This window comes from Geoanaerobacter pelophilus (assembly GCF_018476885.1).
Taxonomy (GTDB): Bacteria; Desulfobacterota; Desulfuromonadia; order Geobacterales; family DSM-12255; genus Geoanaerobacter; species Geoanaerobacter pelophilus.
The window spans coordinates 229,484-287,154 of sequence record NZ_JAHCVJ010000004.1; the positions used below are offsets into that span (position 1 = coordinate 229,484).

At 53.1% G+C, this 57,671-nt stretch carries 43 protein-coding genes, 5 tRNA genes and 1 pseudogene (2 of these 49 running past the window's edge); 12 read left to right on the forward strand and 37 right to left on the reverse strand.

Translation table 11 applies throughout. The features are described 5' to 3' along the window. The 5 genes in view from KI809_RS11525 to KI809_RS11545 are tightly spaced (at most 37 nt apart) and all read right to left on the reverse strand, a layout consistent with a single transcriptional unit that may run on beyond the window. On the reverse strand, positions 1-1,544 hold the 5' portion of the coding sequence (locus tag KI809_RS11525; protein WP_214171711.1) for a permease. The gene continues 349 nt to the left of window position 1, outside the view; 1,544 of the gene's 1,893 nt are visible here — the first part of the coding sequence; the start codon lies at positions 1,542-1,544; its stop codon lies beyond the left edge, outside the window. Then, positions 1,541-2,440, reverse strand: a complete 900-nt coding sequence (locus KI809_RS11530; RefSeq protein ID WP_214171712.1) for a ResB-like family cytochrome C biogenesis protein — start codon at positions 2,438-2,440, stop codon at positions 1,541-1,543. The genes KI809_RS11525 and KI809_RS11530 overlap by 4 nt, the downstream gene beginning before the upstream one ends. Positions 2,441-2,449: 9 nt before the next feature. Beyond that, positions 2,450-3,010, reverse strand: coding sequence for a glycine betaine ABC transporter substrate-binding protein (locus KI809_RS11535; protein ID WP_214171713.1), 561 nt, complete (start codon positions 3,008-3,010; stop codon positions 2,450-2,452). A gap of 37 nt (positions 3,011-3,047) precedes the next feature. Next, positions 3,048-3,794 (reverse strand): carboxypeptidase regulatory-like domain-containing protein, encoded by a 747-nt coding sequence (locus tag KI809_RS11540; RefSeq protein WP_214171714.1) that lies wholly within the window; start codon positions 3,792-3,794, stop codon positions 3,048-3,050. 4 nt (positions 3,795-3,798) lie between these two features. Then, on the reverse strand, positions 3,799-6,312 hold the full coding sequence (locus tag KI809_RS11545) for a right-handed parallel beta-helix repeat-containing protein (RefSeq protein ID WP_214171715.1): 2,514 nt from the start codon (positions 6,310-6,312) through the stop codon (positions 3,799-3,801). Between the two features lie 179 nt (positions 6,313-6,491). On the opposite strand from KI809_RS11545, the gene KI809_RS11550 reads away from it, so the two are divergent. The 3 genes from KI809_RS11550 to yedE are packed head-to-tail and all read left to right on the forward strand — an operon-like array spanning position 6,492 to position 9,012. Beyond that, entirely contained in the window at positions 6,492-7,415 is a 924-nt protein-coding gene (locus KI809_RS11550; protein WP_214171716.1) for a phosphate/phosphite/phosphonate ABC transporter substrate-binding protein, read from the forward strand. Positions 7,416-7,420: 5 nt separating this feature from the next. After that, the gene (locus KI809_RS11555; RefSeq protein ID WP_214171717.1) at positions 7,421-7,951 is read left to right on the forward strand and encodes a hypothetical protein; all 531 of its coding nucleotides are present in this window, start codon (positions 7,421-7,423) and stop codon (positions 7,949-7,951) included. Positions 7,952-7,953: 2 nt separating this feature from the next. Next, complete coding sequence (yedE, locus tag KI809_RS11560; RefSeq protein ID WP_337833307.1) at positions 7,954-9,012, forward strand: YedE family putative selenium transporter; 1,059 nt, start codon at positions 7,954-7,956, stop codon at positions 9,010-9,012. A gap of 190 nt (positions 9,013-9,202) precedes the next feature. On the opposite strand, the gene KI809_RS11565 is transcribed toward yedE, so the two are convergent. The 14 genes and pseudogenes from KI809_RS11565 to KI809_RS11630 all read right to left on the reverse strand — a co-directional run bounded on the left by KI809_RS11565 (position 9,203) and on the right by KI809_RS11630 (position 28,220). After that, positions 9,203-9,278: transfer RNA gene (locus KI809_RS11565), tRNA-Lys, on the reverse strand. Between the two features lie 55 nt (positions 9,279-9,333). Then, positions 9,334-10,626: an adenylosuccinate synthase gene (locus KI809_RS11570; RefSeq protein ID WP_214171718.1), complete on the reverse strand. Its 1,293-nt coding sequence runs from the start codon at positions 10,624-10,626 to the stop codon at positions 9,334-9,336. Continuing rightward, on the reverse strand, positions 10,619-11,944 hold the full coding sequence (locus KI809_RS11575) for an ATP phosphoribosyltransferase regulatory subunit (protein ID WP_214171719.1): 1,326 nt from the start codon (positions 11,942-11,944) through the stop codon (positions 10,619-10,621). Before KI809_RS11575 ends, KI809_RS11570 begins: the two co-directional genes overlap by 8 nt. Before the next feature lie 181 nt (positions 11,945-12,125). Next, positions 12,126-13,643 carry an FG-GAP repeat domain-containing protein gene (locus KI809_RS11580; RefSeq protein WP_214171720.1) on the reverse strand — a complete coding sequence of 506 codons (1,518 nt, stop codon included), beginning with the start codon at positions 13,641-13,643 and terminating at the stop codon, positions 12,126-12,128. Between the two features lie 116 nt (positions 13,644-13,759). Continuing rightward, the gene (locus tag KI809_RS11585; protein WP_214171721.1) at positions 13,760-15,178 is read right to left on the reverse strand and encodes a hypothetical protein; all 1,419 of its coding nucleotides are present in this window, start codon (positions 15,176-15,178) and stop codon (positions 13,760-13,762) included. A 524-nt stretch (positions 15,179-15,702) separates the two neighbouring features. Next, positions 15,703-16,107 carry a methylmalonyl-CoA epimerase gene (mce, locus tag KI809_RS11590; RefSeq protein ID WP_214171722.1) on the reverse strand — a complete coding sequence of 135 codons (405 nt, stop codon included), beginning with the start codon at positions 16,105-16,107 and terminating at the stop codon, positions 15,703-15,705. Positions 16,108-16,223: 116 nt separating this feature from the next. Next, a complete protein-coding gene (locus KI809_RS11595; protein WP_214171723.1) occupies positions 16,224-17,879 on the reverse strand; it encodes an acyl-CoA mutase large subunit family protein in 1,656 nt (551 codons plus the stop codon). A 53-nt stretch (positions 17,880-17,932) separates the two neighbouring features. Continuing rightward, positions 17,933-18,574: a dTMP kinase gene (locus KI809_RS11600; protein ID WP_214171724.1), complete on the reverse strand. Its 642-nt coding sequence runs from the start codon at positions 18,572-18,574 to the stop codon at positions 17,933-17,935. A 9-nt stretch (positions 18,575-18,583) separates the two neighbouring features. Further along, positions 18,584-21,465: pseudogene (locus KI809_RS11605) on the reverse strand (ATP-binding protein). Between the two features lie 45 nt (positions 21,466-21,510). Further along, positions 21,511-23,235: an acyl-CoA carboxylase subunit beta gene (locus KI809_RS11610; RefSeq protein WP_214171725.1), complete on the reverse strand. Its 1,725-nt coding sequence runs from the start codon at positions 23,233-23,235 to the stop codon at positions 21,511-21,513. Between the two features lie 101 nt (positions 23,236-23,336). Continuing rightward, the gene (locus KI809_RS11615; protein WP_214171726.1) at positions 23,337-23,900 is read right to left on the reverse strand and encodes a helix-turn-helix domain-containing protein; all 564 of its coding nucleotides are present in this window, start codon (positions 23,898-23,900) and stop codon (positions 23,337-23,339) included. 292 nt (positions 23,901-24,192) lie between these two features. Continuing rightward, on the reverse strand, positions 24,193-25,482 hold the full coding sequence (locus tag KI809_RS11620) for a (Fe-S)-binding protein (protein WP_214171727.1): 1,290 nt from the start codon (positions 25,480-25,482) through the stop codon (positions 24,193-24,195). 12 nt (positions 25,483-25,494) lie between these two features. Next, entirely contained in the window at positions 25,495-26,895 is a 1,401-nt protein-coding gene (locus KI809_RS11625) for an FAD-binding oxidoreductase (protein ID WP_214171728.1), read from the reverse strand. Positions 26,896-26,960: 65 nt separating this feature from the next. Next, positions 26,961-28,220, reverse strand: a complete 1,260-nt coding sequence (locus tag KI809_RS11630; RefSeq protein WP_214171729.1) for a lactate racemase domain-containing protein — start codon at positions 28,218-28,220, stop codon at positions 26,961-26,963. 143 nt (positions 28,221-28,363) lie between these two features. On the opposite strand from KI809_RS11630, the gene KI809_RS11635 reads away from it, so the two are divergent. The 3 genes from KI809_RS11635 to KI809_RS11645 all read left to right on the forward strand — a co-directional run bounded on the left by KI809_RS11635 (position 28,364) and on the right by KI809_RS11645 (position 30,229). Beyond that, positions 28,364-28,439 (forward strand) — tRNA-Phe (locus KI809_RS11635). Positions 28,440-28,865: 426 nt separating this feature from the next. Continuing rightward, entirely contained in the window at positions 28,866-29,633 is a 768-nt protein-coding gene (locus KI809_RS11640) for an XdhC family protein (RefSeq protein ID WP_214171730.1), read from the forward strand. Then, the gene (locus KI809_RS11645) at positions 29,630-30,229 is read left to right on the forward strand and encodes a nucleotidyltransferase family protein (protein ID WP_214171731.1); all 600 of its coding nucleotides are present in this window, start codon (positions 29,630-29,632) and stop codon (positions 30,227-30,229) included. Before KI809_RS11640 ends, KI809_RS11645 begins: the two co-directional genes overlap by 4 nt. A 100-nt stretch (positions 30,230-30,329) precedes the next feature. On the opposite strand, the gene KI809_RS11650 is transcribed toward KI809_RS11645, so the two are convergent. From KI809_RS11650 to KI809_RS11670, 5 genes are all read right to left on the reverse strand, one after another. Beyond that, positions 30,330-31,694, reverse strand: a complete 1,365-nt coding sequence (locus KI809_RS11650) for an MATE family efflux transporter (protein ID WP_337833308.1) — start codon at positions 31,692-31,694, stop codon at positions 30,330-30,332. After that, positions 31,694-33,982: a Tex family protein gene (locus tag KI809_RS11655; RefSeq protein ID WP_214171732.1), complete on the reverse strand. Its 2,289-nt coding sequence runs from the start codon at positions 33,980-33,982 to the stop codon at positions 31,694-31,696. Before KI809_RS11655 ends, KI809_RS11650 begins: the two co-directional genes overlap by 1 nt. A 159-nt stretch (positions 33,983-34,141) precedes the next feature. Further along, positions 34,142-34,801: a DUF1318 domain-containing protein gene (locus KI809_RS11660; protein ID WP_214171733.1), complete on the reverse strand. Its 660-nt coding sequence runs from the start codon at positions 34,799-34,801 to the stop codon at positions 34,142-34,144. 79 nt (positions 34,802-34,880) lie between these two features. Beyond that, entirely contained in the window at positions 34,881-38,417 is a 3,537-nt protein-coding gene (locus KI809_RS11665) for a hypothetical protein (RefSeq protein ID WP_214171734.1), read from the reverse strand. Between the two features lie 521 nt (positions 38,418-38,938). After that, positions 38,939-41,395, reverse strand: a complete 2,457-nt coding sequence (locus tag KI809_RS11670) for a response regulator (RefSeq protein ID WP_214171735.1) — start codon at positions 41,393-41,395, stop codon at positions 38,939-38,941. A 326-nt stretch (positions 41,396-41,721) separates the two neighbouring features. Between KI809_RS11670 and KI809_RS11675 the strand changes: the two genes are divergently transcribed. Then, positions 41,722-43,833, forward strand: a complete 2,112-nt coding sequence (locus tag KI809_RS11675) for a methyl-accepting chemotaxis protein (protein WP_214171736.1) — start codon at positions 41,722-41,724, stop codon at positions 43,831-43,833. Between the two features lie 110 nt (positions 43,834-43,943). On the opposite strand, the gene KI809_RS11680 is transcribed toward KI809_RS11675, so the two are convergent. The 7 genes from KI809_RS11680 to serS form a co-directional block, all read right to left on the reverse strand. Beyond that, entirely contained in the window at positions 43,944-44,798 is an 855-nt protein-coding gene (locus KI809_RS11680; RefSeq protein WP_214171737.1) for a GGDEF domain-containing protein, read from the reverse strand. A gap of 495 nt (positions 44,799-45,293) precedes the next feature. Then, complete coding sequence (locus KI809_RS11685; RefSeq protein WP_214171738.1) at positions 45,294-45,698, reverse strand: PilZ domain-containing protein; 405 nt, start codon at positions 45,696-45,698, stop codon at positions 45,294-45,296. Between the two features lie 296 nt (positions 45,699-45,994). Then, a tRNA-Arg gene (locus KI809_RS11690) sits at positions 45,995-46,071 on the reverse strand. Between the two features lie 16 nt (positions 46,072-46,087). Then, positions 46,088-46,582 carry a DUF2155 domain-containing protein gene (locus tag KI809_RS11695; RefSeq protein WP_214171739.1) on the reverse strand — a complete coding sequence of 165 codons (495 nt, stop codon included), beginning with the start codon at positions 46,580-46,582 and terminating at the stop codon, positions 46,088-46,090. A gap of 35 nt (positions 46,583-46,617) precedes the next feature. Further along, positions 46,618-46,710: transfer RNA gene (locus KI809_RS11700), tRNA-Ser, on the reverse strand. 24 nt (positions 46,711-46,734) lie between these two features. After that, positions 46,735-46,820: transfer RNA gene (locus tag KI809_RS11705), tRNA-Ser, on the reverse strand. Between the two features lie 154 nt (positions 46,821-46,974). After that, positions 46,975-48,243, reverse strand: coding sequence for a serine--tRNA ligase (gene serS / locus KI809_RS11710; RefSeq protein WP_214171740.1), 1,269 nt, complete (start codon positions 48,241-48,243; stop codon positions 46,975-46,977). 84 nt (positions 48,244-48,327) lie between these two features. Between serS and KI809_RS11715 the strand changes: the two genes are divergently transcribed. Genes KI809_RS11715 through KI809_RS11725 form a run of 3 tightly spaced genes read left to right on the forward strand, consistent with a single transcriptional unit; the run spans position 48,328 to position 51,080 of the window. Then, entirely contained in the window at positions 48,328-49,386 is a 1,059-nt protein-coding gene (locus KI809_RS11715) for a CapA family protein (protein ID WP_246559365.1), read from the forward strand. Positions 49,387-49,394: 8 nt separating this feature from the next. Continuing rightward, positions 49,395-49,943 carry an RNA 2',3'-cyclic phosphodiesterase gene (gene thpR, locus KI809_RS11720; protein ID WP_214171741.1) on the forward strand — a complete coding sequence of 183 codons (549 nt, stop codon included), beginning with the start codon at positions 49,395-49,397 and terminating at the stop codon, positions 49,941-49,943. A gap of 30 nt (positions 49,944-49,973) precedes the next feature. Beyond that, the gene (locus tag KI809_RS11725) at positions 49,974-51,080 is read left to right on the forward strand and encodes an HD-GYP domain-containing protein (protein WP_214171742.1); all 1,107 of its coding nucleotides are present in this window, start codon (positions 49,974-49,976) and stop codon (positions 51,078-51,080) included. Positions 51,081-51,086: 6 nt separating this feature from the next. Here the strand turns inward: KI809_RS11725 and KI809_RS11730 are convergent, their stop codons facing one another. The 5 genes from KI809_RS11730 to KI809_RS11750 form a co-directional block, all read right to left on the reverse strand. Then, positions 51,087-51,812, reverse strand: coding sequence for a DUF1847 domain-containing protein (locus KI809_RS11730; protein WP_214171743.1), 726 nt, complete (start codon positions 51,810-51,812; stop codon positions 51,087-51,089). 13 nt (positions 51,813-51,825) lie between these two features. Beyond that, positions 51,826-52,587, reverse strand: coding sequence for an Ig domain-containing protein (locus KI809_RS11735; protein ID WP_214171744.1), 762 nt, complete (start codon positions 52,585-52,587; stop codon positions 51,826-51,828). A 1-nt stretch (position 52,588) separates the two neighbouring features. Next, the gene (locus KI809_RS11740) at positions 52,589-53,197 is read right to left on the reverse strand and encodes an NUDIX hydrolase (RefSeq protein WP_337833309.1); all 609 of its coding nucleotides are present in this window, start codon (positions 53,195-53,197) and stop codon (positions 52,589-52,591) included. A 3-nt stretch (positions 53,198-53,200) separates the two neighbouring features. Next, positions 53,201-53,860 (reverse strand): YceH family protein, encoded by a 660-nt coding sequence (locus tag KI809_RS11745; protein ID WP_214171745.1) that lies wholly within the window; start codon positions 53,858-53,860, stop codon positions 53,201-53,203. 87 nt (positions 53,861-53,947) lie between these two features. After that, the gene (locus KI809_RS11750; protein WP_214171746.1) at positions 53,948-54,238 is read right to left on the reverse strand and encodes a DUF2288 domain-containing protein; all 291 of its coding nucleotides are present in this window, start codon (positions 54,236-54,238) and stop codon (positions 53,948-53,950) included. A 144-nt stretch (positions 54,239-54,382) separates the two neighbouring features. Between KI809_RS11750 and KI809_RS11755 the strand changes: the two genes are divergently transcribed. After that, positions 54,383-56,296, forward strand: coding sequence for a SpoIIE family protein phosphatase (locus KI809_RS11755; RefSeq protein ID WP_214171747.1), 1,914 nt, complete (start codon positions 54,383-54,385; stop codon positions 56,294-56,296). Between the two features lie 30 nt (positions 56,297-56,326). Next, the gene (locus tag KI809_RS11760; protein WP_214171748.1) at positions 56,327-57,385 is read left to right on the forward strand and encodes a GMP reductase; all 1,059 of its coding nucleotides are present in this window, start codon (positions 56,327-56,329) and stop codon (positions 57,383-57,385) included. Here the strand turns inward: KI809_RS11760 and KI809_RS20735 are convergent. Continuing rightward, positions 57,375-57,671, reverse strand: partial view of an FmdE family protein gene (locus tag KI809_RS20735; RefSeq protein ID WP_214171749.1) — the 3' portion only. Its footprint extends 225 nt past the window's final position; the window shows 297 of its 522 coding nt (coding positions 226-522); its start codon lies beyond the right edge, outside the window — the gene reads right to left on this strand; it ends in the stop codon at positions 57,375-57,377. The genes KI809_RS11760 and KI809_RS20735 overlap by 11 nt on opposite strands.

Here is a 57,671-nt window from a genome sequence, read left to right on the forward strand (position 1 = left end):
TTAAACCCTGCCCGATCAAAATCAGCGAGGGCCATTTTGCTCAAAACCTCGTGCCTCCCCGAAGAGATATCATAGACAAGAATATCCGGTCTTGCCTGTGCATCGCTGTTATCCCGCAACCACTTTGCCGCATTAACAAAGTATTTTCTGTTGTCGTGCATATCTGACGAGGCGGCAAGGAAGCGCTCGTAGCCAGCGTCAAATACAACGCCACCCTGGCCGTCTAGTTCATTGCGGAAAGTTGCTATCAGCCCCTTTCCCCCAGGGTCCATGACCATCCTGACATTGCTCCCCTGTTTCGCAAGCACTGCTGATTTGCCGCCGGAAAGCTGACTGACTCCGCGCAACAGTTCGTTGCCGGTATCAACGCCAGGCACAAAGACAAATGCCTGAAAGGTGTAGGCAATCAGGATGGTACCGCCAAGACAGACAAACATATAGAGCGCAAAAACCCGCTTTTTGAAGATCGTCCAGAAGAGAATCATTGTAGGGACGGCGGTAACCGGTCCGCCTATCATGAATGCCAAAGCGGCACCACCATCAAGGGTACCGTCCAGTGCCCCTTTGACATGGGCAAGAATGCTCGAGGCGCTGAGCTGGTGAAGAAACATCGGCACTGAGACCATGGTAACCCATACGATGTTAAGCGGGTCTTTCTGGCCGAAAAATCGATATACCCAACCAGTCGGCATATATCGCTCTACAATAGCCCCCATGACCACACCGACAATAATGTACTTTCCCACCATCCAGAGCATTTCCGATGATTTTGCCAGGAAGATCAGAAACTTGTTATCGGTCCTGACAGCAACCCGATTGCCGAACTTCTGCTTGCAGTTACACCTCAACCGTTCATCAGGGTAATCCTCGTCGTGAAAATCACCTCTGGTTATCGCCCCTTCGATAAAGAGGTTTTTGGTTTCAAATCCCCGGGTACGGAGAAACTGTGTTACCAGTCCGGCGAAAACTCCCATGAAAAGGGCAGCGATGGTCCGTATCACAGTCCATTCAGGCCCGAGGTCGTTCAGGGTTACCAGATAAGTTGAGGGACTGAGCAGCGAGGAGGTAATCATGAGCGACATGACTGGAGCAAGCGGCAGTCCGGCAAAGAGCAGGCTGATTGCGGTTGTCAGGGTTCCGCAGGCACAAAGAGGCGTAATGATTCCGACAAAGGAAGCGATAAATATGCTTAGAACGCCATATTTCCTAAGCGAGGCCTGGAGCTTCACCGCTATCTTGTAGGTACGAAGATAGCCGGCCAGCAGAATACCTACAATGAAATAAGGGAAGACTTCCCACAGTTCAGGTACAACGCCCCTCTTGTTAAAAAGCAGATCCCATATTTCGTTTACAATCAGCAGAGGAAAAGAGTTCGAGCTGTTTTCAAATTTTACGACTTTGCCACTGGTGCCGTAAACCCAGACATGCCAGATAATTAGCGCCAGCGAGGCAAAAACCATAACAAGCAGGGCGCCGTTGGCTTTTTTTGCATGCCCGCCATGAACCTGACACTCTTCGGTTTGCTTTTGAAAAAACGACTTCATCCCCAAACCTTTCTTCGAGCAAAAGCAAACAATCCTCCCAAGGAGGTAATAATCATGCCGGCAAACACCAGCGGTCGTCCCGGGTCCTTAACAACCTGGATCCCTGCGAACTTTCTTCCGGCAGGGTCATATGAAATCCGGGTATTGAATATTGAGAGCCCTTGCCATTGCAGCGGGGCATTAATCTCACTCGTCCCCTTGACCACTGCCTGACCCTTTTCAGCCAAGCTCAGGTCCACCCACATCCGTCTGAGCACAGGATCCTGAAAAGCAACCAGTTTGAATCTGTACGGAAATTCAGCAGGAAGCGCTGCCATGCCTTCAGTGTCGGTTGTGCCGATTTTCTCGCCGTTCCGGAATACTGTTAAACTGAGTTTCTCCGAAACCGGCTCCAGCCTGTCAGCGCGGATGCTATATTGATCCAGCTTAAAAAATTCTCCGGTCTTCAGGGTGAACAGCTCTTTCTTTTCTTCGCCCCTCATAACTCCGACCTTTACCGGAACCGGGTAAAAATCAGTAGTGATCCGATCTATGGTCAATTTGAAACCGAGAGGCACGTCCTTCTCGATATCCCACCTGAAGAAGGTTTCAACTGTGTCGCCTTCGTAGGCATTGACAGTGGCAACATAGCCGAGCCAGCTCAGCATGCCACCGATCAAGGTTATAACGACGCCGGAATGAATAACCAGGACAGGCCACCTCAAGCTTTTCCTTTTTTGCAGCGTACATGCAAGCGTGGAAAAACCAAGAAGCCCAACCATCACCCGAAAAAAAGGCTGACGATAGATTGCTTCGAGCCCAGGCAGGGTGCCAAGGATCGACATCACGGAAAGAATCCCAAACAGGGCAAGGGCGAACCGCGTAGATGTCAGAAGCTTCCAGAAACGTTCAACCATGAGGGCAGGCTATATCAGCCGCTTCGCCTTAAGAAAGTCCCGCGCCACCTTCTTTGGCTTTTCATCAGACCGTGCCGACTTGACCAGCTTGTTATAAGCATCCTCGGTCAAAATTCCGGAAAGCTTGTTCAGCAGCTTAGGGAGAGCAGGGAGAGAACTCAGGGTATCTGTGGTAAGCACCGGGGCATAGGGAGGAGTTCCACCTAATGAATCAAGCCAGACCATGTGCAGCGTTTTCTGATATTCGCGTTTCAAGGTCTCTTGGCCCGTTTTGGCGTTATTGTCACGCGGCTTGCCGATTACATCAAATGCCCGGTCGCGATTCTCGATCACCAGCCCGATTTCACCCTTTCTTGCCGCGGCATAAACTTCTTTCGTCTCTTTGAAAGAGACTATCTTTACCGAGGTCCCAGTCCTCTCTGTCACCAGTGTCGCCACCATCTCGGCAATAAGCTGTTCAACAGGTGAATTGGATATTCCTATATACAAAACTTTGCCAACGCAAGCACTTGCCTCATGAGACACAACCAGCATCAGGGCCAGAACAAGTACTGCAAAAAAGTTTTTCATACACATTGCTCTCTTTCTTCTACGCTAAATTCATTGGCTATTCATCGTCAAGAGATAGACCATCAGCCGGTAAATTGACTGAACTGCTTGTTGAATCAGCCTCCATTTTAATGACTTGCAAATTTAAAGCAACATTTTTCTGGCCTGTGACGATTGTCAGCTTTTCCATGTTACCAGCAGCAGCATGCGGTGGAAATTCCGTGGAAGCCATCACCAAATAGCTCCCCGGAGATAGGTAGAGAGCATAGCCTCCTTTTTTCTCCGTCCATGACGACATCAAGTCCGGCAACCTTTCACTCCACGGCGCTTTCCAGACATATACGGTTGCCCCGGCAACCGGCAGCCCACCTTGGTCAAGCACTTTCCCTTCGAGCCGGGACATGTCATTCTGGCTCCTGGTCTTTGTCTTCGACAATTCCTGAATATCAGCCACGGTAAAAACAACATCTTGACCACGTTCGGAAAGGTCGATCTCTAAAGGCTCTCCGGAATGCAAGTCCCCAGCAAGAAGCGGTCCGTATTTGTCGCCATGGCGAACCCGCGCCACGCCCCAGTAAACAGAGCTGGGCACAACCATGGTAAATCTACCGTCTGCCCCGGTTTTAGCCGATATATAATCAGCTTGGCGCTTTGTCTTGACCGAATCATACAAAAACAGTTCAGCGCCGGCGACCGGCTTGCCGGACTCATCCATAATGGTGCCTCGCAATTGTCGGTTTTCACACCACGCTGTACCGGACATCAATACGCTGCACACTATAAACAGGGAAAAGATCTTGCCCATACCGCTACTCCTTGCTGCCTTCATTGGGTTTAACCGTCAGAGCCGGTTCATGCCTGACAAAGCCGATACCCTCCTCCTGCCTGGCATCGAAAATAAAATTTCCGGGATCTCCTGCGCCCCACCAGTTGCCGACAGCTTTCACATCTTCATCATTAAAGTCGCCGATCCTGATGGCATAGCTTTTATTACCGGAAAGGTCATTATTGCGGATATCCAGACCACTCCCTTTTTCACGGACAAAAATGCCAATCTCGTTCCCGGAAATTTCGTTATCTGCCACCAGCGCCACTCCACGATATGACCGGATCCCAATCTCATTGTCCCTGAACTGCGAGCGGGATATGGTCACGGGGCCGCTTCGGAAGCGCATCCCGCCATAATTGCTTTCGAACCGACTGTCAGACAAGACTAAATTGGTAAAATGGCTGTGCAAAGCCCAGGTTGCCCCTTTGAAGTCGCAGTACTCCACGACGCTGTCAGAAGCGCGCTCCAGGAGAATCTCACCCCAAAAGCCAGGCCGTACCGGCTCTGTGGAAACAAAGGTGATTCGTGCCCCAGGCTTACCCTGGGCTTTGAGCTTTCCCGTTATGAACATACTTACGTCAGCCGCGAGAGAAATCTTCGTTCCGGGCGCAATGTCGAGCGAAACACCCGACGGAACCGTGATATTGTGATTTGCCACGATATTGCCCCGCCAGCGCAGATCAACAGGGACGCTATCCAACGGCCAGACAACGGGCAGCGGCGTTGCACTGGCCCCGGTTGAAATGACCTTTCCCCGTGATGAAGCATCACTACCATCGAAAATGACCTTGTCCGGCGCGTCTCCGCCCCACCAGTTGCCCGGTGCCGCAACATCCCCTGCAGACTCCAGATCGATGGCATAAAGACCATTGCCGGCAAAATTATTCGCCGTAATGGTGCCATCAAACGAGATAATACCAATGCCGCGCTCCCTGTTGTCGGTAAAGGAATTGCTCTTTACCAAAGCCCTGACATCCTGGAGACTTATACCGTTTGTTCCGTTGCCGGAGATATAATTACCGCTGAGCTCAAGATTGTCGATAGCCTTGAGCGAAAACCCCAACTCCGCATTGCCGGATACTAGGTTCGACGAGTATTTTCCGTAGGAGGCATCCTGCGCCATCAACCCGTAACGATTCGAATCAAGGACATTCCGTTCAACAGCTGCCCCGGAATCCCTTATTCTCAAACCATCGATGGTGTTGCCAGAAAAACGGTTTCCGCTGACAGTCGCACCAGCCCTGTAGATATTCACCCCTCGCAGGTTTTGCGTAACCAGATTTCCCAAAAACTGGATCTCAGAATCCCGCCCCTGAACTGCGCTCTTATTGCCATAAAACCTGTTGTTGACAATCTCTACAAGTGATTCCTGAAACTGTACCCCACGGTAATTATTCGTAAAAACAGACCTATTGACCATGACATTGGAGAAGTGGAAATGCACGCCCCGGTACGCATCTTCAATCTGGCAATACTCGATCAAATTCTGAACCCCATCACTGTTCATCAGGTTAATCGAGTCCCAATCTCCCATGGTGGGATTCTTCTCGGCGGACCGAAAAAAGATCGGCTCTTTGCGCGTCCCTTTAGCAATCAGCACCCCCTGGATCAGCAAGCCGCTTTCCCCGATCCCGTCTCCGTTGGTATCACGGCGGCGAAACTCAATAACCGTTCCGGGCATAATGACGAGCCGAGACGCCTCAGGAACCCGGACTTGACCGATGATCTCGATCCGCCCCTGCAAGATCGTCTCTCCCTTAAGAACTTCATCCTTATATACCCTGGCCAGGGGAAGGACTGGCGCCAAGCCGTACGTCTGGAAAGGAGCTAGGGGTTTCCCGGCCCATTCAGCCTGGTCGCGTTTTGTGTTAGCTGTGACTGAAGATAAGGTAGCGACTATTTCGGCCCCTGAAAGTGACAGTTGGCCATAATCGTTTTCCCTGATAACTGTAGCGTCCATCCGAACATGGCTTTCCTTACCTTGGGCGACCAGGCCGTAACGATTCCCTTTAAGTAAGCCGTGATCCAGCGTCACGCTCCCAGAAAAGACCTGAATTGCGTTCTCAGCGTTCTGTACTGTAACATCCCGCATGATGGCAACACCGCCATCGATGAGGATCCCAGCCCAACTGCCGGCCACGCCGACTTCACCTGAAATTGCTATCGGCGCTGTTGCGGTCCCCTCTGCGCGCAGAGTCCCTCGTATGGTCAGCTCAGTTAGCGGTGAAATGTATTCGGGGTCGGTTTTGGTGCTTTCCGCCTGTGAAAATTTTATTCTTGCGCCTGGAAGGATCGTTAATGTTATTCCTCTGGGCACCACAACATCCTCAATGACCCTGATATCACCGCTCCATATCGTGTTCTCCGTCAGAACCTGGGCGGAGGCGGCACTCGCCGTAAGCAACCCGACCATCACAACAACAACCGGCAGCAACTTACTAATAACCCGAAGACTCTGCCATTTGCGCAAACCTGTAAGCTTCAGTTTATTCATTTATCGGCCTCATTCTCCCGGTAATCGGTCTGCATTTGTGCATCAGCTAACTACTCAAAGTTGCCGAATTGCCGCGAATTGTACATGATTTAGCTCCTGCTCACAAGCCGGAGGATACAGACTAATTGCAACATCTCAAATTTCTTCCAATAAAAAGTATGGTTTGCTATACTCTGGCAATGCGAAAAATAACATGCTCTTTTCTCAGACATCTTGCCGCCTTTTTTCTGCTCTCTCTAACCGTTCTGCTCTGTGCTTCCTGCAATAATGCCAAGGAAAAACCAACATACAAGATCGGTTACATGAACTGCAACAACACTGAAGAGACCCTTAAAAGGTTTCTTCCGCTTACCCGCTACCTCTCGGATAAGGTCGGCGTTAATTTTGTGGCTGTTCCGGTGGACACCCATGAATTTGAGACTCGCTTCAAGTCAGGCGAATTTGCCATTACCCACACCAATTCACTGCTCTATGTGATTTTAAAGGAGCGATACGGTGTCGACTTGATCACTACCGAAAAGCGGGGTCAGTTCGGGGCACGCACCGCAGGGTCGCTTATTGCCAAAAAGGGGAGCGGTATCACCAAAATCAGTGACCTAAAAGGGAAGCGCCTCGCTTTCGGTCCCATGCTAGCGCCCACCGGCTATATGGCTGAGTACGACCTTATGCTGAGCGGCGGGATAAATCCGGAAGCTGACTTGGCTCATTACACCATTCCAAACGGCTCCCATAAGCACGAAAAGGTCATATATGGTGTTCTTTTTGGCCAGTATGACGCGGCAGCGGCACCGGTTCTCGATCTGGAAGTAATGACCCGTGACGGAAAAATTTCACCCGATGATTTTACTGTTATTGCGCAAGGCCCATTAATCCCTTACTGCACCTTTGCAGCACCAAAAGGGACTAGTCCCGAGCTTGTAAAAAAAGTGCGCGATGCGTTGATGGCCCTTAAGCCTACCGATACGGCAGAAGTCGACGGAGAGCGGGTCAAGGTAATGAAGTCATCCTGGATCGATGGCTACGAAATCCTTCCCGATTCCGAGTACGACGCAATACGCAACATGGCAAAACGTGTCAACATGCCGCCATATCAAAAATTCTGAGATCGATGACCCACGACAATCTGGATAGATCCCTATGGATCGCCTTTTTTCTCATTGTGGTAGCAGCTCTTGCCCTACCTTTCCTACCTCTTGGCAACACTGCCGCTACTAATGCAACTCCCAGCAGTAGAGCGAACGATCAGAAACTCCTCCGAGAGGCGCGCCTTCTCATTATCCAGAAGCGTTATGAATCGGTAGAATCCCTTATGAAATCCCAGCAAAACCAACAGGCGCTGCTTAAGCTGGAGGAGATTGTCCGCTCCTACCCTTCAGATCCCCACGCCTTTATCCTTAAGGGCGAACTCCTTGCCAGCATGGGCGCACCAACAGAGGCTGCTGCAAGCTTTGCGCAAGGCGTAAAACTCGAGGGGGCTTACGTTGATAAAAACAGCCCGACATCGCGAAGGGAATCGATTAGTCACTTGGTAGAATCAGAACTCGCTAAAAGCAAGTCCCTCAGCTCAGGCACCTCACCTCAAACGCGACTCAACGATATTCGCTATCTCCAGAGCCGTCTCGCCGGAGGGTGTGAATAACTGTGAGCCGCCAGACATGGATAATCATTCTCACCGGTATCTCAATGGGCGTTTTGGGCGTTCTTCTTTCAGTCTGGGGAAACCCTGAGAATTCCGGAATCTGCATCTCCTGCTTCATGGAAAATAGTGCAGGGGCCTTGGGGTTGCATGGTAATGCACGGTTGCAGTATCTGCGGCCAGAGCTTCCTGGATTTGTGCTGGGGGCGGCATTCAGCTCCTTGATCGCGGGAGAGTTCAAACCTAGATCGGGAAATTCACCGGCTCTCCGTTTTTTTTCAGGGATTTTTCTGATAGTCGGATGCGCAATTTTTGTGGGTTGCCCGATAAAAATGCTTTTGCGGCTTTGCGCCGGTGACCTGACTGCAGCCATTGCAGCAGCCGGTCTGGTTTCAGGTGTCTGGATAGGTCTGCAGCTTCTCGCCAGAGGGGTTGACCTGGGCTCACAGCAAAAGACAAACCCAATGAGTGGCTTTCTGGTACCTCTTCTTTTCGCATTGTTACTTCTCTTTGTGCTGGTGCCTCCAGCTTTCGTCATTGCGTCTACCGAGGGAAGCTCTTCCAGACACGCCCCTGTCTTAATCTCACTAGCTTCCGGCCTGTTCATAGGGGTAATTGCGCAACGCAGTCGTTTCTGCATCACTGGGAGCCTTCGCGACATTCTCCTAATGGGGAGAAGAGCCCCTCAGCTCTCAGGGTTTGCTGCCTTTGCCTTGTCTGCCACCATTGCAAGCTTAGCAACAGGCGGTATGCGTGTTTCGCTTTATGGACAGCCTGGAGCCCATCTTGAGCATTTCTGGAGCTTCCTGGGGATGCTGCTGGTCGGCTGGATCTCGGTAATGATCGGTGGCTGCCCGTTTCGCCAATTGGTCAAGGCCGGCGAAGGTGATACCGACGCCGGCATGGCCGTCCTTGGGATGTTTCTCGGAGGAGCATTGGTGCAATCCTGGGGGATTGCCGCGACTGCGGCAGGCGTACCGATCTACGGCAAGGTCGCCGCGCTCGCAGGAATTGCCTTCTCTCTTCTAGTATCACTTTTTTTAAGGAATCGTCTGGCAGACTAAAACAATTCAGCAATTAAAGTTTAAAAAGGTACTTAGCGGCATCGCTAAGTACCTTTTCTTTTTTTGTGATTACGACAAGCAGCTGTCTGGCTAAGCAAAGCCACCAGCCAATAAGATAAGTAACCTGCTCCATACAATTCTGGCGCAAATAAAAAAAGGGGGCAGGCAATTGCCTACCCCCTGTGTTTTTTGGTGAGCCGCGTTGGGGTCGAACCAACGACCACCTGATTAAAAGTCAGGTGCTCTACCGACTGAGCTAGCGGCTCGTTCAAACAAGAAATTTTATTTACCCTATTATAAAACTTTCGTCAAGAAAAAATTTCACTTAAATGGATTTTTTAGAGTAATCGTGGCCTCACGACCAGGTCCTACCGAAACAAGCACAATGGGACAACCGATCAACTCTTCAAGGCGCTTCACGTAGGCCTGGGCATTAGCAGGCAGATCGGCAAAGCAACGGGCAGTAGTAATATCAGCATTCCAGCCCGGCAATTCCTCATACACAGGGGTGCACTGAGAGAAAACCTCAAGGTTGGAGGGGAGTTCATCAAGGACTTTTCCGTTGTAAGAATAGCCGGTGCAGACCTTTATCGTGTCAAACTGATCAAGCACATCAAGCTTTGTCAAGGCAACTCCAGTAAGCCCATTAACCCGCACGGCATACCTGAGCACCAAAGAATCAAACCAGCCGCAACGCCTCGGGCGACCGGTAGTAGCCCCAAATTCACTGCCAATCTGACGGATTTTTTCACCATCAGCATCAAAAAGCTCTGTTGGAAACGGTCCGCCGCCAACCCTGGTTACATAGGCCTTTGAAATACCAATTACTTCATGAATCTCTCGCGGAGACACGCCACTACCGGTAGCCGCACCACCGGCACACGTAGACGAAGAGGTAACAAAGGGGTAGGTCCCGTGATCGACATCCAGAAGAGTTCCCTGGGCACCTTCAAAAAGAATCTTCTTCCCTGCCTTAATATCCCTGTATAGCTGAAGGGCAGTGTCGTCCACATACTTTCTCAGGACATCAGCGTAACCACAGTATTCCTTGTAGATCTGCTCAAAATCAAAAGGCTCTTCGCCAAGATATTTTTCAAGAATAAAATTCTTCTCGACAAGAAACTCTTTCAGCTTCCGGCCAAAAACATCGGGATCAATCAAGTCCATCAAACGAATACCGCGACGCCCTATCTTGTCTTCATAGGCAGGCCCAATTCCCCGTCCAGTAGTACCAATCTTCTTTTCGCCGCTTTTTGCCTCTCGGGCGATATCAATGCGTTTGTGATAGGGCATAATAATGTGGAGCGACTCGCTTAAACGAAGCACAGAGTCGTCCTGCAACTTGCCTTTGGCCTTGAGATTGGTTATCTCGCGGATAAAAACCTCAGGGTCAAGGACAACGCCGTTGCCGATCACACAGCGCTTACCTTCATGAAGAATGCCTGACGGGATCAGATGAAGGACAATCTTCTCTCCGTCAACCACCAGTGTGTGCCCGGCATTGTTGCCACCTTGGTAACGGACTACGGCATCAGCATTCTCCGTGTAAATATCTACGACTTTTCCTTTGCCCTCGTCGCCCCATTGGGCACCGACTACCACCACGTTAGCCATTTAATTTCTCCTTGAACCGATCAAAATCGAATCGTCCTGTGCAATTAAACAGATCAGCTTTTTTAAGTGGGAACCCACTACCATCCGCAGCGCTGACTATATATAGTTCATCAGGGGCAGAGTACCCCCCTCCGACAACAAGCATCCTGCGTATTCCAGCCTGACGGGCATACTCAAGTGAGCTGGCGTAATCCCGTCTGATAATGTCTCTGACGGCAGAATATCCCATTTCCCGAAGGCATTTTGCAACTTTAAGAACTTCTTCCCGATTCTCTTCCGCATTGAATAACAAAAAATCGCGGACAACGCTTGATTGGACATCGGGCTGACGTTCAAGGGCCGACATTAGGGACAGGATATTGAAGGCAAAACCTGTAGCCGGCGCCGGGCAGCCGTAACGCTCCATCAGCTGGTCGTACCGGCCACCGCTGCATACGGCCTCGCCGAAACCAGCAACAAACCCCTCGAAAGTTATCCCGGTATGGTAATCAAGCCCTCGAATCTCGCCAAGATCTATGGTCAAATACTGTGACAAGCCATAAAGATCAAGAATTTCGAGCACCTGCTCAATGTTGCTTAGCGCCTTTCTCGATCGCTCATGCACGGCAACCCGCTCGGCTTCTGCGAGTATCCGGCGATCGCCGAAGAGACGAGGCAGCGAGGCAATTGCCTCTTTTATTGTATCAGAAAGCTGCAGACCATTAAGGATACCCCCAATAGCTGAAACATCTTTTTTGCCAATAGCTGACTTAATCCGCCAAGTTGTTTCTTCATCCAGTGCTGCGGCGTCCATGATGCCACGGAAAAATTCAACCTGGCCGATATCCAGCTTGAAATCTTCAAACCCAAGAGACTGCAGCGCCTCAATGGCCATGGCAATCATCTCGGCATCAGCTTCCGGCGACTCCAGCCCGATCAGTTCTACACCCGCCTGGAGTATTTCTCGACTCCGGCCAGACTGAATCTCAGCATGACGCAAAACCCGGCCAAGGTAGCTAAGGCGGTGGGGGAACGGTAAACCTCGCATGCGTGTGGCGACAATGCGTGCGACCTGAGGAGTAATGTCCGGCGGCACAGCCAGCATTCGGCCACTCTGACGATCGTCGAACCTGAAGGTCCGCGAACGGAGGCCTTCGCCCATACCCAAAGCCAGGACATCCTCAAATTCAAGCATCGGGGTCATTATCCTTCTGAACCCCCACGACTCAAATACCCGCTGGATTCGCCCCTGAATATGACCTATCTTGTCGGCGATATCAGGGAGGAAATCAGTGACCCCCCGAGGCAACTGGGCATCTATGCGATTCGGATCGTACATACGCTATCCTAAACATGTTCCATAATGAAGCTGATCTTTGCGTTAGCGGTAGCCGCCCGGTAAATGCAAAACAGTGGGATGCTAGCAACATGCTGCCTGAAAGTCAATGTATAACCCAAGAAAACGGGACGGTGCAAACCGTCCCGTTCAATCCGTAAATAGCGGTTATCGCCAGCGCGGCTCAATCTACCTTTTTGATTGAAATGGCACTTGCGCCCTTCTGAATAATGCCGTCTTTTTTGATCACTTCAAGCAGCACCAGTTCCTTGCGCAGTTCATCATAAAAATAGTCAGCCAGGTAATGCCGGCTCTCGCGAGTGTGCCAGCGCTCATCAAGGACCGCTCCGTTCCAGGCAAATGCGTAGATGCTGTTTTTAGAAAACGATCGTCCGGTGCCAGTAGTCCAGATACCCTCATTTCTCGGGACGATCAATTCACCGTTCGCCGTTGCAATGATTCTCTGATCAAGATAGGCCTTCCGATACAATTCGCCAGTTACCCTGACATTCTGTTGGTCTTCCCGGCTGAAAAACTCCTCTGATCCGCCGAACCGGTCTGAACTCCTCCAGAGTTCTTCGTTTTTATCGTCCTTCAGCACAAGGTAGCCATCCTCGCTGTAGGATACGGAAAAGAGTTTTCCGTCGCCGGCATCGATCCAACCGATAGTGTATATTGAAATGGGAGAAGTAAACTTACGAAATGGCCTAACCTCGAAGGTATTGCCCTTTTTAACAACTTCCCCGATCTCGGCCTGGAAGTCGGTATCGCTCCCCATTCCTTGTGCCAGGATTTTACTTTTGCCATTACCAACCGAAACCCTACGGAAAAAATATGGCAGGTCAGTGGCAACTTTGACCAGGTTGCCATTAGCGACCGACCAAACCTGCGACGTCAAATTCTCTCCACGCACCAAGGTTACATACAGCTCTAAATCGCCATCACCGTCGAGATCCGCAGAATCAATACCAAGAATTTTTTCGCTTGCCCGGAAATCGCTCACTGCTGCAAGCAGTGTTAGTGTCTTTGCCTGCCGATACAAACGAATTTCCCGTTCGAGCGCCAGAAACAGTTCACGCTCGTCACCCGGCAAGGTTTTACCTTGGGCCATGGCCACCATCGCACCATCAAGCCTCTGGCCGATCATACCGCTCTCTGCAAGCTTTTTCACCGGATCAGGCCTTATAATCTCGCTTTGAGGCGGCGGCACCACGACCGGAGCAATAGGTCTGATTACACTTGAACTCTTAATTTCAGCAGTTACGGGTGCCGAGGGCTTTACAACTGAAACAGTCGCAGGCTCCAAGCTGGGGATTTTTGCCAGTTCCTTGCCGATTTTCTGCGCAAGACGGCCCACAGCAGGGATCACATCGTCTGCCGACTCTCCCTGCTCATAAGCTCTTGCAATGTTCTTTCCGACCTTATCCCTGACCAGCAGGTCAATGCTGAAAATTTTACCAATCGCGGAATAGGAGCCTGCGGCAGTGGCATCTGCAACCTGGGCAGAATCAACCACCTGCACAGCATCCCCTTCAATCCTTGAGGCGAACAGTGAGGCAAGCGTTGCCTTCATTTCATCCGGCGCTCCGCTTCCGGCGATCCTGAACTCAGGCACAAAAAGCTTGAGTGGCCCGCCCCAAGCATTCAGAGACGTACAAAGGATTATAAATAACAGGCACATCATCAGCTTCGATCTGGTCATGCATACCTCCCGATATCGTACGGAGAACAGAGTGAAATTAACGGCAAGACAAAGACATGTCAAACAAAAAAAGGCGGGCTTTGCAGCCCGCCTCAAGTCCATCAAGACAACATGAATTAGAAAGTGTAGCTAAGAACTACCCGAGCAGTGTAAGGGTTGACCGGGTCGCTGCCAGTGCCAAGAGAATTCTTGTAGAAGTCGCCAAGGAACACATAAGCAGCCTGGACGCTGGAGGTCAGGTTGTCATACAGTTTGTAGCCGACTTCGGTGTTGATCTCGGTGCCGACAAACTGATTGCCGTTGCCGCCGTTGCTGGCTGAGTTCAAACCAAAACCGACATTGCTGTTCACAAACAGTTTCGGAGTGATGCTGGCATCGTAACCAAAGGTAAGGAGGGTAACACCTCTACCACCAACGCCCGAGGTGGTGTAGAAGATTTCCTGGTCAGTCGAGGTCCCGCCGGCAGCGGTGTTACGGTTGAGGAGCATCATGCCGGACTCATTGTAGGAGTTGGCGGCTGTAGCAGCAGGGGTCTGGACAGTGGTGTTCGGAACGGTAACTCCTGCAGTTGATGAAGAGGTAACAACACCAGTATTCGATCCCTGGATATTGGTTGTAGCGCTGGTCCAAGTGCGATCCACGCTGTCAGTAGTCTTCTTGTCGCCGGAGGTAAAGAGGAATGCAGCCTTGGCAGTACCTGGGCCAACCGGCATCTTAGCCGCTACGTTGGCAGCCATGGCGCTGACCGAACGGTTGCTTACGCCAGTGGTGTTGCCCTTGCTATAACCGCCCTGATAGGCAGCAAAGCCGCTGATGGTCGCCGGACCAACCTTGGCGTCAGCAGTAAGGGCCAAGGTATTGATGACTTTGGCAGCAGCAGTTCTGTAGTCAGCGTAGAGGTAATAGGCGCCACCAACATTAATGTTTTTGGTAAGTGCATAAGCAGCATCAACTGCAAGAATGTCAAGGTTGTCGGTACCGCGCGGGGCAATAACAAAACCGTTGCTATAGCCTTCATAGGCGCGGAAATAACCAATACCGGTGGTAGCTGCACCAAACTTGCCGGAGGCATAAATACCGGCGATATCGCCGTCAAGGAAGGTCCCTTTGATCGCATCTTTGTATGGCTGGATACCGGCCTTTACACTAACCGGAGTAGATGGGATGGCAAAATCGAGATAGACCCACTTGGTTTCAAGGTTGGTGGCGTCAGACTCCAGAGCACCGCCACTACCACGCGAAGCAAGGTTCTGGGCACGATCACCGAATACGGAATCGATCTCAAAACCGGTCTTGAGAGCAAGCCCTTCAGTTGCTTTGGCAGTGTAGAAGATGCGGGCGCGCTGCTCAAAGTAGTTGGCAGCAGTAGCACTTTTCTTGTTAGGTGTAAGATAAGCAGAACCACCTGTTTCATAGTTGCCAACAATGTACTTCAGCTTGTACATACCGTTGAACTGGTTTTCAAGGGCGAATGCCTGTGATGCTGCCAGGGTAAGGGCTCCGGCGGTAGCTGCTACGATCAATTTTTTCTTCATGTGTAATACCCCCTTCATGGTTGATAAAAACTCATTTAAATTTATTTGCTGCGTGTTGCGGTTCTTACAGGAACGGAAATCACCACCTTTCGTTCATGGACATGAGACTGCTATGACATGGTAAAAAGATGAATAACAAAAACCCGATGCCGCACAGGGATCACTTCATTCCGTACGAATCGGGCGTCTTCACAACACTACTCCTGCAGAAGCTTGAATAACCGTCAGCTTGCACCTTCAAGGCTCGCGGCCTCTTATGTGTGGTCTGTCTAGTGTATGTCATCTGCATGGACCGTTAAATTTGCGTAAGTTTATACAGCAATACTCCATCTGTCAAGCGCCTGTGTTCATTTTTCATAATGGCCAATCACCGCACCGGCGCCACAAGCGGTTCCGGCGATCAGCTCTACAGCTAACCCAGGAACCATAATGTTCTAAAATTTAGTCATAAATATACGAATTATCAAACGCAAGTCAAGCGATTTTTTCAAACAATGTTACTGAAATCGCACAATTATAGCTCGCTAATGCCCAGCCTGACACAATTCTGTCAATACGCCGTTACTGCTTTTCGGATGAACAAAGGCAATGAGGGTGCCATGGGCACCATTCCTCGGGGTCTCGTCAATCATCCTGGCCCCCTCTTTTTTCAGGTGGGCAATAGCAGCGACGATATCCGCAACCTCGTATGCCAGGTGATGGATCCCTGGGCCGTTTTTCTCAAGAAATTTTGCCACAGGACTCTCTGGCGAGGTCGGCTCAAGCAGCTCAATCTTTGATTCGCCTACCTGTAACATGGCGACCTTGACCTTTTGCTCCAGAACCTCTTCGCTCCCCTTGAAAGCCATGCCAAGCTGATCGCGGTAAAATGGCAGGGCCTCATCGATAGATTTTACGGCAACACCGATATGATTGATTTTGGTCAACATCGAACGACTCCTGTCAGAATAATCGACTAATATCACAACCCGGTTACAAACTGGAAACAGGCAGCGAAATAAAGAGGGCGGCCCATGTGGGCCGCTCCAGGATGGTGCGTGATTAATTAGAGAACGACTGTCTCGGTGTGCTTGCCGAAGACCCTGCGGAAGACGTCCGCGATCTCGCCAAGTGTTGCGTAAGCCTTGACAGCATCGAGTATGGCAGGCATGACATTGTCGGAGCCTTTGGCTACCGCCTCAAGGTTTTGCAGCGTTGCGCTGACCTTAGCGCTGTCACGACCTGCCTTCATAGCCGCAAGCGCCTTCTTCTGAGAAACTTCGACTTCTTCCTTGACCTTGAGCAGTTCCGGCGCAGCTTCGCTGGCAACAGTGAATTTATTGACACCGACAATAACCAGGTCGGTTGACTCGATCGACTTCTGGTAGGCATACGCCGAATCCTGGATCTCTTTCTGCTGAAACCCTCTGGAAATGGCCTCTACCGCCCCACCAAGCTTGTCGATCCTTTCGATGTAATCAGTTGCCGCCTTTTCGATCTGGTCAGTAAGTGACTCTATCAGGAAGCTGCCAGCAAGAGGGTCGATAGAATCAGCTGCACCAGACTCATAGGCGATCACCTGCTGGGTACGAAGCGCAATGCGGACCGAATCTTCCGTCGGCAGAGCCAACGCCTCATCGCGGGAGTTGGTATGCAGAGACTGGGTGCCGCCGAGCACTGCGGCCAAAGCCTGAATAGTTACCCGCATGATATTGTTATCCGGCTGTTGTGCCGTAAGGGTGCATCCCGCTGTCTGGGTATGAAAGCGAAGCATCTGCGATTTCGGATCTTTTGCGCCGAACCGCTCCTTCATGATCTTTGCCCACATCCTGCGGGCGGCACGGAACTTGGCAACCTCTTCAAACAGGTTGTTGTGCGCATTAAAGAAGAAAGCCAGTCGTGGCGCAAATTCGTCCACGTCCAGCCCGGCCTTGATGGCAGCCTCAACATAAGCAATGCCGTCGGCCAAGGTGAAGGCAACTTCCTGCACTGCGCTGGAACCGGCCTCCCGAATATGATAGCCGGATATGGAGATGGTATTCCACTTGGGCACATGGTCCTTGCAATAAGCGAAGATGTCGGTGATGATCCGCATCGACTCTTTCGGCGGATAGATGTAGGTCCCGCGGGCCATGTACTCCTTGAGGATATCGTTCTGGATAGTGCCGGAAATCTTGTCCGCTGAAACACCCTGCTTCTCGGCCACGGCAATGTACATGCAGAGCAGGATCGCCGCCGTTGAGTTAATCGTCATGGAGGTGGATACTGTGTCGAGCGGAATCCCGTCGAAAAGGATCTCCATGTCGGCTAAAGAGTCGATGGCAACTCCTACTTTGCCGACCTCGCCCTGGCTCATGGATGCATCAGAATCGTAGCCCATCTGGGTTGGCAGGTCGAAGGCGACTGAAAGTCCTGTCTGACCGGCCTGAAGCAGGTATTTATAGCGCTCGTTGGACTCTTTCGCAGTACCGAATCCTGCATACTGCCTCATGGTCCAGAACCGGCCGCGGTACATTGTTGGCTGAACACCGCGGGTATACGGGAACTGGCCGGGAAAGCCCAGCTCCTCCTCGTAACCGGGATATTCGAAGTCAGGGGTGAAGCATCGGTCCATCTCAATATTTGAGCTGGTAAGAAACTGCGGCTTTCTTTCCGGGGCCCTGGTTATATTCTTGGCAACAACAGTTTCGCTCCAGGCCTTTTTCTTGTCGCTAATACCCATCATGTTCTCCTTCGGTTGCTTTGTGTTACATCAGTGCCGCTTCAGATATTGACTTATAGCCCCAGGATTTTCTTTACCTGAGCCAACGCTTCGGCATTGACCTCGTCTGCAGACCTGCTGGCCGAGGCATCAACCCTGACCCCATGCCAGCGGGAAACTTCCTTGAGGTAAAAGTTGCGCATCTGCTGATAATATTCGAGACCACCTTCGTGATGAATCTCAAGCACATCCTCAATCCGCTCATAAGCCTCTTCCGCAGGGACATCGATGAAGATGGTCAGGTCGGGGAAGATCTCGTCTTCAAAGAGGAACCCCCGTGAAATCTTGTCAAAATGCCGCAACACGTCGAAATGTTTCGTGTGGCCGCTTACCCAGGCATTGGCAAGGGAAGAAATGCTCGACTGCTTGCACAGCACGATCTTGTCCTGCTCAAGTGCCGGGGCAACGATATTCTTGAAGATTTCAGTACGTACTGCGCCTTCAAACAGGAAGTCTGCCCGGGCATTTTTGCCGAATGGCCAGTTGAGCATCGACTCCATGCCCAGCTCCTTCACCCTCCCGGAATCAGGATTCGCACACTCAACCACATCGTATTTAAGTTCGACCAGCGCCTTGTGCAAAGCGACAATAGCTGCCTTGACCTGCTGACCCGAGCCGCTGATTCCCTCGATAACTATAAATTTACCTTTTCTCACTTTATCCTCCTAGATAATAGCTTTCATATAGGCAATCGTCTTTTCTCGTTTCAGCTGCTTGATTTCATCCGGGTTGACTTCAACGAATTTCTCGTCCGGAGTGACCTTGAACAACGGCTGCCCCTTCTGTACGATGCTACCGTCCGCACCCTGCATGATGATCTTGTCAATAGTGCCGGAGAAAGTGGCCCGGACAGTGTTGAACATCTTCATAACCTCGATGATGTAGAGGGCCTGGCCTTTTTCGAAATGCATCCCTTCCTGCACGAACGGTGGCAAGCCAGGTGCTTCCTGACCATAGTACATGCCGCCGCAGATAGCGACGATCTCGTCAGCCTTGGTGGCAGGTGGCGGTACCAGTATCTTTTTCATGCGGACCTGCAGTTCTGTGTCGTTCAGGTATTCAGGAATAGTAACCTCCAGGTCCTCTTCCACCTTGAAGTCCCAGAACTTGGTGTTATCGGCGACTACGAACAGCATGCCGAGCAGTTCCAGCCCGGCCTCGAACCCCATATGAGCTGACTGGATCCCTGCCCATTCTTCTGCAGAAAAACCACCCTGTGGCTTTTCCTTTTCCAGCACAACAGAAAGCTTGTCGAACTCGTGCATCCCGAGCTTGAACTTTTCGGAGAGCGTCGAGTAAAAGCTGAGACCTTTCTGGAGCAGCTCGTTATCATGGCTCCAGATCACATCGGCAGCCGGAGCAGCCGGGTCAAAGTTCATGTTCAGGTATTCATAGGTATCAGCCAGGATAACAAAGGGGTTGTCATGCCAAACTACTTTCCCTTTCTCCATGGTGAAGTTCCTACGGTTAAGAGAGAGCCAGCCGGAGAGCAGGTGCGGATCTTCCAGCAGCTTGTCCATGGGGCGGGTAACCAGTGTCCCCTTCCGGTCAATAATCTGCGACATGGTCTTGCCGACATTCGGGTCATCGGGGAACTGCTCGGCCATCTTCTTGGCATAATGCTTTTTAAGCTGGAGGAATGCAGCAACGGTATCAAGCTTGCTCGCCTCTTCCTTCAACTGGCCGACCAGGGTGAGATAAGGCACGACAAAACGGGTGGTCGGCTTGGCCATGACATTTTGGCCGAGGAACCAGTTGACCAGGCCATAGTGGAATTCCAGGTTGGTGGCCATGTCGGAACCGCGGAGGGTTGTTTTGCCAAGGACCTTTGACAGGTGCTGATAGCTGGCAAGACGATCCTCGCCCTTGGTGAGAAGCAGGGCGATGTTTGAGTCATAGGCGCCGGCCACCTTGTAGCGCATGAACATGCCGGTATCCGGATTGACTAGGCAGATTCCCTGGTCGTCACGGATCTCGCCTTCGATCGGCGCCGACCAATATCTGATCATCCCGCCGGCATGCGGAGAGAGAGAGAGCTGTCAGTGGCATTAAGCCGAGCCTCGGCGGCAGCACCAAAGCGGGGAATACGCTCCGGCTTGGGGAGCCGTTTCTTGTGCTTTACCAGAAGCGCCATCGCTTCAACCAGTGACTCGACGATGAAGAAATCGTTCTTGTCTTTGGGGTTGGTGAACTTGAGAGAGTAGCAGAGCTCGGAAACCCGGTGCTCCACCTGAATCCGGGTGTTGACCTCCATGAAGTAATAACGGTCACGGTCAACGATACACTCGAAGGTTGATGCAGAATCAAGCCCTACAGCTTGGCCGAACTTGGTGGAGTCCTCTTCCATCCTCTTGAGAACCTTGAGATCGCTCTCCAGGGCCTTCACCTCTGCCTTGCGCCCTGCGGCCTTCGCCTTTTCGATTGCCAGGGCCAGACTTTCCTGGGTTACGGAGATTTCCAGCAGCTTCTGCTCATGCATCTGCAGAGAGCAATCACGGCCACCCAAGGAGACGCACCATTCGCCGTTCCCTACCAGCTGTATTTCGTTGTGGCGGGTCTGTTCGATGTTAAGCTCGACCAGCACGTTCTTGTTGTCGCCGATGCCGTTGGCTTTGACTTCATTCAGGACTTCGCGCACTAGGGTCGGGGTTTCGACTGCCGCTTCCTTGATCTGCTTCGCAGTCGGATTCTTGACTGACAGGAGAGAGGCGCCGAGAATCCGCTGGCCCTTACCGCCGCCGCCGCCGATCGCCTTGAGGCGAATCCGGCTCCCCGGGTACTCCTTGAACATGTTCTCCACTTCGACCTGCACCTGAGCAGAGAGCTCCTCGATGGAGTAGAGGTCGAGTCCCTTCTCGTATGAGGCGTAGAGAATTTCGTCGGCCAAGTCCTCCAGCGAAAGCTTGGTATCTTTGGCAACCTTGGCGTCAAGCTCAATCCCTTCAGCCTTGGCCAGAGCCAGCAGTTTGTCCCTCGTAGGATACTTCTTCACCAGGGTGCGGGCCGTGACATTGTTGATACCTGGGGTAACGCTTACCCCTACCGCCAGGGCGGTCCGCTTGGCTTCGTCCTTCTTGCCGGCATCGGCCTGGGTGCGGGAGTTCGGCCCCATGAATGACAGGCCGGCTTTCTCGATCTCGGCGACGAACTCTTCGTCTTCGGCCATGAAGCCGTAACCGGCGAAGATCGCATCGTAGTTATTGTCCTTGGCGATCTGGATGATCTGGCCGATCCGCTCGACTCGCTCTTCCTTGCTGGCGCCGGTATAGTCGGGCACCCGGTGAACGCGGTTGGAATCGGTCAACTGGCGCAGTTCCGGCGCCAGGGCGTTGGCATAGACAATGGAATCTTTCTCGGAGAGCAGGATGCCGTAATGGGTTATCCCCATCTCTTCAAAAACATCCATCGCCTCTTTCCGGATCGGTCCGCGACAGACAATGAGGGGCTTCAGGTCTTCACAGGCGAATGAGCGGACCCACTCGGAGGGGGACTGGCCCAGGCGGCGGTCCCGGTGAATCAGGGGGTTGTTCATATACAGATCGGTCATTGGTCTCTATCTCCAATATAAAATATAATTTTTTAAAATCAGTGTTTAATGGAACTCGCGCTGCGGGCCACCCATCGGTGCCGGTTTGTAGTGACGCAGCAGGAAGTGCAGGTTCTCGCCAAGCACCTTGCGCAGATCGGTCGGCATGACGATGGAGGAGATCGAGCCCAGTGACAGACCTTCTTTCGGGTTCATCAGCTCTTTTTCATAGCGCTGGTTCAAGGCCACTTCCTGGCCTTTCAGCCATTCGGCAGCTTCCTTCTCAGCGTCAAGCTTTGCAGCTCCGGCTTCCATGCCGGCCTTGATCCGCTCTTCAGCGCCTTTTCTGACCATGTCAGCGGCAGTTGCCCGTACCTTGCGCAGATCGTCCTTGTAGACGAACTCCTTGCCGGCAGGTCCCATAACCGCCAGACGGGTAGTGGGGAGCGCCAGCACCAGGTCAGCGCCGGTGGGATAGTTGTTGTAAGAGGCATAAGCTCCGCCGTAGGCGTTGCGCAGAATCAGCAGAATCCGCGGAGTGCGGACATCGACGATGGAATCGAGCATGGAGCGGCCGGCCTGCACGATACCACGGGCTTCCTGCTCGCGCCCCGGCAAAAAGCCGGTGGTGTCTTCCATGAAGATGATCGGGATATTGTAGATGTTGCAGAAACGAACGAAACGGGCAATCTTCACCGCGGAATCGCAATCGATCTGGCCGGAAGAGACTGCTGAGTTGTTGGCGCAGAAGCCAACTACCTGGCCACCAAGGCGACCGAAGGCAGTAACCACTTCCCTGGCGCGCTCCGGCTGAAGCTCGAAATAGTCGCCATGGTCGCAAATCTGCTGGATAACAATGGAGACATCGAACGGGGTGTTGAACCCAGTCGGAGAGTTGAAGGCCTTTTTCAACAGGGTATTGATTTCCCAGGTCTTGCGGTCAAGCGGGTCGCTGGTTTCCTGGAATGGTGGTGCCATATTGTTATTGTCAGGGATGTAGGAGAGCAACCGCACTGCTGTCCGCAGCGCAGCAACTTCGTCGGCAACGGTAAGGTCTGCAACCCCCGTCTTTCCGTGAACCTTTGGTCCGCCGAGTTCTTCAGGGGTGATGTCCTCGCCAAGCACCGACTTGACTACTCCGGGACCGGTGAGTCCGAAGAAGGTGTCGTTGGGCTGAATCACGAAGCTCCCCTGACGCGGCAGATAAGAACCGCCGCCGGCATTGAAGCCGAACATGCACATGATAGACGGCACCACGCCGCTGATCTTGCGCAGGGCGGTGAACGCCTCGGCATAGCCGTCGAGACCGCCGACCCCGGCCGGCACAAAGGCCCCGGCGGAATCGTTCATACCGATCAGCGGAATCCCCTTCTCGCCTGCCATATTGAAGAGCCTGGCCAGTTTGCTGCCGTTGGTGGCATCGATGGAACCAGCCCTTACCGTGAAATCATGACCATAAACAGCAACATCTCGACCGCCGATATTGAGAATGGCCGTTACCAGTGAGGCGCCGTCCAGATTCTTACCCCAGTTCTGATAGAGAACATTTGGTTCTTTGTCGGAGAGCACTCTCAGCCTCTCCCATACCGTCATCCTCTTTTTAAAATGCTGCTTTTCAATCTGGGCGATACTTACCGACTTGATCGGCCGCTGAATAAGGTCATACCCTTCCTGCATCGCCTCTTCATAACCGCCGGTTGTCCTTGAAATTTCGCCTGGAATGGTGAATTCCACCACTTCGGCCGGGGCAAATGGGTTCTTTAGTGATGGTTTGATCGCGCTCTTAGACATCTTGGCCATCCTTCCGGTACATTGAATTTTTCACTGCAATTCCTCCTCAAGAAATTCTTTATAAAGACCAACGTAATAATCGAAAGCTGCCGGGAATTATTTTATCTGGTAACGACCGCCAGCACCTTGACCTCGCTCCCGTCTTTTGAGAGCAGCCGATGCCGGAGCGAAGAATCAAAATAAACGCAGTCTCCTGCGGCAAGGGTTAGCCTGTCATCTTCAAGCAGCAGTTCCGCTTCACCCTGCACCACAAAAAGAAACTCTTCACCATCGTGGCTGTATGTGTTCTCTTCGTGGGCCTTTTCAGTCACTGTGAGCAGGAACGGCTCCATCTTCTTGTTCTGCTTGCGAAACGAAAGGGATTCATAGGAGTAGCCCTGACTTGTCCCTGAGCGGGAGATGACCCGCGGGATAAGTTTCCCTTCCCCCTTGCGAACCACCTCGTAACGGCACTCCTCTTCATCCTCGATGAAAAACAGCCCGATCTTCACATCGAAGAAGTTCGCAATCTTGGAAAGCGTTGCAATCGGTGGCGATACGTTATTGTTTTCTATCTGGGAGATTAAGGCAGGCGAAAACCCGGTCTCCTTGGCCACAGCCTGGAGAGTAAGCTTTTTAGCAAGCCGGAGCTTCTTGATCTTGGCCCCTATATTGTAATCAGACATTTATGCACCGATGGCGGATACAAAAAAACCCATCAGACAGCTTGCGACTGGCCCTTGAAAAAGCCCGGAACCAAGAAGATGGGATTTACACTTTGCCGCTGGACTGGACGATAAACAACAAAATCAAACCGGTTTTTATTGGTGCTAAAAAATACTGGTAGACCTGCAAAGTGTCAATAAAATTTTAATATGGCGATGCAAATTGAGATTAATGAGGAAGGAGGCCCCTTCCGGGACTTATTAATTCTCCGGAAGGGGCGAGGAAATGCCAGGGAACAGCTTTTGTTTCCGGTCAGGATTTAAGCAGTCGCCGGGCGAGAACCTGCAGGGTATGCACCACCTGAACGGAACTGCCATGCTGTTTCAGACCATCGGAAAGCTGCATCATGCAACCCGGACAGCCGGTGGCCACTGCCTGGGCACCGGTCTTGATGATCGCCGCGCTCTTCATCTTGTTGATCGCCAGCGAGCTCTCATAGTGATAGACGTTGAAGGTGCCGCCAAGACCGCAGCATTTGTCGGCCCCTTCCATCTCTGCCAGTTCGATCCCCGGTGCCCCTCGGAGCAGCTCTCTTGGCTGACTGGTTATGGCGCGGGTCCGCAAGTGGCAAGGGTCATGGTAGGTTATCCTGACCTCATTGCCGGCCCCGGTCTCTTCCGGTTTCAGTCCAAGCTTATGCAGCAGTTGCGCCGCATCCACTGTCTTGTCCGCCACGGCCTTCAACCGGGCGGCCAATGCCGGATGGCGTTTGCCGATTAGGTTGGGGTAGAACTTGTGCAGTGCGCCGCCACAGGTGGCGCAGGCAGTCATAATATAATCTGCCTCGTACTTTTCCAGCGCTGCCAGATTTGCCTCTGCCAACTCGCGCACCGTGTCAAGATCGCCGCCGGACATGCCGGGCAAGCCACAGCACTGCTGGTTTTTCGGAATAATCACCGTACAGCCGAGATGCCGGAACAGGGCCAGGGCAGCCTCACCCACCTGCGGATAACAGAAATTGGTCATACAGCCGACAAAGTAGACTATCCGCGGTTTGCCCGGCTCGCCGGGGATCACTTCGGGGTGCCGCTCCAGAAACGGTTTCTTCGCCAGCGGCGGGATATGGCGTTTGCCGCCGACAAACGGCAGCGGAAAGCGAAGCCTTAAGCCCGAGGTCTCGGGCACTTTGCGAAAAAACAGAGGGCCGAGGATGCGGGCCGCAGCAGCTCCGAACTTCATCAGGGAGCGATTGGCGATGACGCGCCCCACAGCCGAATGGAACGTGGTCAAACCACGCTGATTGGAGAGCGCCTCGCGCGCCACCATGACGATCTCATCCGTCGGCACGTTGTTAGGACATTTCTCGACACAGCTACCGCAGAGCAGGCACTTGGACATGGCACTATAAGTGGCATCGTCAAGTTCAATATCACCTTTCAGCAGATGCTGGGCCAGGGCGACCTTGCCACGGGCCACTGCAGGCTCTTTGCCGAAGGTGGCAAACGCGGGGCAATGGGCGCGGCAGGCGCCGCACTTGACACATTTCTTCAGTTCGCTCTCGATTCGCTTGAGGGCTTCAGAATTCTTATTCTTATTTTCCACAGAACTGCCCTTTCACTCGGGAGCGCATTGCTGCCCCACCGGAAACATTTTGCCCGGATTGAGAATATTGTTAGGATCCAGCGCCTGCTTGATCGCCTGCATCGCCGCCACCTGGGCCGGTTTAAGCTCCAGGTGAATGTAAGGCTGCTTGGCCAGGCCAACCCCATGTTCCCCGGACATGGTGCCGTTCAGATCGAGGGCTGCCTGGAAGATCTCGGCAATGGCCTTGTGGGCCTTTTCCTCCTGGCCCGGCACCGACTTGTCGATCATCACGTTGACATGGATGTTGCCGTCGCCGGCATGGCCGAAGTTGACGATCGGGATGTCATACCGCTGCTGGATCTTTTCAATCACCCGGATGACATCCGGCACCTTGGAGCGCGGCACCACGATATCCTCGTTGAACTTGTCCGGATTGACGTCCCGCAAGCTTGGCGACACCAGCCGCCGCACCTTCCAGAGCGCTTCCGACTCAGCAGCATCCTTGGCAATCTTGCACTCCACCAAGCCGAGAGGCTTGATCAGCTCCTGAATGCGAGTCGCCTGCTTTTCGATCAGATCGCGATCGCCATCAACCTCGATCAGCAACACTGCCCGGCCGTTGTCCGGGATCCCCAGACTGAACCGCTTGTTGACACACTGCAGGGTGGCATAATCCATAAACTCCAGGGTAGTCGGGATAATCTTGTTGCCGATGATCGTGGAGACCGCCTTGGCAGCGCCATCGATAGAGTCGAAGATGGTCAGCATGGTCTTCTTCGCCTCTGGAAGCGGCAACAGCTTGAAGATGATCTTGGTGATTACGCCGAGGGTCCCTTCCGAGCCGCAGAGCAGCCGGGTCAGGTCGTAGCCGACCACCCCTTTGTAGGTCTCGCCGCCGGTGCGGATGATCTCGCCGGTAGGCAGCACCACCTCCAGCCCCATGACAAAGTCACGGGTGACACCATACTTCACGCAGCGGGGGCCACCGGCATTTTCCGCCACATTGCCTCCCAGAGTGGAGAACTTGAGCGAGGCCGGGTCTGGCGGGTAGAATAATCCCAACTTTTCAACCTCCTGCTGAAACTGCTCGGTGACCACCCCCGGCTCCACCTCGGCTATCAGGTTTTCGGTGTCGATCCGCAGGATGCGATTCAGCCTGGTCACAACCAGCACCACTCCGCCCCCCTTGGGAAGAGCGCCGCCGGTAAAGCCGCTGCCGGCGCCGCGCGGGAAAACCGGAAATTTTGCGGCATTGGCAAGCTTCAAAACCGCCGCCACCTCGTCCGTACTACCAGGGTGAACCACCGCATCGGGAAGAAACTCCATCTGGGTAGCGTCGTAGCCATAGCAGATCAGGTCCTGGCGGTCAGTGGCGACATTATCAGGGCCGACGATTTTTTTCAGTTCATCAAGAATTTTCTGTGAAAGCATAAATTTACCTGTAGGGGCAACCCTGGGTGGTTGCCCGGTTTCAGGGTGGCCATACAGGGCCGCCCCTACGATAATACCGGTAACACCGTGCCGCCTTCCGGAATAACATAGGCTGCAAAATCATCCGGCAGCAACCCTTCGGCCACGGCCATCGCCTCAACCAGCGACCGTGCCGGGGTCATTCCCATGGTGCGCACCTCTTCGGGCGGCAGGGCAGATACCAAGATAATCCGAAAACTCTGAGCTTTCCACAGCAGGGAATACGCGGTCTGGCCATTGATTTCGTAATGGGAGCGCAGTCTTGATTCAAAGGCCGACAGCTCCTGATAGCGGAACCAGTCAAAGAAAGTGGCGTTACCATAGCCGTCCCGACATTCGGCCAGCAGGATCATGACGCCGCCATCCCTGATCGCCTGGCTTGCGTACTCCATAGACTTGTGTGCCTGGATCAGGTTGATGTCTTTGGGAAAACCGCCGCAGGAGACCAGCACCAGGTCGGCTTTCTCCTTGAGATGGTAACTGAACTGCTCCCCGTAAAAACGGCATCCGTCAGCAAAGGCAGTAGCCCAGTCTCCGGCAAAACAGGCAATGATCCGCTTCCCCGGGCCGAGAACGGTATTGAGAATAAAAGCCGGCTCCACCATGGCGCACGCGTCGGCCATGGCCTGATGCACCGGGTTCTCCTCCAGATTGCCGGTAACCGCCTTCGGGTTCTTGCCAGCCCCTTCCCCAGGGTTCAATACGGCAAAATGGCTTGCCATGCAGCTCTTCCGGCTCGCCACGCCGGGTAATATGCTCTTGCGACCCCCGCCGAACCCGGCAAAGTAGTGAAAACCGATGGTGCCGGTAAGGATGACCCGGTCCGCCTCAGCTACCGTCCGGTTAATCTCGACCTCGACACCGCCTGACGTCTTCCCCAGATAAACCAGTTTCCCCGGATCGTCACATTCGTGGTCAGTCACCTTGATACGACCGAAGAGCGGGCCGAGGATCCTGCGATGCTCGGCTTCGGTCTGCTTGCGATGGATTCCCAGGGCAATGATGATCTCAATCCGGCTATCGTCAATCCCGGCGAGGTTCAAACGGTTGACCAGGATCGGCAGATAAACCTCGCTGCCGGTATAGCGAGTAACATCCGAGGTTATGATCACCACCCGGTCGCTGGCCTTGAATGACGCAATCACAGAAGCGCAGCCTTCTATGGCTTCGGCAATCAACTCCTCCGGCGATGTGGCAGGAACAGCCGGGCTGGCCGCTATCTCGCCGCGCAGCCGCTCGGGAGGCATGCTGATATCAAATGAGGTCTCACCGTATTTCAGCTTCATAACTGGTTGATGATAACGGAGTGTGCCAATGATGGCAAGGAATTATCCCTTTTGTCCTCCAAGCAAAACAGATTTTATTTGCCGGTCAAAGCAAAAACTATTTGACATCTAAACTTCTTCAATTTATAAAATATGACTTCTTCGCCCAGGTAGCTCAGTCGGTAGAGCAGAGGATTGAAAATCCTCGTGTCGGCGGTTCGATTCCGTCCCTGGGCACCACTTAATAAATTAAAAGGCCTCGCGATACCGACCGCGAGGCCTTTTTTCTATTTAACATCATTTTTTCGTTTATGGCAGTGCCGGCCATTAATTGCCCTGTGATGGCTTCGTCAGCATCTATACTGATGCAACCATCTGGCGCAGTTTTGAGATGTCCCGTATCTGGGGAGCAGCGACAAGGCCACCTCGCCGGTCACCATGCCACGAATTGGTTGCTGCCTGCCAGGGGCTGGCAGGTTGCTGTCCAGCAGCATGTGCGAGATTTCGCGCAAATCGAGTTTAAGGATTGGTCTACCTGCCTCATCCCTTCGCCATTGGCTTTCGGAAAAATAAGGGGCGATGCTGCCCAGTTGCCAACCATATGTTACTATTAAAAATATTGCAAAGACCCGAGTGAGCGCTACCCATGGCGGAAGGATTTACTTCATGACCGATCTGGAACTGTATGAAGAGATGGTGCGGCTCTCCCGCCGGGGAGAGCCTTATACCCTGGTCACCGTGGTGGCCAATAGTGGCTCGTCCCCCCGCAAGGCCGGCGCCAAGATGCTGGTGCGGAGTGACGGCAGCTTTCTTGGCAGTGTTGGTGGCGGCCGGGTGGAGAATGAATCTGTCAATGCGGCTCTTGCGGCGCTCAAGGACGAGACGCCGCGAACCCTTGATTTTGTCTTGACCGAGGAAAACGGCTTTGCCTGCGGCGGCAGCATGTCGGTCTTCATCGAGCCCCATGGGCGTCGTCCGCTGTTGGTCCTGTTCGGAGCCGGTCATATCGGGCGGGCAGTGGCAGCACTGGCCAACGGCTGCGGTTTCCGGGTGGTCGTGGTGGATGAACGGCCCGACTGTGCCGTTACAGAGCTGCTCCCCGGCGCCGATGAAATTATCTGCGCCACGGTTGCCGACGCCTTCGCCCATCTGCATCCGGACAAGGAAAGCTTTGTGGTGATCGCCACGCCCGGCCATGTTTCAGACTTCGACGCGGTACGGGGCTGCCTGGCGACCGAGGCAGGTTTCATCGGCCTTTTGGGTAGCCGGCGTAAGCGTGAGGCCCTGCTCAAGACTCTTGAAGAAGAGGGATTCGATGCAGCTCAGAGGACACGGGTGGTGACACCGGTGGGGCTCGATATCGGCGCGCAGACACCAGAGGAGATAGCGGTTAGTATTGTCGGCCAGTTGATCTCCATAGTGAGAAGGAAATGAGTGGCTCAGTGGCTGCCATCGTGCTCGCGGCGGGGCAATCTACCCGCATGGGGCGCTGCAAACAGCTGCTGCCGTTGGGTGAGACTACGGTAATTGGCCATTGCCTCAATGCCCTCATGGCTGGCGGCGCCGCTGAGATCGTGGTGGTCGTTTCAGAAACGGGGCATGAGGTGGCCGAGGCAGTCCGGGACTATCCCGCACGGGTCGTTGTCAATCATGCTCCCGGTGGAGACATGTCATCCTCCGTGCGGACAGGGCGTGACTCACTGGCCAGGGAAGAAAGCGGCGTCATTGTCCACCTCTGCGATTATCCGCTGGTTGCCGCGCCCACCATCAGCAGCATGATCCTTGCACATCGCAAGTCACCGGACAGCATTATCATCCCCTGCAACCGGAACCGGCGGGGCCATCCGCTGCTATTTCCCCTGTCGGTTCTTGACGAATTGGGACATGAGCAGATTCTCCGCGATCTGGTTCGTCGGGAGCCAAACCGGATTATCTGTATTGCTGTCGAAGATCCCGGCGTGCTGCTGGACATGGATACCCCTGAGGATTACCGGCGTATCTGCGACATAAAAGCGATGAAGGGCGCATAATACAACCGCCAAGAGAACGGATGAGGTTATTCTGCCAAAGACACCTGACGCAACCTTGAGACATCCCGCAGCACTGGTGCTCCGAACATTCGGCTGAATGTTAGGTGCTCAATTCAGCCGCGCCCCTTAGCACCCTGATCTGCCCCCACTTGCCGCTTCTAAAGCGCAGCGACCAAATCACCGCGGTAGCAAATACGAACAAGGTAGCCAACGTCCATTCCGCCACCAGGTCGGGCCTAATCCAGTCAAGCAGCCAGAGCAAGGCCAGGAATACCGCGGTACATACAAAGAACGTGCGGGCGAGCCACTGGGTATCGCCTGCGGCGGCAAGGACACAGCCGATCATGATATTGGCTGCATCGAACAGGCAGTAGCAGGCAACGAATTTCATAAGCAACGAGCCGGTCGCTATGATGCTGGCACTTTCCGGGCCGCTGCCGGCAAAGACGGTCATCAACGGTTCCGAGGCAGTGGCGAACAGGGCCGCCATAGCCAGCATCCACACTTCGCAAACAGCCAAAGCTTGCCAGGCAATTGCCGGCACCTCCCCGTCATTGCCTGCGCCGCGGGCGTGGCCCACCAGAATGCTCGTAGCCTGGCCGAGGCCCAAGGCAGGGAAGAAGGCAGCGCCGTTGATTCTGAAAGCAATGCTCGATGCGGCCAGCTCCACGGTGCCCAACCGACCGACCACTACTAGAAAGAGGGTCCAGGCCGCCAGCTCGCCGCTGATCCGCAACCCCATCGGCATGGCGAGAGAGAGGAAGCGGCGGAACTCCTGGCGGTCGAGCCGCCTGGCAGTGGCATTGCCAAAGCCCCCCGCCCGAACAAACAGCAGCAGGTAGATAAAAGCTGCCATTGCCTGAGCGCTTACCGTTGCCAGGGCAGCGCCGGTAATACCCAGCCGTGGCATCCCCAATTCACCCAACACCAGCCCCCAGGCCAGCAAGGCATTTATTGCAAACGATACGAAGGTTACCCCGGTGACAATTACCGGTCGGCCGATGCCTGAGAGCCAACCAGTCAGAGCACTTCCAAAGACCGGGAAGAATGAGCAGGTCATGCAGACCAGGAAATAGGACCGCTCGGCCTGCGCTACCAGTGGTGCATGACCGGCCAGCAGAAAGAGCTGGGCGATCGGCCAGGCAAAAACCAGGGCCGCGATGCCGGCAGCCAGCGAGGTGTAGATGCCAAGCCAGGTGGCAGCATGAACCCCTTGCTCGTCCCCGCGCCCATGGCAGTGAGCGACGAAGGTTCCCGCATAGCCGGCTGTGCCGAAAAGAAAGCCCTGGAACAGGATCACCGCCATCCCCGCCGGGCCGATCGCCGCCATCGCCTCGCTGGAGTGGCGCGACAGGACAATGGCATCAATGATCTGCATCACGGTAATGGCAGACGTGGACAGAATGATGGGGAGCGCCAGTTTTAGCAGACGAGGGACATGGTGAAACTTCATGACGTTTGCCACTACCGCTTGACCCGAAAACCGGCCTTGGCCATGCCGCTCAGGTCCAGCCCCCCCTTGGCGACGGTCGGTGCGGGCGTTACCTCTTTCGCCGCTCTGGTTCGTTCCGGCTTCTGACCGCCACCGGTCTCGGCCTCCTTGATGGAGAGGGCGATCCGCTTGCGTTGGAGATCGGCCGAGAGCACCTTGACCTTTACCAGCTCCCCTACCCTTACCGCATCGTTGGGGTCCTTGATGAACCGGTTTGCCAGGTGACTGACATGCACCAGCCCGTCCTGGTGCACGCCGATATCGACAAAGGCACCGAAGGCAGTAACATTGGTCACCACCCCCTGCAGGACCATCCCCTCTTGCAGATCACTGATCTCCCGGATGTCGTCGCGGAAAGCCGCGGTCTCGAACGCCTTGCGCGGATCGCGCCCCGGCTTTTTCAACTCCTCGACAATGTCGCGCAAAGTCGGCAAACCCACCTCGGCAGTGACGTAGCGCTTCAGGTCGATGCGGGCCGCCAGGGCCGGATCGCCGGTCAACTGTTCCAGACTCGCTCCCAGATCAGCGGCCATCGCCTCCACCACAGCGTAGCGCTCGGGATGTACGGCACTGTTGTCCAGCGGGTGGCTGCCCCACCGGATCCTGAGGAAACCTGCTGCCTGCTCAAACGCCTTGGCCCCGAAACGGGGTACCTTGAGCAGCGCCTGGCGGGTCGGGAACGGCCCGTTTTCGTCGCGGTACTTGGCAATGGCCTTGGCCAGCGACTGCCCCAAACCGGAAACATAGGAGAGCAACGCCCAGGAGGCAGTATTGAGATCTACCCCGACAAAGTTGACGCATGACTCCACGACATCGTCCAGCGCCTTTTTGAGCATGGTCTGGCTGACATCGTGCTGGTACTGTCCGACGCCGATACTCTTGGGGTCTACCTTGACCAGCTCGGCCAGCGGGTCCTGCAGCCGCCGGGCAATGGAGATGGCACCCCGCACCGTCAGGTCCAGCTCAGGAAACTCCTCGCGGGCAATATCCGAGGCCGAATAAACGCTGGCCCCAGCCTCGCTCACCATCACCACTGCGATATGCTTGCCTGCCTCGGCCAGGGTTTCCTTGGTAAACAGTTCCATCTCCCGACCGGCAGTGCCGTTGCCAATGGCGATCATCTCGATGGCGTGATTCTCCACCAGCCGCAGCAGCTCTTTTTTGCTCTGGGGCACCCGCCCTTCGCCGGTGTGGGGGTAGATGGTGACATGCTCCAGGAACCGACCGGTGCCGTCAAGCGCCGCCAGTTTGGAGCCGGTGCGCAATCCGGGGTCGATCCCCAGTACTCGCTTGCCTCCGGCAGGCGACGCCAGCAGAAGGTTGCGCAGGTTTTGGGCAAAGACCGTGATGGCGGCCTCGTCAGCCAGGTTCTTGGCCTGGAGCCGCAACTCGCCCTCGATGGAAATGGCAATCAGCCGCTTGTAGGCATCCTCTGCCACTGCTTCGAGCAGCGAACGGAAGATGCTCTCTCTCTTGGCCAGCCGTTTCTTGAGCCCGGCCAGGATCTCCTCAACAGGCGCCAGGATCGAGAGTAGCAGCACCTCCTCCTTCTCGCCCCGGCGCATGGCCAGCATCCGGTGGGAAGGAACGCTTTTCAGCGGCTCCTGATAGTCGTAGTACATCTCGAACTTGGTTACCTGGTCACGTTTGTCGCTTGACACCCGCGAACTGAAAATCCCCTGTTCCCAGGTGAGCCTCCGCACCATGGCCCGGGCATCGGCATCGTCTGAGAGCCGCTCGGCCAGGATATGGCCGGCCCCTTCCAGGGCAGCGCGGGCATCAGGCACCTCTTTCTCAAGGTCCACAAAGGGCAGGGCCGCTTCCTCCAGCGTACCAGTGGTCAGCTCCTGTGCGGCAATCAGCTCAGCCAGCGGCTCCAACCCGCGTTCACGGGCGATGGTAGCCTTGGTGCGCCGTTTTGGTTTATACGGCAAATAGAGGTCTTCCAGCTCTGTCTTCAGGCGAGTCGTCTCGATCCGGGCCTGTAGTTCCGGAGTCAGTTTCCCCTGCTCGCCGATGGTGGAGAGAATCGAGACCTTGCGTTCTTCCAGCTCTCCGAAATACGCGTACCGCTCCTCGATGGTGCGGATCTGCACCTCGTCCAGCTCACCGGTCTGCTCCTTGCGGTAACGGGCAATGAAGGGAACCGTAGCACCCTCGGCTAGCAGTTCAACGGTCTGCTGTACCTGGAACGGCTTGAGGCCGGTTTCGTCAATAATATAAGAAATAATAGTAGTTAGTTGGCTGTCATTGATGCTCATTGCTGCTCCTCTATGCTGGGTGTATCGCCGGTCTCTGCGGGCCGAGCATACTACTACAGCTCGACCGGAATAGGAAGGGGGCAAGCGACAACATTGTCATTATGAAATGAAAAAGCCCCGCCGGGCAGCGGGGCTTTTTTGCTAGCGATGACGCAGTGGTTACTTCTGCACCCATCTACCGTTTGCCAGCTGTATCCACCACCCCGGCTTTGCCTCGTCCCGTTTGGTTTCGGCGTAGCTGGCAGCCGATTTGCCGAGCAGCTGGTCCATGGCAGCCTTGGTAACCGGCTGCTTGCTGATTTTAAGTATCGCCTTTGCCATGCCGGTTATCACCACTTTGCGGCTCTCGTTCTCCCCTTTCACCAGCGCTTCATCCTGGGGCGTTACCTTGGCCTTGTCTTTCACCGAGATCAACCCTTGGCTGGACAGACCAACAGCGCCGCTGGCAAAGAGTTCATGGAGTCTTTTCAGGTTCCGGTTCATGTCCTCATATGCCTTGGAGACTTCCGGCATGCCCGCCAGTTCTACGGCAAGGTCGTCGGCGACGTTTTCTGCCGCATGAGCGGCAGCAACAAAAGAAAACGAGGGGATTCGGTTGAAGAGGCGGCTGAGCGGCTTGTCCTCAGGGGGTTTGTTCGTATCACCCGGCTGCTTGTCCAATGGCACGCTCTTGTCCCCTCCACTCTTGAGCATCATCTCATCAACAGACTTATAGGCGTCTTTGACCGCTTTTTCCGGGAAATAGACATTGACTGTTATGATTGCGCACGACACCAACAACCCTGAAACACCGGCAAGCAGCAGTTTTAATATTTTCATACGGTAACCCCCGAAAAAGATAATCACTATAAGCTCAACTATACCATAGAGCCTGGTCGATTGAAATCCGGCTTCCAGCCTACTCTTCCCATTTAAACTCGGTGGCCGGAGCAGGTTCAGCAGGCGAGGCATTGCTGGTAGCTGCTTTACCGCGGCTGGCAGCCTGCCGGATCGAGTCAAACAGGTGCTCCAGTGCGATCCGGTTCTGGGCTTCGGCTACGGAGACGCTCAAGTCGCGGATGCCGAAAAAGTTGGTATGGGATATGTCCAGGGTCTCAAATGAGAGATAGCCGTCGGCCAAGGCTGCTTTGACTTCACCCCTGTCGTATGGACGATCGTCACGAAAGAAAAATCCTTGGAGATTTTTCCCGGCCAGCTTTTGCAGAAACTCCCTGCTGACCAGCATCTTTTCACCCTCACCTTCGCGTGCCCGGAAATAGGTGAAGCCATTCATGGCCTTAAGCCCGCCACCACCCCCGTCAAGCTCGACAATGCCATCGATGCGGCCAGAAACATACCCCTTGATTTTGGGGAAAAGCGCGCATAACTGCTGGAGACTCAGGCCGTTGACCGTAACCTCTCCGCCATAAGCTACCCCTCCTGCCAGGTTTAGATAGCCGGTGCCGAGCAGTGAGCCGGAACTGAGCGATGATGTTAGAGACAAGAGATCGGTCACACCGTTTGCCGCCTTGAGAAAGGCCGTTGTCTCGCCCAGTTCCAGAGGACCAAAGCTGATCTTGCTGACGGTCAATTTTGAAGCATCAGCGACAGGTTTGATGAACTTTCGGAGACGTTGGTCAAACTCTTCCCGCCTGAAGGCAGGCCTTTGCTGTGGGCTTTTGCTTCTAGCCGCAAGATCGACAGCAAGCGGTATTAAGCCGTTAATCCCTGAAATTTTTACATGTTGCGCGGCAGCGTCGATTCCCGCATTCTCCAGATGGATAGCCCCGGCAAACTGTTGCTGCCCATTCCGCAACGTTAATTTACCGTCGACGCCCATTTCTCCCGACAGTGCCGCTTCCTGCAGCAGCCGTGGCAGAGAGTTGGCAAGAGGGTCAGCTATTTTAGCCAGAGGAGTGCGGTTGAGCTTACAAATGATTTCGCCATAACGTGTTGGCGCAAACGGGTCGTTGATTTCGCCTCCAAGCTGCACCCTGACACCCTCACCAACCGAGATCAGGGCGTCAGCGAGACTAACCTTCGACTTTGAAATTGTGCTATCGAATTGCAACCCGGCATTCTCTAGAAGACCTTTGCCTCCAGCCCCGACAACGGATATCCCGACCGCTTTACCTTGCAGCCGACAATTGATGTCTCTCTGCCCGGCAAAGCCTGAAGCGGCAAGATCCAAATAGCCGCCGGTAAGTGCAGCGCTCGCCTTTTTATCCAATAACTGTGACATTTGCACCAGCTCTGCCTGTTTCAAGGCCAGATTGAACCTGACCCCATCGCTGACCGCCTGCGGGTTAAGGACAAAACCGCCGGCAAGGGTTCCTCCCAATGCCTTTCCAGCTATCATGCCGTTCCAGGCAGATTGAGAGAAGGTTAGTTTAACTTCCGGAGCGCCGAGCTCCTTGCCGCGCCACACAACCTGTCTGGCCGAGATTCCGGCAGTACCTTCAATAGCGAGGCCTGATCCGCCAGCAAAGTAGCTGCCGCTCACCACTCCTGATACTCCGGTCAGCTCTGCTTGCCCATGCCGGATGTCTGCCCCGCTCAGCTGCAGTTGCAGCGGATAACCGGCCGGCCTCGCTATTCCGCCTTTTCTGGGAAGTGCAATTGCCAGCTCGGCAACCCTGACAACCGAGTCGCCAAACCTCATCTCGCTCTTTTCAACATAGAGCATATTTTCCGCTACCCTGAAGTCAAAACGCCCCCCCGCTGCAGCACCCTTAAAGGAAGCCTTGTCAATCCTGGCGGTTCCGGCAGCGCTTAATTGCCCACCTGTTCGCCTCAATGAACTTTGCAACATCGCTTCGGCAACGGCAAACGGCTCGCTCCCCTTGCGGCCCTTCAGTCCCCTTAGCTGCAATGCCGCCGAGCCGGCAAAATCGGAGAAACCGGCCCCGGATAGTGTCAGCGAACCCTTTGCTGTTCCCGCTTCCAGTTTTGAACCATTAGCTCCAACCGCGGCATTCAGGGTAACCACACTGGTTTCAGGCAGCTGCAGCGTAACTGCCAACGGCTCCTTATCCAGCGGCCGGAAACTTCCTCCACCTTGCAGCGAGATCCCTAAGACCCGTGCCGACACCTTCGGCAACGCAACCAATTGCGGCTTCATACTGCGGGAGAACTGAATCGTAAAAGGTGCGTTGACCGTTTCCAGCACTGTGTTCTCTCTGCTATTCTCCTGTAACAGTTTGCCCCTTGCGGCAAAACCATCTGCGAGAGCCGCCAGTACGATGTCGCCATTGACCCCGCTCACCAGGTTTCTGTTGCCCCTAGTGAGCCTCAGGTCGCGCATCAGCAGGCTGCCGCTCAATGCGGTAACGCCGGTCTTAACCCCTCCTGCCAGCTTGATCTTTTCGGATTTGACCATTCCTCCCAGGGTGGTACCCCCCCGGCCCATTCCGGGGAGAATCCCTGCAAACCCGTTCAGGTCAACCTTGTCGATCCCTAGATCAAGATTGAATTGCATGCCGCTCTTCAGGCTGTCAAGCCTACCACTAGCACGCAGCGACAGCATCTCGTCTATTTTGCAGGTGATATTTTCCAGCCTGCAGCTGTCGCCCTTGATATTATAAGCGGCAGCTACTGTCATGGTGCCGGAAAACTTCCCTTCCCTTCCCTCACGGTTCCTAACCTTCAGGTGACTGAATGCAGCAGCGGCATTGGCCTGCACCACGCCATGCTGCAGGCCAAGTTTCACCTGCAGCTTGCCGTTACCGCCGCTGCAGCGAAATCCGCCTGTGTTTAACGCTCCGACATAGTGATCAAGGTTAAGAGACGGCGCAGATAACGAAAAATCCAGCCGCGGGGCGTTGCCCAAGCGAAAACTTCCTTCACCCAGATAGCGGTTGCCGGCGGCATCATCAAAGGCCAGGGAAGCGCTGGAATCAGCCGATCCTTTGGTCGCAAGGTTTTTCAGCCTGAACGATAGCCCCGTGATCCCTTTGCCGTTGACCAGGAAATCTCCGTTATTGATTTTCAGGTCTTTTATCGACAACTCGGTTGCACCTTTGCCACCACTGAAGCGTTTGCGGATAGGATCAATATTCCACCCGCCATCAGCCTGTTTTTGCAGGTTAAGCTTTATCCCATCTACGGTAAATGTTCCAAGGGCGCGCCGGCCACGCAAAAGCTGAGTCCAGCCGGGTGAGATCGAAAGGGTATTGATCGTCAGAAGCGGCGACCCTGTATGGCCGACAGGGTTGCCGACCCTGACGCCGGTGAGCATCAGGGTATCACCGCGCAGCTGGATGCCGACAATTTGGGTGGGAAGAGCAAGCTTATTGGTTAGCAGAGAAGAGATCCTGGCGGCAGCGGCAGGTGAAGCCAGGTAGGTTTTTGTGGTGACGACAGCACATAGAACAAGGACAAACAGAGTCAACACCAAACCAGACAGCACCTTGCAGGCAAAATATATTTTGTTTGCCTTCGGCACCGCCCCGGTCATGACCGTTCCCCCTTGTCCATAGAGAAACTTTATCCGGGAAACTTACTTTTTACAATGCCCTGGTTAGCAACAGTCACTCGACCGTCATACCTGGGCGGCGTATCAGTACGAGTCGCTCAGCTTCCACCCCATATTGCGCAAGCAATATGAATGAGATTTGCCACCGCTAAGAGCTGTAAGCAAGCACTACCTTTTATCATTAAATTGACTTTGAGAGCGCTTTCCACGACTGCTGTTGATAACTCACGGTTACCTGTGGATAATACCCAAAAAGGTGCCGTAACTCTCGGGGCTTTTCCGACTTGCTCAGAGAATAGGCGGCGCCTGTAACTTGCTGTTATTCCGTGTCAATACATATTCGGAATTGTATGCAATTGCGTCAAAATACTAACAGACAGAGCGGGGTTGTAATAAAGTGTAAGTAGTTGATAACTTCTGTATGGAGCATGACTTTAACCTTCACAATTCCAACCTGTAAATCACCCGTCATTGCGCTCAGGGCCAATTATCCGGACTGTAATTCACAGAATTGCTCGCGCAAACACCTCAGTTTCTCCGGGAATTACCTGATTAAGTGGGAGATTGCCCTTCTTGATCCATTTCTCGAGCACCTGGCGCAATTCATCTTTATTGACCGGTTTTGCCAGATAGTCATTCATGCCCGCGAACAAGCACTTTTCACGATCACCAGTCATCGCGCTTGCGGTCATGGCAATGATCGGCACGGCGTGATCCTTCACCTTCGAGTTCCCATCCCGTATCATGCCAGTCGCCTCATAGCCGTCCAGTTCTGGCATAAGACAATCCATCAGCACCAGGTCATAATGCCTCAACTCCAAAGCTTTGATTGCCTCCAGCCCGTTTTTTACAGCATCCGAAGCGTAGCCGAGTTTGTTCAGTAAACTTTGGGCGACTTTTTGGTTCACTAAATTATCTTCCACAAGAAGAATCAGAGAACAGAGTAAAGTCGTTTCTGCCCTTGGATCCTTAGTCACAACTAGTGTCTGGCAGGAGCCTTCTGCGAAAGCGCGCCCGAGAGCCGAACGCAGGCTATCACGAAGATGCAATTGACGCACTGGCTTCGACAGATAGCCGGCAAAGCCAATCTCGTTCAACATAGCTGCCTCGCCGCGCTGACCGAGCGATGTCACCATTATCAGGATCGTATTCTGCAATAATGGATCTGATTTGATGCGGCGGCCAAGCTCCACCCCATCCATTAGAGGCATCTGCTGGTCGAGCAGCGCTATGTGGAAAGGACTGCCCTGCTCGACAGCATCGCTCATCAGAGTTAATGCAGCATTCCCATCCCCTATCGTTACGCAGTGGCACCCCCAATGCTTCAGCAAAACGTCCATCAGCTTCAGGTTGGTGGCATTGTCATCCACTACCAGTATCCGTGTCCCCGCTATATCAGCAGCTGCGTTCAGGAAGCGATCCGCGGCTTCAGCCTGTTTTTCAAAGCGGGAGGTGAACCAAAAACTTGATCCTTTACCCTCAACACTCTCCACGCCGATCTCTCCACCCATCATCTCGGCAAGCTGCTTACAGATAGAGAGTCCAAGTCCGGTGCCACCGTATTTTCGTGTGGTTGTACCGTCAACCTGGGTAAATGGACTGAAAATGGCCTCGAGCCTGGACTCTGGGATACCTATTCCGGTATCGCTGACCCTAAAACGGATAACGGCAGATCTACTGTCTTCTGAATCCAGCGAGGCATTGATAAGGACATCGCCGCTATGAGTGAACTTGATACCATTACCGGCAAGGTTGAGAATAATCTGCCGCACCCTGCCAGGGTCACCCTTTAGCAACGAAGGGACTGTTGGGTCTATCTGGCAGACAAGTTCTATTCCCGCTTCTGAAGCGCGGACAGCCAGTAAATCGGCAGTATCTTCAAGTGTTGCCCGCAGATCAAAGTCGATAGATTCCAACTCCAGTTTGCCTGCCTCGTTTTTCGAGAAATCCAAGATGTCGTCGATCAGTACTAAGAGATTTTCCCCACTTTTTCTGACAATTTCCGCATATTCGCGTTGTTCATCATTAAGATCCGTATCCAGCAAAAGACCGGTCATCCCGATAACGCCATTCATTGGGGTACGAATCTCATGGCTCATATTGGCGAGAAATTCGCTTTTGGCGCGATTGGCCGATTCTGCCGAGTTTCGCGCTTCCTTGATATCAACGATCAGATCCTTCATTACCTGTAACAGGCGGCGAGTTTCATCATTGCCAACTGCTTCGAGCTTTGCCATGTCTGGCCGGTCGTCTGCCAAATTGCAAGCAATCTGCAAGGCTTGTTGTAGTGGTCGATTGATCCTTCTGGCAGCATACAGGGAATAAAGAATAATGAGGCCGGCAAGTATTAGCCCAATTTCAATTACCTGATGGCGAATGGTTGTTGCCTTGGTATGCACATCTTCTATGTAGATGCCGGTTCCAATCACCCATCCCCACGGCTTAAACAGCTGGATACGCGACATCTTGGGTATCGGGACCGTGCTGTTGGGGCGCGGCCACTGATAAGCAACAAAACCTTCCCCTTGAGCCCCCACAAGTTCATTCATTTTGACAAACACTCTCTGGCCTGAAGCATCCAGATGATTTGCCAGAGGGTGATTTTCAAGTTCAGGGTGAGTGGGATGCATTATCATTTTCGGCTCAAGGTCATGAACCCAGAAATAGTCATTTTCTCCATACCTGAGATTGCGGAGTTCCTGGAGCGATGCGTGTTGCGCCTTTTCTTTACTCTGTTCTCCCTGCTCAGCCAGCTTGTCCTGTCGAGCCATAACGGAGGTAGCGACCTCGACAAGTCTTTTTGCCGCATCCATTCTTTCACGCAACAGTTGTTTTTCATAAACAGGGATCAGGAAGAAATAAACAGCGCATATGCAAGTGGCCAAAATAACGAGCGATACACTGAGAATTTTCGAGAAGACGTTCCAGTTACGAAGGCTGAGATACTTTTTCAATGTCATTAAATCTCCTCATAAAATCATCAGCCAGGAGCTTGGAACTGCTCAGAATTGCCGCAAGTACCAATTAGCGGACAAGATTCATCTATCCACATACTCCAAGGTTTTCTTTGTAATCGACACCAGCACCCTAAACTTAAACCAAGTCAACCATCGCAACGCCCTTAACTGGCGCCCTTTGACCAAATATCAGCTTTCACACACTTTCTTACATTAACTTACAACCATTAAAGACGGCAAATCAAATACCGATTAAGAGTTAAAACTTTAGATAAATAGGTAGCTGCTATTCATTGGCTACTAGCGCATACAAATCATGGAGGCAATAAATGGAACAGCTCAGATTCAAAAACTGGAAAATCCTTTCCAAAATACTCAGTATTTCTATTGTCACCATTGTGCTTTTCATGTCCGGAATTCTCTTTTATTTTCTGCCTCTTGTAGAAAAAAACATGATGGCGGAAAAGATCGATGCCACCCGGAATGTAGTTGAAGTAGCCTACAAGACCATAGAAGGATATCAGGCTAAGGTGAAGAGCGGAGAACTTAAAGTCGGAGATGCGCAAAAGGCGGCGCTCAACGCTATTAAGGCCCTGCGGTACAAGGGCAGCGAGTATTTCTGGATTAACGACCTTGAGCCGAAAATGGTTATGCATCCAATCAAGCCGGAAATGGACGGCAAAAGCCTGGCAGACACCAAGGACCCCAACGGAAAGAGGCTTTTTGTAGAGATGGCCGCGTTGGCAAAGGACAAGGGCGAGGGCCAGATCGACTATATGTGGCCTAAAGAAGGCTCGAGCAAACCGGTTTCCAAGGTTTCATACGTTAAATTGGTTAAGGATTGGAACTGGGTCATCGGCAGTGGCATCTACGTGGATGATGTCCAGACCGAAATGGCCAGGATGAAATGGCGGATTATTATCGGCGCGACAGTTGGTGCCGTTCTGATCTTTTGTTTTGCCTTTTATGTCGCCAGAAAGGTTAAAACCGCCGTGGGCACTGCCGTCACTCTGGCAGAAAGCATAGCTGCCGGCGATTTAAGCGTTTCGGTCAAGATCGATTCGCATGATGAAACCGGTCAGTTGCTTAGCTCCATGCAGAATATGGTGGAAAGCCTCAAATCTATCATGAAGGATATTGACGTACTTTCCGTAGCTGCGGTAAACGGCAAGCTCGATACCAGGGCCGACGCTTCGAAACATCACGGTGAATTTGCCCATATTGTCGACGGGATCAACAAGACTCTTGATGCGGTAATCGGACCGCTCAACATCGCGGCTGAGTATGTTGAGCGAATAGCCCAGGGCGATATCCCCGGCAAAATCGTCGATAACTACAACGGTGATTTCAACGAGATAAAAATCAATTTAAATATGCTGATCGATGCAATGAACGTTATCTCAAATGTGGCTAAAGAAATAGCAAACGGCAACCTGATGGTAGAAGTGCAGGAACGTTCGGCTCAGGATGATCTCATGAACTCCCTGGCCGCAATGACAAGCAAGCTTTCTGAAGTGATGGCTAATGTCAAGATTGCCGCCGATAATGTTGCTGCAGGCAGCCAGCAGCTTTCAGCCAGTTCCGAACAAATGTCCCAGGGGGCCAGCGAACAGGCTGCGGCAGCCGAAGAAGCGTCATCAAGCATGGAGGAAATGGCCTCAAATATTCGCCAAAACGCAGACAATGCCCTTCAGACAGAAAAAATTGCCACTAAGTCCGCTGATGACGCCATTGAAGGGGGTAAATCCGTTGAACAAACCGTCATCGCTATGAAGGAGATCGCAGACAAGATTTCAATAATCGAAGAAATTGCTCGGCAGACCAACATGCTGGCACTGAACGCCGCTATTGAGGCGGCACGAGCCGGGGAGCATGGAAAAGGCTTTGCAGTTGTTGCCTCTGAAGTCAGGAAATTGGCCGAGCGAAGCCAGGCTGCGGCTGGTGAAATTTCCGAGCTCTCGGCATCCAGCCTTAAGGTTGCCGAACGGGCCGGCGAGATGCTGGTGATGATGGTTCCTGATATCCAGAAAACTGCCGGATTGGTACAGGAGATTACCGCTGCCAGCAGGGAACAGGATACTGGCGCAGAGCAAATCAACAAGTCAATTCAGCAATTGGATCAGGTTATTCAGCAGAACGCCTCGGTTTCCGAAGAGATTGCCTCAACCGCTGAAGAGCTTTCCAGCCAAGCTGAACAGCTCCAGGAGAGTATTGCTTTCTTCAGGATTGACCAGTCAGCGGCCAGAGCTACGACCAATGATACCCTCAGCAAAGGAGCTAAACCGAAAAAACCGAACCAGAAGATCAAAAACCTGACCCACGCCAAGGCCAATGGTTACGGAGGCAACGCAGTTCTCTTGAAAAAAGCGGTAAATGCCGAGGGGTTTGGTATAGATTTGAGTATAAGCGATAAAATTGACAACGAATTCGAGAAGTTTTAATAACCTAAAGAATGCGTGAAGAAGTGGGCTTCTTGCTATTACAGCCCGCTCTTCGCGCATGACGATATGCCTCCGTAGTAATCATGCCCTAATGCTTCCTCGTGCGATTTTTAGGGACTAATTTCCTTGTACCGAAATGAGCCTTTTCCGCAGTTTTTAACCTCATACATCAGTTTGTCTGCCGCAGTGATCAGTTCGTCCAGAGATTGTTTGGACTCCAAACAGCAGACAACCCCGGCACTGAATGAAAGATCATAATTGAACGCTTGCATCCTTTGAGCTGCGGCATCAATGATTTTATTCATAATGAGAGAAATTGATTCAGAGGTAGTATCGGGGAAAAAAATCACGAATTCATCTCCGCCCAAACGTGCTGCTTTGTCGGTATTGCGGATCGTTGCCATTATTGAGTCGGCAAAATCCTTGAGAACGGTATCACCAACATCATGACCGTATTCATCATTAATCGTCTTGAAGTTGTCCAGATCGAGAAAAGCTAAGGCAAACGGAGCTTGCCGCCGCTTCATGATGCATAGGTAATTCTGGGCAACATCGTAGAATGAGCGGCTGTTCAGCAGACCGGTCAAATGATCGGTGCGGGACAAGAACTTCTCGTGCTCATACATAACTCTTGATTTGTGAATTATCACTGAGAACAGCCAGTAAAACCCTAAGTTGGTTAAGATGTTGGATACCAGCGGGGCAAAGCCCATGACATTGTTCGATGTTGCCCAGATAAAGGCACAGAGTGACGACAACGTGAGAGCGGCATTAATTGAGACATACCAGGCGAAAAGACTTATGGGAATGAGGTAGAACAAGGAAAGGGAGAAGGAATTCCCGATTAGGTTATCTGCAATTCCTATGATAATGGTCAGTACCATACCCAGCGCGAGCAATTTCCCTGAGTTCAAGCTTTCAAGGAAATATAAGCATTCAATAACAATACATTTCTTTGCGCGCATAAAGCACCTCACCTTACTGCACTATCAGCATATAGCATGCCTGCAACCGAACTCACCTCTCAACTACCCTCAATTACTGGGCTTATTAATTAACCAGACAAAAGCAGCCGTGAAATGCTTCTCTGATTAATACCTGCCGTGATGTGCATCACCAATGCAGCAGATTTTGCTACGAGCAATTACAGTCATTTCAGCGGATGCTGAGAAAATGGCGCAGAAAATGCCGGACAACAGATATGCACGTTACAGGTTGACGTTACTCAATCCGCGTGACACTAAAACAAAAAGGGCTAGACATCGCTGCCTAACCCCTCAATTTTTATTCTGCTTCAGTCTTAACGAAAGCAGAACCCTGCAATTCCTCAAAAATTAGCCAATTAGCAGATTACTCGTAATTTTTCCTTGGTTTAGAGAAACTTCTTGTTACCATACAGTGGCTTGCGTGGCTCAGGGCGAGAACAAAAGTTTTCCAGGGGTCTAATGCAAAACAGCGGGCTACATCCGCAACCGCAAACTAGATGACGAAAGCGTTCCCTCAGATTGTATGTCTATTTCCTTGCCGACATTATCCAATCTTCTTTTCTTCTTTGAAGTATTACTGAATTTAGCAAGGATATCGGTGAAAGGGTTCTCACTGGATCCATGAAATATTTTTAGAGCAACATCATGCCCCTCGACACGAACTACTTTACACGAACACTCGCAATAAGAATAAGAACCTTCACCGACAAGAATGGTGCACGTATCCCCGGCATTTAAACTCGTCAATAGCTTTGATGAGGTGACAAGTGCCCCTTCAAGAGAAACATTCTTAACAGTCGCCGGGTAATACCAGCCGCTCATGTTAAGCATGCAATACTCTTCGCAATCAATTCTTGGGTGTTTCCTATCCTCTTTCATCTCCGCCACCAAAACCTTAGGTAACGCTAACTTGCATTGAAGCATACCAGGGAATATGTTTCATGCAACGTAAGATAAATTCTCTCGCTATAACCTGCCATAGCTGAGATAGAGGCCGATACAAGTAATTTTCAACGTGATGATTTACCCGCTCTTCGAGGAAAACCAAAAACTCTGCTACAGGACTCACTTCCCAAATTGTAGTCCTGCAGATAGCGAGGCGAAACGGGAAGCCGCGTGGCTATTATTCTAAAGACAAGGGGGGTAGACGATGTCGTCTACCCCCCTTGTTTTTATGGCGCGCCCGGAGAGATTCGAACTCCCGGCCCCAAGATTCGTAGTCTTGTGCTCTATCCAGCTGAGCTACGGGCGCAAATTAATTATTTTTTTCAGTTTACAGGTACAAAATCTACCAGGGAAAATCCATATACCGGATGCTGAAAAGCATGAGTAGTTGGGTAAAGAGCAAAAAGCCAGCCCTTGAAGATCTCTTTGCCGCCTTCCATGATTCTGACCTGTGCGGCCGGGTTTTTCGGCTCATTTGTTTGCGATGTCAGCGTTGTGCCTTCCATCGTAAAATGGGGCAAAAAGCTTTCAACGGTAATGCTCAGGTTCGAATTGGGAATGGTGAACGTTGAGCCGATATCTATTTGATAATCTAATTCTTTATTGGTCTTCTTGTTAGTAATCCCTATTTTTACTGCCTTCCACTTCCCTTTCACCATATCGGGAACCGCCACAGTGGTTTCCTTCCGAGAAATAACCTGACCTGATGGCTCGGACGGGGCTGCGGTTTTTTTATCTTCCTGCTTACTGCAGCCGGTTAGGGCAACTACCCCGCCAATGAATGCACAGAGCAATAATCTTGCTGAAGACCTCAACATTTCCTCCACAAATTACCGTCCATCTACTTTTAGACTGGCGGAGAGAGAGGGATTCGAACCCTCGATACCGGTTTCCCAGTATACTCGCTTAGCAGGCGAGCGCCTTCGACCTACTCGGCCATCTCTCCATAATCTTGCTGCACAATCTAAATTGGCGGAGGGAGTAGGATTTGAACCCACGGAACTTTCGTTCAACGGTTTTCAAGACCGCCGCCTTAAGCCACTCGGCCATCCCTCCGTATTTGCCAGAATTACCCGTGTGCCACACCTACAGCAACAGCAGATAACTATCTGAGCTCAATGCGAAAGTCACATGTAACACTTCTATTCTCGATTTGCAATCCAAAAATTTCCTTTAGGAGACATGGCGTTAGCAAAAGAGAATCAACTGGCTATCTTATCCTGTCCATCCCGCCCATATAAGGTCTGAGGACATCCGGCACAGCAACAGAACCATCCGGCTCCTGAAAGTTCTCGAGAATTGCGACCAGGGTTCTACCAACTGCCAGCCCAGAGCCATTGAGGGTATGAACGAATTCCGGCTTCGACTTTTCGTCCTCCCGGAACCTGATGCCCCCCCGGCGCGCCTGGAAATCTTCAAAATTGCTGCAGGAAGATATTTCGCGGAAAGTGTCCTGTCCCGGCAGCCATACTTCAATGTCATACGTTTTCGCAGCAGAGAACCCGATATCGCCGGTACAGAGCTCTACAACCCGGTAATGAAGACCCAATCTGCGCAGCACCTCTTCCGCATTGGCCAGCAGCGCGTCCAGTTCCACGTAGGAATCAGCCGGCCGGGTGAATTTGACCAGTTCGACCTTATTGAACTGGTGCTGGCGGATCAGCCCCCGCGTATCCTTGCCGTACGATCCGGCCTCTTTCCTGAAGCATGGAGTATAGGCGGTATACAACAGTGGCAGGTCTGCACCACGCAGAATTTCCCCCCGGTGAATATTGGTAACCGGGACCTCTGCTGTAGGAATTAGATAATAGTCGAGACCATCGATGCGAAACAGGTCATCTTCAAATTTCGGCAGCTGCCCGGTAGCGGTCATGCTTTCTTTGTTGACCATGAACGGCGGAAGCACTTCCTGGTAACCATGCCTGTCGGTGTGGAGGTCGAGCATGAAGTTTATCAGCGCTCGTTCAAGCCGGGCTCCAGCTCCGCGGTACAGAGTGAATCTCGCACCGGTAAGCTTTGCGCCCCGCTCGAAATCGAGAATACCGAGCGCTTCGCCCAGCTCCCAGTGAGGTTTTGGCGCGAAGGCAAACTCAGGTCGTTCACCCCACTTGCGGATTTCAATATTATCGGCTTCGGAAGCTCCGACATGCACCGACTGGTGGGGAATGTTCGGCACTGTCAGGAGGAAATTATCGAATTCCTCGTCGATGCCGCGCAGCTCCTCGTCAAGCGCCTTGATTTTCTGAGAGACGTCACGCATTTCGGCGATGCGGTCCTGCACAAGGCTTTTGTCCTTGACCTTGCTGATCTCGTCGGAAGCCTTGTTGCGCAAAGCCTTGAGCGACTCAGACTCCTGCATCAGCTCGCGACGGCGGGTATCAAGCTGTCTGAAGCCATCAAGATCAACACCTGTCCCGCGGCTTTTTAAGCGAGACTCGACTAATTCCAGATTTTCTCTGATAAACCGTGCATCCAGCATAGGGAATTTCCTTTACAAAGGGTCGAACGAAGTTGTATTTCATAGCATCCGCAGTTACACAAGTCAACGAATTTTGGTACATTTATGCCACAGCTGCAGCTCGTCTTCATCGCTATAATGCTGTCCTTGTATTTTTTGTCCCCACTCCAGGCAACCGGAGGCGAAATTACCCTCTCCGCTGTCGGCGACATCATGCTGGACGGCAGTGCCCGCCCCACACTCCAAAAACTCGGCTACGCGTTCCCCTTTGCAGCAACCAGGGCCATTCTTAAAGACAGCCATATCGTAATCGGCAATCTTGAAGCACCGATAACCCGCCGAGGCACCGAGTTCACCGATAAGCGGTTCCGGTTCCGGGCGCCGCCTGAAGCTGCCGGCGCCCTTCGTGACGCCGGTTTCTCGATAGTAACACTCGCTAACAACCACATACTCGACTATGGCAGCCAAGGGTTGCTTGACACCAAGCAGCACCTCAAGGAAAATCGCATCCTGTGTGCCGGAGCCGGAGAAAACCTCGCCTCGGCCAGAGCCCCGGCAGTTGTCGAAAGCAGCGGCAAACGCATCGCTTTTCTCGCCTACTCTCTAACCTATCCGGAAGATTTTTTTGCTGGTCAGGCCCGCCATGGCACGGCGCCTGGCTACGCACACCTGGTGGCAGAGGATATAAAGGCAGCCAGGAGAAAAGCCGATCATGTTGTGGTATCGTTTCACTGGGGGCAAGAGCTTGCCGCAGCTCCAAAGCCATACCAGGTAAAAATAGCCAGGCTGGCTATTGATTCGGGTGCTGACGTGGTACTGGGCCATCATCCGCACGTTCTGCAGGGTGTTGAGAGGTACCGCAATGGCGTGATTTTCTACAGTCTCGGCAACTTTACCTTTGGCAGCAGCAGCCCTACAAGTGACCGCAGCATTATTGCCAGAATCACCCTGGACCAAGGAGTAAGCAGCGTTGAAGTTGTGCCCCTGAACGTGCTGAACCGTGAGATAAAGTATCAGCCCGTTGTGCTTACCGGAGGGCAGGGGAAAAGACTGATTGCGCGGCTCAACAGCTTATCAAAAGGGATGAACGCGGTTTTTACCGAAAGTGGTGGAAAGTTCGTGCTTGCCGACATCACTCCACAAATGAGCTTTGCCAGACATTGAGAGGCAATATGGGCCGTTTATTTGTGGCAATTGACCTTCCCGAAGAGGTCAGACGCACTATCTGCCGCTTGCAGGAGGAGACCCTGGGGTTCAAATGGGTACCTGAGGAGCAGCTTCACCTTACCCTCCGTTTTGTTGGGGATGCCGACAACGAGCAGTACCAGCAGCTGTCACAAAACCTGGCGGCCATAAACAGCGATGCTTTCACTTTTACCCTGAAAGCACTCGGGCATTTTCCGCATCATGGACCACCCCGCATTCTCTGGATCGGCATTGACCGCTGCCCGGATTTAATGGCCCTGCAAAGAGAGGTTGAAGCGGCATGTGTTACCGCCGGTTTTGCTGCTGACCAGCGACCATTTTCCCCGCACATTACCATAGCCCGACTGAAAGACGCGTCGATTGCCGAGGTAAAGTCTTTTGCAGCAAGGCACTCGCTTTTCAGGTCCGCAATGTGCGCAGTAAATAGTTTCCATTTATATGCCAGTACCCTTTTGCCAAAAGGTGCAGTCCATCAGCGCCTGAACAGCTTCCCCCTGCCAACTCGCTCGGCATAACAGAGCGGATTCCTTTCATCGGGAGCAGCCATGATTACTGATGTGAAGATTCTAGCCGTTGACGATGTCGAAATGAACCTTGAGATACTTGAAGTTATGCTCTCCGGTCACTTTTCAGAGTTCATAAAGGCTAGCAATGGTCAGGCAGCTCTCGACATTCTTGCCGCTACTTCTGATATCGACATTATCCTGCTGGACCTGGAAATGCCGGTACTTGATGGCTTTGCGACATTATCGCTGCTCAAACGCAATGACAGCTACCGAGAAATCCCTGTCATCGTCATTACCGCCAACAAAAGTGACGTATTAAAGACGCTCTCTCTCGGGGCAAACGATTTTCTTGCCAAACCGTATGACAAGGAGGAGCTCAAACTCCGGGTCATGAACCATGTCCGGAGTAAAAAACTGGCGGACATGCAGAAGGATTTGAACGCTGTGCTCGAACGAGAGGTGGTGAAAAAGACTGCCGACCTGCGGAAGGCACTCACCCTCTCCCAAGAAGCCGAATACGAGATATCGATTCGCCTCGGCAAAGCTGCCGAGTTCCGAGACCTGGAAACCGGGATGCATACGCGGCGAATAAGCGAATTATCCTTTCAGTTGGCCTCACTCTTAGGATTACCTGAAGCTGAGTGCGAACTGCTCCGCTTTGCCTCCCCTCTGCATGATGTCGGCAAGATCGGCATTCCAGACCGCATTCTGCTCAAACCGGGCAAATTGGACGAAACCGAGTTTCAGATAATGAAATTGCACACGGTTATCGGAGGGAAGATCATGTCCGAGGCCGGGAAATACCCACTGCTCGAGGCGGGCAGGATAGTTGCTCTGCAACACCATGAAAAATGGGATGGCAGCGGCTACCCAAATGGGATTAAAGGAGAGGAGATCCACGTTTTTGCCAGGATCGTCATGATTGTTGATATCTTTGACGCCCTGACATCGGAAAGACCATACAAGAAGGCATTTACCATAGATGAATCAATTGCGATCATGGCTGACGGCAAGGGTGAATTCTTCGACCCAACCCTGCTAGACATCTTCCTGACCAACATCGATCTATTTGTCAGCATCAAGGAGGCATTAAAGGATACCCCCAGCGAGCAAGCGCCCCTGGAGGAAATAGTACAACTTACCTAGAACGGTTCAATCAACCTTGACCGGCTGCTTTTGCAATCTTTTATAGTAAAAATTCTGCCCATAGAGCACTGCTGCCGGATTGTGGCCGGTGACCCGGTCTTTGCAAACCAGGGTTGAAACCGGCGCCTTTGAATATTTGGCGAAGAGCATATCATGGCCCACGCAGAGGCCGACGATGAGGTTCATGTCGGTGCCGGCCCGGTTACATAGCTCCGCCTGGGCAATGGGGTTGCATGCCGGTTCAAAAGATCCGGGGCGCACCTTGTTCTCTTCCTTGAGTCCCAACTCCAGCTTGTCGATGCTGCCGGCCTTGCAGCACACCGAAAGCGGCTCCAATCCCTGGGCTGTCAGGATCGCTGTAAGCTGCTCGGTCTCATACAACAACCCAATACAGGTCGCAATACCGATCTTCTTCCACCCCATCAGCTTGGCAAGAGCAATAGTATCTTCCACCCTTGTCCAGCGGGCATTGACAGCGTCGCTCCCCGGAACGGGCTGATAGCAGAGCCCCTCAACCTGAGCTGCCACATAGGCGAGCCTGGCATCCTCGCTATCATCGGTATAGCGGGCGAATGCCTCCTTGATGACCTCTTCGCTTGCCACTGACGGGCAGTTACCCGGCCGAGGCGGCGCCGTTGCCGGGTCGTTGCTCCAGCAGTTCGTGGTACCGCTCTTCTGCCAAACCGCACTGCATTTTGCGCAAGACGGCTGCGCGTCTTCTCCATGTTTCATAGTGCCGCTCCCATCACTGGCCGATAAGGAATTCCACCACACCGAGCGTTGTGGTCTTGCGCCCGATAAATGCCCGGCTGAAGGTTATTTTTGTCACTTTTTCCCTGGCTGCCAGGTCCAATGCCTTTTGCGAGATTTTAACCGTCTCTTCCACCTCTCCAGCACCGTTGACCAGGACAGCCGTCAAGGGCGAAACTATGGTTTCGGCCACCGAACCGTTCACCACGAAAGAGACGCCCGGCGACTCCAAGGTAGCGGTCTCAAGCGGTTGTGACGTCAGTTTGTAACGGATAACTGCCTTGGTATCTGGGCTCGCTGTAATCTTTACCTTGCTTGGCAAAGTCTCAGTGACAACCTTCAGCGGTGCCTTGCGCACGACCGAAGCTTCCGGGCCGGCTAAGGACTCACCCTTTTTATTGACAAAGATCGAGATCACCGCTGACACGCTCTGGCCCAGCGGCTTGCAGCTATCCACGGCGACAACGGTAAACTCATATCCCCCCGCAGCAGTGGGAACCCCGGAAAACTCTCCGGCGGAAGACATCTTGATCCCTGGGGGGAGCATCCCGGAGGTCACCATGAGCGACACCGGCAAAGCCCCGCCAAACAGCTGCAGCGACTCTCTGTAGGCTTTGCCATCACTTGCAGCAGGCAGTGCCCGGGAAATCATGGTCAATGGTGGGCAAGGCTGCGATGCCGCCTGAACTAACTTTGCACCCACAGATGTCATGAGCATTATCACACTCAACGCTACCGCAACTGTTACTTTACTCATTTTATTGCTCCTCCCGAACCTGATCCGCCAGCACTATATCCAGAAACTGATTTACCAAACGATAGGTTATGCCCCACAACACCGCCTTGCCAGCCAAGGGTAAGCAAATAGCCGGCGCAGCAATGACATCCCCGGCAAAGTCGACCTGTGCCGTCAACTGCCGGGCAGGATCGGCCAGCACGGCAAGAGGGACCCAAAAGGCGTCATTGACCTCGGCGTTCAGGGTAACCGGCCCGACGCTAGCGAGAAAATAGACAAAGCAGGCGACTCTCACCGGAAGATGGGCACCCACGATATCCGGCAGGCGGCCCAGCCGCTCGGCACCAGCAAGTGCGATGCCGACCTCTTCCATGGTTTCCCGCTCTGCGGTATGGCTCAGGTCGCGATCGCCGGGTCCCACTCGGCCACCGGGGAAGCCGATGTTGCCTGACCAGGGGTCGCGGTCATCAATGGCCCTCTCGATAAAGAAAACTGCAGGCCCCGCCGGCTCCATTCTCAAGATCATGGCAACAGCAGTGGGAGCGAGATGGTCGACAACCTGCTCCTGAATATCCAATGCGGCCAGCCGGTCGCGAATCTGGGCAATTGTTACCATAGTTTTTAAAGGCACCGGCTACTCGAACTGCGCCCTGAACTCTTTTACGGCAGTGCGCAGCTCTTCCACTTCGCTGCGCAGCGCGCGGACCTCTTCTTCAAGCCGGGCGAAACGCTCCTCCTCAGCCATTACTTTCAAACGAGCCGGTTCAGGTGGCGACTGAGAATCTTCTTCCGAGACAGCCGGCATACCGGAAAAAAAGTGGGCATACCTGGCCTCTTTCCTCCCCGGCTGGCGCGCCAGTTTCAATACCAGCGGCGGATTAATATCCGAAAGCTCCTGCAGCACCTCCTCCACCGCTGCCAGATCAGGGAAAGGGGCCATTCTCTCCCCCCTGGTGCGCAGTTCGCCAACGGTCTGAGGGCCGCGCAGCAAAAGCTCGGCAATGACTGCAAGTGCCGGAGGGGCCAACCGCAGGCTTTCTGCCAGCGAGTGCCGGTACTTGGATACCCGGCCGGAATCACCGGCAACACGGGCAAACCTTTTGAACCTGAGTGAATCTAGGGCCTTGACGACATCCGTTTCCTGAAGCGCCATGACCGGATCACGGTTTGATTTCTGGTTACAGGCGTTGGTCAAGGCATTAAGCGAAAGTGGATAATACTCGGGCGTGGTCAACTCCTTTTCTATCAGGCAGCCGAGTACACGGACTTCGATATCGTCGAGGGTTGTGTCCATGATTAGATCCTTTCATCACTAAACAGTCGAGTTTTTGCAGTATAACAGCATGCGTGCCGCTATGCATGACTTTTCAGAGCAAGGATGTCACTCATGCTCTTGAATAAGAACAAACGGTGACACAATCAGCATTGAGAAACTGCTTGCAGGGTCTTGGTCCCAAGCAGCTACCTGCCCGTCAGTAGGGCGGCCCAGAAGCCGTGAAGCCAGCCATCGCTCGACGATCGCCGCATCATCTGCAGCAATCCGTTCGCCGACTTCTGCCAGATCAAGGTCACGCGAAACAGCGAACAGAGCCTCTCGTTCATGGTGCGGTTTCAGCCATTGCCACTGTGCCGTTTCAATCTCTAAAGCATGCTTATCCTGTGCATCATCCACGTCAATTCCCTCCACTGATTGCTTCTGTGAGTCTTAGAGACGGCCATTATAACTAAACATTCCTAAAATTGCATCGATCGCTTTGATCTTTTGAAAATGGCTATTACAATGATACAAAATCTATTTCTTGCGACTGGCACTGTCATGAACCATCACATCCGCATCCTTATTGTCGAGGATTCAGAAGAAGATACCATTCTCCTCCTGCATGCGCTCCGCAAGGGGGGGTATGACCCGACATACATCCGGGTAGAGACCGAGGAAGACATGATCTCTGCCCTGGAGACCCAGCAGTGGGACCTGGTGATTTCTGATTATGTGCTCCCGGTATTCAACGGCCTTACTGCCCTTAAGGTGCTGCGGGAACGCGACCTTGACCTGCCGTTTATCATAATTTCCGGCCGAATCGGCGAAGACACCGCTGTTGAAGCGATGAAAATGGGGGCCAATGACTACCTGATCAAAGGTTCGATCTCCCGGCTGATCCCGGCGATTGAACGCGAGATCCAGGAAGCGGCCACCCGCAGGGGCAAGAAGCTTGCGGAAGCGGAGTTGATCAAGAGCGAACAGCGCTATAAACGCCTGGTCAATGCGGTCACCGACTACATCTACCATGTCAAGGTGGCAAACGGCTCAGTAGCTTCAACCTCTCACGGACCGGGCTGCCTGGCCGTGACCGGCTACACCTCTGATGAGTATGCGGAGAATCCGTCTCTCTGGTACGAAATGATCATTGACGAAGATCGGCCCCTGGTACAGGAGCTTTCCAGAAAAATTGCCGCAAGAGAGGAAATTGGTCCGATCGAGCACCGGATCACCCGCAAGGACGGTACCATCCGCTGGGTCATGAACACCGTAGTGCCCAGGTACAATACTGCCGGCAATCTGGTGGCCTACGATGGCCTGGTCAGCGACATCACCGAGCGCAAGAAGGCCGAAGAAGAGCTGCTGCTGCAGAGCACGGCGCTGAATGCCGCTGCCAACGCCATTGTCATAACCGATGTCCAAGGCCGGGTATTATGGACCAACCAGGCATTCGAGGCCCTTACCGGTTATCCGCTAAATGAGATTATCGGTCAATCGCTGAACTTGCTGAAATCCGGAAACCATGGCCCGGATTTCTATGCCGGACTGTGGCAAGATATCTCCGAAGGCAAGGTGTGGCATGGCGAGATGATCAATCGCCGTAAGGACGGGTCGCTCTATAACGAAGAGCAGACCATCACCCCGGTGCGAAGCGGCACTGGCGAAATCAGTCACTACATCGCCATCAAGCAGGACATCACCCAGAGAAAACTTGCGGAAAAAGCACTGCTGGATAATGCCCAGATGATGATGGAGATGGAGGTCGGCAAAAAAATCCAGCTTTCCCTGCTTCCCGAGCATCCGCCGGCCATACCGGGGGTAACCATTGCCGGCAATCTTGTAGCAGCTTCACATGTCGGTGGTGACTATTACGACTACTTCCAGCGTGGTTCGCAAGGGATCGACCTCGTTATCGCCGATGTTACCGGTCACAGCATCGGCTCGGCATTGATCATGGCAGAAGCGAGAGGGTTGTTGCATTCGCTGTACACGACCGACATTTCAGTCGCGGAAATCCTCCAAAGCCTGGGGCGGCTGCTCTATGACGATCTATCCAGGGCGGAACTCTTTGTAACGATTTTCTATGCTCGCTATGACTCGCAGAGCAATCTCTTAAGTTATGCTGACGCCGGCCACAACCCGCCGCTCATGTATAATCGTGAAACCCGCTCATTTCAGGAACTGGATGCCGAAGGGCTGATGCTGGGAGTCAAAATCGACTTCCATTACGAAGAACGACAGGTATCTATCCGCGAGGGAGACCTGCTAGTTCTCTTTACCGATGGCATCATCGAGGCATGCAATCCGAGCGGCGAACTCTTCGGATTGGACCGTCTCAAGAAACTCATCAGCGACAAATCATCCGAAGAGCCGGCAATGATCATTGAAGCACTCTTCAGAGAACTCTCCCTGTTTACCCTGACAAGCGCCTTCCAGGACGATGTCTCCATGGTCGTTGTCAAGTTCACCTAACACAGCACGTTGCAAAGAAAGAAGGTCCCTGTGCGAGTTGAAACCGATATAAAGCTGGGGTTTAAGGATGTGCTGATTCGTCCGAAACGGTCGAACCTCAAGAGCCGTTCCCAGGTTGAACTGGAACGGGGGTACACTTTTCTGCACAGCAGAAAGCAGTGGTCCGGCATCCCGGTCATTGCTTCCAACATGGACACCATTGGTACCTTTGAAGTGGCAAGGGTGCTGGCACGCCATGGTTTGTTGACGGCCGTTCACAAGCATTACTCTCCGGCAGAGTGGGATGATTTTCTGAGAAACTGTGATCCGGCGATTTGCTCCAGCATCATGGTCACCACCGGCACCTCCGGCGAAGATTTTGCCAAACTGAGCAGCATCATGGGGAGCCACCAGGAACTTGAATTCATCTGCATTGATGTGGCAAACGGCTATGCAGAGATTTTCGTGGATTTTGTCGGCAAGGTCCGGGCGGCGTTTCAGGACAAGACCATTGTCGCCGGCAATGTGGTGACCGGCGAGATGGTTGAAGAACTGCTGCTTTCCGGAGCCGATATCGTCAAGGTAGGGATCGGCCCCGGCTCGGTCTGCACCACAAGGCTCAAGGCAGGGGTGGGTTATCCCCAGCTCTCGGCAGTCATTGAATGCGCCGACGCCGCTCACGGCCTGGGCGGCAGAATAATCTCCGATGGGGGCTGCACCTGTCCGGGCGACGTGGCCAAGGCGTTCGGCGGCGGCGCCGATTTTGTCATGCTCGGCGGAATGCTGGCCGGTCACGATGAATGTGGCGGGGAACTGGTGGAACGAGGCGGTAACAGCTTCAAGGTCTTTTACGGCATGAGCTCGGCAACGGCCATGTCCAGGCACAGCGGCGGCGTCCCAACCTACAGGGCCTCAGAGGGTAAAACCGTTGAAGTCCCCTACCGCGGACCAATCGAGGAGACGGTCAAGGATATCCTCGGCGGGGTCCGTTCCGCCTGCACCTATGTCGGAGCCAGCGCCCTCAAGGAGTTGACCAAACGGACTACCTTCATCCGTGTGCTGGAGCAGGAAAACCGAATTTTCCCCACCCCGACAGACATCATCCCCTGAGTTGCTCCGCACAGGGGATGCAGGCTGGGCCATTGCTTGTTTCGCGCAGCCGGGTCTCCATCACTGGCTCGCCACAAACCGCGCAATTAAAAGACTTCCGCTTCCTGGCTGTCTCGGGTTCGTCTATTTCAACATGGCGCAGGGTAATAATGGCTTCCTGCGGCGCATTACGGATGAACGCTTCCCGCTTTTGCCTGTCGTCCCGGAATTCAGGCGGCACCCCGTCATCGCGGTACACAACCCTTACCCCTGTGCCGCTTTTCCGTGAATAGACCGTGTACACCTG

Bases quoted from the DNA above. Each gene is read 5' to 3' on its own strand.
- thpR (WP_214171741.1), top strand. From the start codon at position 49,395: ATGGGCCGTTTATTTGTGGCAATTGACCTTCCCGAAGAGGTCAGACGC.
- KI809_RS11550 (WP_214171716.1), top strand. From the start codon at position 6,492: ATGCGAAAAATAACATGCTCTTTTCTCAGACATCTTGCCGCCTTTTTT.
- KI809_RS11680 (WP_214171737.1), bottom strand. From the start codon at position 44,798: ATGCGCGCAAAGAAATGTATTGTTATTGAATGCTTATATTTCCTTGAA.
- KI809_RS11640 (WP_214171730.1), top strand. From the start codon at position 28,866: ATGACCGATCTGGAACTGTATGAAGAGATGGTGCGGCTCTCCCGCCGG.
- KI809_RS11540 (WP_214171714.1), bottom strand. From the start codon at position 3,794: ATGGGCAAGATCTTTTCCCTGTTTATAGTGTGCAGCGTATTGATGTCC.
- KI809_RS11745 (WP_214171745.1), bottom strand. From the start codon at position 53,860: ATGGACACAACCCTCGACGATATCGAAGTCCGTGTACTCGGCTGCCTG.
- KI809_RS11535 (WP_214171713.1), bottom strand. From the start codon at position 3,010: ATGAAAAACTTTTTTGCAGTACTTGTTCTGGCCCTGATGCTGGTTGTG.
- KI809_RS11695 (WP_214171739.1), bottom strand. From the start codon at position 46,582: ATGTTGAGGTCTTCAGCAAGATTATTGCTCTGTGCATTCATTGGCGGG.
- serS (WP_214171740.1), bottom strand. From the start codon at position 48,243: ATGCTGGATGCACGGTTTATCAGAGAAAATCTGGAATTAGTCGAGTCT.
- KI809_RS11630 (WP_214171729.1), bottom strand. From the start codon at position 28,220: ATGAAGCTGAAATACGGTGAGACCTCATTTGATATCAGCATGCCTCCC.
- KI809_RS11665 (WP_214171734.1), bottom strand. From the start codon at position 38,417: ATGACCGGGGCGGTGCCGAAGGCAAACAAAATATATTTTGCCTGCAAG.
- KI809_RS11645 (WP_214171731.1), top strand. From the start codon at position 29,630: ATGAGTGGCTCAGTGGCTGCCATCGTGCTCGCGGCGGGGCAATCTACC.
- KI809_RS11730 (WP_214171743.1), bottom strand. From the start codon at position 51,812: ATGAAACATGGAGAAGACGCGCAGCCGTCTTGCGCAAAATGCAGTGCG.
- KI809_RS11755 (WP_214171747.1), top strand. From the start codon at position 54,383: ATGAACCATCACATCCGCATCCTTATTGTCGAGGATTCAGAAGAAGAT.
- KI809_RS11685 (WP_214171738.1), bottom strand. From the start codon at position 45,698: ATGAAAGAGGATAGGAAACACCCAAGAATTGATTGCGAAGAGTATTGC.
- KI809_RS11670 (WP_214171735.1), bottom strand. From the start codon at position 41,395: ATGACATTGAAAAAGTATCTCAGCCTTCGTAACTGGAACGTCTTCTCG.
- KI809_RS11615 (WP_214171726.1), bottom strand. From the start codon at position 23,900: ATGTCTGATTACAATATAGGGGCCAAGATCAAGAAGCTCCGGCTTGCT.
- KI809_RS11725 (WP_214171742.1), top strand. From the start codon at position 49,974: ATGATTACTGATGTGAAGATTCTAGCCGTTGACGATGTCGAAATGAAC.
- KI809_RS11570 (WP_214171718.1), bottom strand. From the start codon at position 10,626: ATGGCTAACGTGGTGGTAGTCGGTGCCCAATGGGGCGACGAGGGCAAA.
- KI809_RS11530 (WP_214171712.1), bottom strand. From the start codon at position 2,440: ATGGTTGAACGTTTCTGGAAGCTTCTGACATCTACGCGGTTCGCCCTT.
- KI809_RS11555 (WP_214171717.1), top strand. From the start codon at position 7,421: ATGACCCACGACAATCTGGATAGATCCCTATGGATCGCCTTTTTTCTC.
- KI809_RS11715 (WP_246559365.1), top strand. From the start codon at position 48,328: ATGCCACAGCTGCAGCTCGTCTTCATCGCTATAATGCTGTCCTTGTAT.
- KI809_RS11580 (WP_214171720.1), bottom strand. From the start codon at position 13,643: ATGACCAGATCGAAGCTGATGATGTGCCTGTTATTTATAATCCTTTGT.
- KI809_RS11655 (WP_214171732.1), bottom strand. From the start codon at position 33,982: ATGAGCATCAATGACAGCCAACTAACTACTATTATTTCTTATATTATT.
- KI809_RS11660 (WP_214171733.1), bottom strand. From the start codon at position 34,801: ATGAAAATATTAAAACTGCTGCTTGCCGGTGTTTCAGGGTTGTTGGTG.
- mce (WP_214171722.1), bottom strand. From the start codon at position 16,107: ATGTTGACCAAAATCAATCATATCGGTGTTGCCGTAAAATCTATCGAT.
- KI809_RS11735 (WP_214171744.1), bottom strand. From the start codon at position 52,587: ATGAGTAAAGTAACAGTTGCGGTAGCGTTGAGTGTGATAATGCTCATG.
- KI809_RS11610 (WP_214171725.1), bottom strand. From the start codon at position 23,235: ATGTCTAAGAGCGCGATCAAACCATCACTAAAGAACCCATTTGCCCCG.
- KI809_RS11625 (WP_214171728.1), bottom strand. From the start codon at position 26,895: ATGCTTTCACAGAAAATTCTTGATGAACTGAAAAAAATCGTCGGCCCT.
- KI809_RS11575 (WP_214171719.1), bottom strand. From the start codon at position 11,944: ATGTACGATCCGAATCGCATAGATGCCCAGTTGCCTCGGGGGGTCACT.
- KI809_RS11595 (WP_214171723.1), bottom strand. From the start codon at position 17,879: ATGGGTATTAGCGACAAGAAAAAGGCCTGGAGCGAAACTGTTGTTGCC.
- KI809_RS11585 (WP_214171721.1), bottom strand. From the start codon at position 15,178: ATGAAGAAAAAATTGATCGTAGCAGCTACCGCCGGAGCCCTTACCCTG.
- KI809_RS11675 (WP_214171736.1), top strand. From the start codon at position 41,722: ATGGAACAGCTCAGATTCAAAAACTGGAAAATCCTTTCCAAAATACTC.
- KI809_RS11545 (WP_214171715.1), bottom strand. From the start codon at position 6,312: ATGAATAAACTGAAGCTTACAGGTTTGCGCAAATGGCAGAGTCTTCGG.